The organism is Pseudomonas lundensis (assembly GCF_001042985.1).
Lineage (GTDB): Bacteria > Pseudomonadota > Gammaproteobacteria > Pseudomonadales > Pseudomonadaceae > Aquipseudomonas > Aquipseudomonas lundensis.
Genome location: NZ_JYKY01000004.1, coordinates 57672 through 112814, shown reverse-complemented (window position 1 = coordinate 112814; position 55143 = coordinate 57672). Strand labels below are relative to the sequence as shown.

Genomic DNA, 55143 nt, shown 5'->3' with positions numbered 1-55143 from the left:
GCTGCTGGCCGAATTTGCCAATCGCAGTGGGTTGCCCGCCTTGTCGCTCGACGCAGACGGGGTCGCGACGTTGCTGTTTGATGAACAGTTACACGTGACGCTGGTGCTTTTGGGTGGCCGTGATCGGCTGGTCATGGAAGCCAATGTGGCCGGTCTGGACACACTGGGGGAAGGCATCTTCCGTCAATTGGCGAGTTTTAATCGCCGCTGGTATCGGTTCGACCTGCATTTCGGGTTTGACGAGCAAACCGGTCAAGTGCAGTTGTACGCCCAGTTGCCAGCCGCCGAGCTGACGCTGGAAAACTTCGAGCGCACGTTGGCCAACCTGCTTGACCACGCCGAGTTCTGGCAGCAATTGCTGCCCGGCCACGTGTGTGTCACGCCGCCGCCGGCCCAGCCTGCAGGCATGCGAGTGTGAGCCTGTGATGAAGATCGAAAGCGCGGGCATTGCGCCGTTATCCGCAAATGAAGGCCCGACAGAGGCGGGACATTTCAACGGCCGTGCGCTGACGCCGGGGGCCAACCCCGCTCAGGCGCAGATCACGTTGGCCGAGCTGCTGTACTGGCTCGGCACCGAGTTGCAGACCAGCCCTCACAGCGAGCAACGGCTGCAACGGTTACTGGACGGCGACATCACGCCCTTGCATGAGCGCCGGGTTCGGTTGCCATGAAGCGCGCGGCGATGGGCGCACTGCTGGTCAGTGCCTTGTCGGGGTGTATCAGCCAGCCCGCCGCCCCTGCACACACGCTGGACCTCACAGGGAACGTGAGCAGCCGCCTGGTGTTGACTCGGGCGGCTTATGTGCGTGTTCGCCTGTATGAAGTGGTGGCCGGGCAACCGCGAATGGTCGCGAAGTCGGACTATCGGGTCAGTGCCCTGCCGCTGGGGTTCAGTTTTCACGTCCCCGCTGCGACGGATCGCCAGTGGTTGATCAGAAGTGAGTTGGCGTGGTCCGAGGACGGTTCGGTTCAGGCACGCGGGTGGCGGCAGGTTGTGCCCGGCCAAGCGGCGCAGCTGCAGTTGACCCCTTTAACGTGCTATCCGAACTGCCGGATACACACACCTTGGTAACACCGTGTTGTAAGTCTGGTTATAAATAATTAAACGATTTCGGCACGCAGCCGAAACACCAACAGTTCGAATCATATTGAGCGGTTCATTGAATAAGAGTAATTATTCTAAATTTGAATAATTACTCTTATTCATGACCTGGCTTGCTTTCAAGAATTTGCTCTATGCGAATGACCGCATGTGCATGGAGATAGAGTGTGCTCATACGTCTGTCAGTAATGACGCGTCAATACGCCGCACACGTTCAGGATCACTACCTATGCAAGGTGCCAGTTTACGTGGCCAACGAATAACGCAGTGTCGATGGTGTATGCCCACCTTCGAATTCAAGTCCAACCCCGAAGAAGGAATTGCCGTACTTATTGAAGGTGAACTGATTGTTCAAGATGTCTGCACCACGTTGCGTATTGCGCCCGGTGAAATGATATTTGCCCGACGCGGTAATTACGTCGTGAGCACTGAAGGTCAGGAGAGTCGCATTCTGTGGATTCCGTTAACGGTTACGCGCTTGCAAAGTTTTATACAGCGCTTCGGCGCGTTGCTCAGCGAAGTTGAGCGCTGTGAAGAACCCAGCAGCGGGATGATCGCGTTTGCCAGCACCCCGTTGCTGGCCGACTGTGTCAAAGGGATCAAAGCATTACTGGAACACGAGCACCCGCCCGCTCTGGCGGTGTTGCGCATTGAAGAGTTGTTGATGCTGTTTGCATTCAGTCCGCAGGGCCCGGCCTTGATGGCCATGTTGCGCCAGCAGGGCAACCGGCAAGTGGAGCGGTTGCAGGCGTTCATGGAGGCCAATTATTTACAGGAGTGGCGCCTGAGCGAATTCGCCCGCGAGTTCGGCATGGGCCTGACCACGTTCAAGGAGTTGTTCGGTTCGGTCTACGGCGTCTCGCCCAGGGCCTGGATCAGTGAGCGGCGCATTCTGTACGCGCACCATTTGCTGCTCAACAGCGAGATGAGCATTGTCGACATTGCCATGGAAAGCGGGTTTTCCAGCCAGTCGTATTTCACCCAGAGTTACCGTCGTCGATTTGGCTGTACCCCCAGCCGTTCGCGGCAGGGCAAAGAATAGCCCCGGACTAAAAAAAACTGACGTTTATTGCAAGTCACTCGCGCCACTCACCCGTAAGATTGACCCGCAACGCAGGCCCCTGATGTGCGTGTCACGAAACAAAACAGTCAAGGCAGAGAATGAGCCAGGAAGACCCTAATCAAAGTCCCCGCCAAGGGATGTTCGCCGGCCGGCGCGTCTCTGTCGTGAGCCAGGATGCTCGTGCGCGGGGAAGTGTCGCCGGTTGTATTTCGGGCAAGATTTACCGTGATAGCGACATCATCAGCGCCCGGCAACTGATGCTCATGCAACGCCTGTTGCCCCGCGAGCAATTGGAGCAACTGTTTCAATCCCATTGGTTACAGCAGCGTCTGGCCCGCGGTATGGCCCTGGAACGCGGGGATGTGCAGTTGGTGTTGCGCAAGGCCAGCGAACAAGGCGAGAACTGGTGTAACTGGCTGGGCGACCGCATCAACCTGGCCTGCCCGCAAACCCTGATCGACTGGGTATTGCTGCCGGTGTACAGCTGGTGGGAAAGCCTGTTTGACGAAGCCATTCCCAGCTGGCGCGCTTCGTTGATCGAGTTCGAAACCCAGTCGCGGCAATTGCGCATCAAGGCGCAATTCTGGCGTCAGGCCACCGATGCCGACCCGCAACTGGTCGACGAGGAGCTGCAAGCCGTCGCTCGCCGCCAAGCTGAAACCGAAATCGAAATAGCCGCGCTGGCACGCAAGCTGGGCGCCATTTCCGAACAGGCCCGCGCAGCGTGGCCCAACTGGCATCAAGGCGTGGCCGTGCTGCTGGCCGATGGCAAGCTGGACGGTTTTTCACCGGTGCCGCTGGCGCTTATTTCCCTGTGGGAACCCCTGATCAGGCTCGACGCAGACGCCAACGCTGCCGACGCCGTGCAGCACTGGCTGCACGAACGCAGCCTGTGTCAGGCCCAGGATCACTTTTACTGGCAAGGCGCCTGACCAACCGCGGCACTGAGGACTCATGGAACGTTTACTGACTGGATTGGCCGCGCGAACCGGCCAAGGGCCTTTTGTTGCCGATCAAACGGGTGCCTACCACCTGCGCATCGATGGCCACAGCCTGTTTCTGGCCCGCCAGGGGACAGACCTGATCGTCCATAGCCCGCTGGACTGGCAAGCCCGTGCCGACGCAGCGGGGCAGCGCGAGGTGTTGCGCGACATGCTGGAACACGTGACCCGCTGGAGCCGCCACTACCCTCAAGCCCTGGTGCTGGACGAGAACGACCACCTGCTGCTCGAAGCCCGCCTTGAGTTCGCCTCCCTTGAGCTGGATGAACTTGAGCGTGTGCTGGCAGCGCAGGTGGGCATTCTTGAGTCCCTCAAGCCCGGTTTGCAGCAGGCTGAGCGCTTACCGCAGTGGACACCCACCTTATGGCGCCCATGAAGTGGCTGCGCGTTGCCGCCTGGCTGCTGGTCAGTGCCGCCTGCCCCGCCACGGCTCAGGAACTGGACTGGGCGCCGGTGCCTTACCACTACGTGGCGCAGGGTGAAAACCTGCGCGATGTACTGATTAACTTCGGGGCCAACTACGACAGCCCGGTGATTGTCAGCGACAAGGTCAACGATCAAGTCAGCGGCCGTTTCGACCTGCCTACGCCACAAGCCTTTTTGCAACAGATGACCGCGCTCTACAACCTGATCTGGTACTACGACGGCGCGGTGCTGTACGTCTTCAAAAGCACGGAAATGCAGTCGCGGCTGATCAAGCTCGAACAGGTCACCGAGTCCGACCTGCAAGAGGCGTTACAGGCCGCGGGCGTGTGGGAGCCGACATTCGGCTGGCGTTCGGGCGGCGATGGACGGCTGGTCTATGTGTCAGGCCCGGCCCGATACCTGGAACTGGTAGAGCAGACCGCGCAGGCGCTGGAACAACAATCCACCCTGCGCAGCGAAAAGACCGGCGACGTGTCGGTGGAAATCTTCCCACTCAAATACGCGTCGGCCGAAGACCGCCAAATCAAGTACCGCGAAGACGACATTCAGGCGCCGGGCGTGGCCACCATTCTGGCCAACGTGCTGGGTGACGCCAATGTGGTGTCGGTGGACGGCCAGGCGAACGGCAGCCGCGCACCGCTGCGCTCCGGGCGCGCGGTGATTCAGGCCGAACCGTCATTGAACGCGATCGTGGTGCGCGACAGCGCCGAACGCATGCCTATGTACAAACGCCTGATTGAAGCGCTGGACCGGCCTTCGGCGCGCATCGAAGTCGCGCTGTCGATTGTCGACATCAACGCCGAAAACCTTGCCGAACTCGGGGTCGACTGGCATGTGGGGATTGGGCTGGGGCCAAAGAAAGTCATCGACATCCGCACCAGCGGCTCCGGCGCACCCGGCGCGCAAGCCCCTGGCGCAAGCCTGGTCGACAGCCGCGGCCTCGACTTTTTGATGGCCCGCGTCACCCTGCTGCAAAGTCAGGGCCGCGCTCAGGTGGGGTCGCGCCCGACCTTGCTGACGCAGGAAAACACCCTCGCGGTGATCGATCACAGCGAAACCTATTACGTGAAAGTGACCGGCGAGCGCGTCGCTGAACTGAAGTCCATCACCTACGGCACCCTGTTGAAAATGACCCCGCGGGTGGTTCAGTTAGGGGAAAAACCGGAGATCAGCCTGAGGCTGCACATCGAAGACGGCAGCCAAAAACCCAATAGCTCCGGCCCCGAAGGCATCCCCACCATCAACCGTACCGTGGTCGACACCGTGGCCCGCGTCGGCCATGGCCAAAGCCTGTTGATTGGCGGGATCCACCGCGACGAACTCAGCGAAGGCGTGCGCAAAGTGCCGTTACTGGGGGACATTCCGTACCTTGGCGCCTTGTTCCGGTTTCAGTCCAACACCGTGCGGCGCTCGGTGCGCCTGTTTCTGATCGAACCGCGCCTGATTGACGACGGGCTGGCCCATTACGCAGCCCTGGGCAGCCAACGGGGCTACCTCGACGGTTTGCTCAATGTCGATCAACTGTCCAACCAGAGCCTGGAGCTGGCCAACGCGATTGGCGCCACCCAGTGCCAGGCGCTGGCCACCGCGCAATGGCTGCAAAACACACTGCAACAGGCGGGCAAAAGCTCACGGTTGTCCGCGTGTCGCATGGACGGCGAAAGCCGCGGCTGGCGCGTGATTGAAGGCGCGTGCGATGACGCGGCAACGCACTGCGTTCGCCCGCTGAAGCGCCCCTGACATGGGCTGGAAAATCCGGTTCTACAGCGGCTTGAATCAAGGGGCCGAAGTGCCCCTGAGCGCCGGTCGGGTGGTGATCGGCTCAGACCCGCTGAGCGCCGACCTGGTGCTGGTGGACGACGGTATCGCGGCCATGCACCTGTTGCTGGAGGTCGACCCGCAAGGGGTGCGCTTGCTGGAATGGGACGCCGCGTGTGAGCCGACCCAGGACGGCCTGCCCGTGCAGCCGGGCACGGTGTTGCACGCCTTGGCCATGCAGCAATGCGGCCCCTTGAGCTGGGCGTATTGCGCGCAGGAACGCGCCTTCGCGCCGCTGCAACCGGCGATCGGCCGGGCGCAGGAACGTCGGGCCCCACGCCACCCTGCGCATTGGAGCGGTCGCGTGATGGCGGGGTTGAGCGTGGTGCTGGTGGTGCTGCTGATCGGCTTGATGAGCGACCCGTGGTCCAGCGTCAACCGCAGCACGGCCGATGAAGATCCGCTGCTGGGGTTGCAGACATTCTTGAGCGACAAGCCGTATCAGCACGTGCAGATTGAAGCCCCGCAAGCCGATGGCGGTGTGTTGCTGACCGGGTATCTGGATGACAACCGCAGCCGCTTGCTGCTCACCCAATACCTTGAAAAAAGCGGGCTGAGTTATCGGCTGGAATTACGCAGCATGGAAGAAGTGCGTCAGGGCGTGGACTTCATCCTGCAAAAATTCGGCTACTCGCGGGTGCGCAGCACGCCCTCGTCAAAAGCCGGCTGGATCATGCTCGAAGGCGAACTGGCCGAACAGGACGATCACTGGGCCAACATCGACACCCTGCTGATGGCCGACGTGCCCGGCCTCATGGGCGTCGAGAACCGCGTGCGGCTCGCCGGTTCGCACATCAAGCGTCTGGAACAACTGCTCAGCGACGCACACCTGACCTCGGCGCTGAGCTATCGCGATCACGGCGAGCGCATTGAGCTGCGCGGCCAGCTGGATGAGCGCCAGTTGAATGACTTTGCACAACTGCAACGCACGTTCCGCCGCGAGTTCGGCGCCAGCCCGACGCTGGAACTGATTAACCGCTCACGCCGTGGCAGCGCTGAAGAACTGGCCTTCGTGGTGCGCGGCGTGTCACTGGGCAAAGTGCCCTACGTGGTGCTCAACGACAGTCAGAAATACCCGGTAAACGCTTCAACCCCCAACGGCGTTCGCGTGTTGTCGATCACAGACGAAGCGATTGTGGTCAGTCGCGGCAAACAGCAATTCATCATCCACCTCAAGGGACAAACGCAATGATGACCGCATTGGAGGAACGCCTGAGCCGTGAAGGCGCGGGCTATCACGCGCAGGTGCGCGCTACGCTGCAAAGTGCGCAAAACGACTGCAAACAGCGCCTGCAAAAAGGCGCGACGCCTGCGCAGTACCAGCAATGGCAACAGGAAGCGCAGGCACTCGAAGCCGCCCTGAGCATCCTCGACACCCTCAAAGGAGCCTGCTGATGGCCGCCATTTTTGCCCACGACACCACCAACACACTCGATCAGGTCGCCGAGCAGATCAAAGCGCAGGCGAACACCGCCAACACGGACGTGAAAAACGCCATTACGGCGCTCAACAACGACAACGGCGATAACCCGGCGGTGTTGGCCGACCTGCAACACAAACTCAACAAATGGTCGGTGATCTACAACATCAACTCCACCGTGACCCGCTCCATGAGAGACCTCATGCAGAGCATTTTGCAGAAGATTTGATTATGGACAGTTCATTGAAAGGGCTTTTGGCCGAAGTCGCGCTGGCGGGCACCGGGCACCATTGTCATGCGCAGGCCCTGCACATCGCTGAGTGGCTGGATCAGGTCGAAAAACACGCCGAAGCCGCGTGCCTGATCCGCCTCTGCAGTCTGATGAACCGCGGTGATTATCAACAGGCGTTGCTTGAAGGCCAAGGCAAGGATCAGGACTGGCCCTCGTTGTCGCCCTGGCTGGCGCTGTGCGAATGGCGCCTGGGCATGGGGTCAGCACTGGACCGGCGCCTTGCGCACCTGGCGCTCAGCGATGACCCGCGCCTGGTGCAGTTTGCCGAGGGTATGCGTCATCCGGAGCACGCATGAACCCGCTCGACCCCCTGACGCTCAATCGCGGTCTGTCGCCACCGGCTGCCCCCCCTGCGCGGTCGGCACAAACGGCCGACACGCACGCCTTTGAACAGGCCATGCACGCGCCCGCCGAGGTGGCGAACCCCGTGAGCCCGGTGGCGCTGCGGGTGCTGAGAACCCTGGACGCCCACCGTGACAACGAGCGTCAGGCGCGTGCGGCACTCAAGGACCTCATCAAGCAAGAAGCACCGTTTGCCAAGCAACAGCAAGACGCGCTGCTGCGGGTGTTGGGCGAGATCAAACCGCTGCCGGACACCACCGCCGCGAGCCGCGTCATCAACACCGAGCTCAGGCACGTCATCCCGCTGGCCGGGATGATCGACAACCTGATGCGCTACACCCATAAACCCGACCTGGAGTCGTAATGGACATCAGCCAGATCAGCCAATCGGTGGTTACCAGCCTTGAAGAACTCCAACCGGCCGAAGCCAATGCCGCGCAGGTTGCAGACTTTGATCACGCCATGAGCAACGGGGCCGACAGCCTGGGCGGCAGTTTTTTGAGTGAAATCGGGCACATCAAAGAGCAGTTCACCGAGGCCAAAGAAGCGCTGAAAGTGCAGCTGTCGACCCCCGGTGACGACCCCAACAGCCTGATGCAGATGCAGTGGTCGTTGATGCGCATCAGCATGCAGGAAGAACTGATCGCCAAGACCGTCGGACGTATGAGCCAGAACGTCGAAACCTTGATGAAGACCCAATGATGCGCCGTGTTCGAACCGCTTTGAAAACCGTGCAGCGCGGCCTGCTGCTGGCCGCCGTGCTGGCGCTCGCGGGGTGCAAGATCGAGTTGTACGCCGGTGTCAGCCAAAAGGAAGGCAACGAGATGCTGGCCCTGCTGCGCTCCGAAGGCATTTCGGCCGACAAACAGCCGGACAAGGACGGCAAAATCAAATTGCTGGTGGAAGAGTCGGACATCGCTGAAGCCGTGGATGCCCTCAAGCGCAAAGGGTATCCGCGTGAGAGCTTTTCAACACTCAAGGACGTGTTCCCCAAAGACGGGCTGATTTCATCTCCGGTCGAAGAACGGGCGCGCCTGAACTACGCCAAGGCGCAGGAAATCTCCCGCACGCTGTCTGAAATCGATGGCGTGCTGGTGGCGCGGGTGCATGTGGTGTTGCCAGAAGAACGTGACGGGCTGGGCAAGAAATCCTCACCGGCCTCCGCCTCGGTGTTTATCAAACACGCCGCGGACATCCAGCTCGACGCCTACATCCCGCAGATCAAACAACTGGTCAACAACGGCATCGAGGGCTTGAGTTACGACCGGATCAGTGTGGTGCTGGTGCCGTCGGCGGACGTGCGTCAGGTGCCCTTGGCACCGCATTACGACACCCTGTTTTCGATTCAAGTCACCGAAGATTCCCGGGGGCGGCTGATCGGCCTGTTTGGCGTGATGGTCGCCCTGCTGCTGGTGAGCAATGCGGCGCAGTTCATGTGGCACCGGACTCAAGCATGACCCGCTGCCTGACGCCCTATCAGCTGCGCTTCTGCCCGGCCCGCTACATTGACGAGGGGCACGTGCCCACGGCCTTGCTGGCGGTGTGCAAGGCGCTGCCGGACTGGCGCCAGCGCAGTGCAATCAACGCCTGGTTGCTCGATGAACTGGGGTTGCCGACTGACTACCAACTGCCTCCCCGGCTCGGCGGCTTGGCGCTGTTCGGGCAGGTCGCGCTGCAGCATACCCTGCGTTGCCTGGGCGGCCTGTTGCATGGGCAGGCGTTGCGCCAGGCGTTGACCGCCAGCGCGGCGCAACGGGTCCGCGCGGCGCTGGGTGAAACCGGTCACCGGTATTGCCTGCAACAGCTGGACGTGATCATCGGCCCATGGCCGACGGGCTGGCAGGGCACGTTGCCGGACGGCGACCTGGGGGGCTATCTGCAAACCTGCGGTCTGGAGTTCTGGCTCAGTGCAGCCGGTGACATCGACAGCGGCTGTGCCCGCCGCTTGCGTGTACGCCTGCCGCCGGGGCCGCCCTCGCGTTACGCCGCGTTACCCGCCGAAAACCCCGCGCTGGCGCAGGCGCTGTGCCTCAAAGTTGCTCGACAGGTGAGTCCGGAATGTTGCCATTTATTGAAATAAAAAGTGATCAAGTGCTCTTGGCGCCCGATCAAGTGGTGCTGCGCAGTGCCGACTATCAGGCCTACCTGACCGCCAATCAGTTGGTGGAACTGGCCCGGGAACGGGCGCAAGCCATCGAGCAAGGCGCGCGGGACGTCTACGAACAACAAAAGGCCCTGGGCTGGCAAGCGGGCGTCGACGAGGCGCGCACCTCGCAGGCAACGCTGATCCAGGAAACCTTGCAGCACTGCAACCAGTACTACCGCGCGGTCGAGCAAAAGATGAGCGATGTGGTGCTGCACGCGGTGCGCAAGATCCTCAAGCAGTACGACAACACCGAGCTGGCGCTGAGCGTGACCCGCGAAGCGTTGTCGCTGGTCAGCAATCAGAAACAAGTGATCCTGCACGTCCAGCCCGAGCAAGTGAGCGCTGTGCGCGAGCGCGTCTCGCACATCCTCAAGGACTTCCCGGAAGTGGGGTATGTGGACGTGGTGGCCGACGCCCGGCTGGACGAAGGCGGCTGCATTCTGGAGACCGAAATCGGCATCATCGACGCCAGTGTCGACGGACAATTGGCAGCGCTGGCAACGGCCCTGACACAATCCCGTGAGCGCTGAAAACCCGGCGCAGCACCGGCTGGCGAGGTGGTGAGCGTCATTCCTTTTAAGGCGCTCGTGCAAAGTGACAAAAATGCGCCTGATACTAAAAAAGCCCTTCAAACGATTCACTTAAGCTTTGCGCCATCCAGGAACTCAGGTCCTCCAAGGAGCGCATATGAAAATTCAGTCCACCCCGCCTGCCGGTCTCAACCCCGCCATCGCCACACCTGCACCCCCTGCCGCGCAAGCGCCCAAAGCCACGTTATCCACTGACCCGGTCGGCCAAAGCCTGACCAGCGCACTGAAGAGCGCGTCGGGGATTGTGATCAAAGACCAACTGCCGGACATCGGCCGTATCAAGTTGCTGACCCCGCTGCCGCAAGGGGCTGCGCACACCGTGGCGCAACAGGTCGGTCAGCGCCAATTGACCCTGCGTGAATTCGAAAATGGCGTGGCGCAGCTGGAACTCAGCCGCCCGCCGTTGACCAGCCTGGTGCTCAGCGGGGGCGGTGCCAAAGGGGCCGCCTATCCGGGCGCGATCAAGGCGCTGGAAGACAACGGCGCACTCGACGGCATTCGCAGCATGTCGGGGTCGTCCGCAGGCGGCATCACGGCAGCGCTGCTGGCATCGGGCATGGGCGCGGGCGAATTCAAGACCCTGTCCGATGGCATGGACCTGCTTTCACTGCTCGACAGCACCCATAAAAAACACAAGCTGTTCCAGCGCATCTGCACAGAGATAGGCAATCTGGCGCACAAATACCTGCCCAAGGTTGGCAGCTTCACCCAGCTGATTCTCAACGTGTTGCCACGGGTTCAGTCCGAAGCCCTGCCGCTGGAAAAAGTCATTCGCGACGAGTCGTCCAAAGCCGTTCTGAACCAGATCAGCGCCCACCCGCAGGTGGCCAGCCAACCGGCCGTTGCGGCCATTGCCCACAAACTGGAGCAGGGCGGCGCGGTCACGTTTGGCGACCTCAAACTGTTGAGCCAGCACATCCCGCAGATCAAGGAACTGAACATCACCGGCACCGCAATGTACGAAGGTCGCCCACAGATGGTGGTGTTCAATGCCAGCCTCACGCCGGACATGAGCATTGCGCGGGCCGCGCATATTTCCGGCTCCTTCCCGGTGGTGTTCAAGCCGGTGGACGAACAGGCGCAGCCGTTCCAGGCCGAAGGTGAACACACGGCATTCAAGGACGGCGGCGTGATGCTTAACGTGCCAGTGCCCGAGATGGTCGACCGGGCGTTCAGCACCAGCCCGCTGCGCCAGTCAGACAACCTGATCCTTAAGTTCGAGGGCGAAGAAGGCGTGGCGCCTGACCGTGGTGCTCGTTTCGGCGGCGCGCTCACGGACTGGATGGTGGGCGCCCCGGTGGCCGCCCGGGTGATTCTGCAAAACGAAGCACTGGCCGCGCACGACGACCAGACCGTGACCGTGCCGCTGAAAACCGACAAAGGCGATTTCAGCACCACGTTTGGCGGCACGCTGAATTTCAGCATGCCGGGGGATATCAAAAATCACCTGCAAGAACGACTCGACCAGGCCGTCAGCGGTCACCTTGAGACCCGTGCCCACTCCCGTGAGCAGTACACGTTCGGGTCGATGGAGGCTGCACTGAACGCATTAGACGATGACATGCTCACCAGCCTCGCCGCTCAAAACTCCGCCCAGGCCGGTGAAGTGTTGCAGTTTCGCCAGCAGGCGCGCGAGGTGTTCAGCGAACTGACCGTGGCGATCGTGGCGCAAAACGGCACGCCGGCCGCACTGACGTTCAACGATCAGATGCGCACTGCCTTCACCCAACTGGACGCGCTGGCCAGCAACCCTGAGCGCAAAGAGTGGCTGGCCAAGGAGTTGAATCACGCCGACAACGTCGACCACCAGCAATTGCTCAGCGCCGTACGCGGGCAGGCCGTCGAGTCGCCGGTGCTCAAGGCCGCGATCGAAGAAATGCAGGTGCGGACCGTGGCCGTGGTGGCCGAGAACATCCGCAAAGAAGTCATCTTCCCGTCGCTGTACCGCGCCGGCCAGCCGGATTCCAACGTCGCCCTGCTACGCCGCGCCGAACACAGCCTGGCCAGGGCCACGACGGCGGCGCAGGTCAATCAGGCGCTCGACGACATCATCGACCACTATGGCGCGCGCAATAAACCGTGGAGCAAGCCGTTGAGCTCCACCACGATTGAAATGGCCAAGGCCTGGCGGATAGCGGAGTAAACATACATGAGCGTGCAACACTGGCTGGACCAATGGGGCATCCAACTGCCCGCGAACAATGCCGAAACCTGTCGCCTGCAAGTCGCGGATGACCCGGAACTGGTGCTGGAGAACATTCCGGGCGGCTGGTTGATGGCAATGCGCCTGGGGCGCCTGCCCAGCCCGATGCTACTGGGTGTGCAGTTGCAACTGCTGCAAGCCAACGGGCCCTTTTCAGCGCTGGCGCCGGTGCATGTGGCGGCAGACAGCGCCGGGGATCTGGTGCTGTGGGTCGAGGTTCAGGAAGGGCACGTCGATGTGCCGACCCTGAATAACTGGTACGCCAAGCTGTGTCAGGGTCACAAGCATTTCAGCCCGTTGCTGGAGGCCGTGCCGGATCAGCCCCGGCCTGCGTCGGGCGCACGATTGTTCGTTTGACCCCACACACGGTGCCCGCGCAGACGGCTGTTTGACGTATAAACAGCCGTCGTCCCATCGCATTAAGGAGCACGGGGTGCTGGCCACTTTATTGGTGTTGATCGCGACCGTGTTGCATGCGGTCTGGAATACCCTGATCAAATTCAGCGGCGAGCGCCTGCTGGTCATCGCCTGCATGGACACCGTGGCACTGCTGGTTGTCGCCGTGCTAGTGGGGTTTGTGTCGTTCCCGCCGCTGGCTATCTGGCCGTGGATTCTGGCGTCCGCACTCTTCGAGTTGCTGTACCGCGTGCTGCTGATCCGCGCCTACCGGGTGGGGGATCTGGGGCTGGTGTACCCGCTGATGCGCGGCCTTTCGCCCTTGGTGGTGCTGGCGCTGACCCTGACTTTTGCCGCAGAAGCACTGAGCGGTCAGCAAATCATCGGCATCCTCCTGATTCCGTGCGGCATGGCGTGCCTGCTGTGGCAGGGCGGCGGCGGTGATCGTCTGCCCTGGTCAATGCTGCCGGTGGTCGCACTCATCGGCCTGTGCATTGGCTGCTATACCTTTCTTGATGGTCAGGCGCTACAGCGCTGGTCGCACCCGCTGGATTATCTGGTGTGGCTGACGCTCATCAGCGCGTGGCCGTTCCCGCTGCTGGCAATCACCCGCAAACGTGCCGCGTTCACGCTGTTCTGGCGCACGCAATGGCGGTTGGGGTTGGCGGTGGGGGTGTGCGTGCTGGTCAGCTATGCGCTGGTGCTGTGGGCGATGCAACTGGGCTCGATTGCCGAAGCCGCGGCCTTGCGCGAGGTCAGCGTGATTTTGGTGGTGCTGTTCGGCATGCGCTACCTCAAAGAACCTTTTGGCGGGCCCAGACTCTTAGCCTGTGGGCTGGTGCTGATCGGCATGCTCGTGATGAAACTCTAAAAAGGAAATTCCAATGACGGTTGCCTTCTGGTGTGTACTGATTGCCTTGTGTCTGCCGTACGTGTGTACCGCGGTGGCCAAGTTCAGCGGCGGCAAGTTCGGGCCTCGACAAAACCATGACCCGCGCGCGTTTCTCGACACCCTCGACGGGTTCGCCAAACGCGCCCACAGCGCCCAACTCAACAGCTTCGAAGTCACCCCGGCGTTTGCCGCCGCCGTGATCATTGCCGACATCGTCGGCAACGCCCAGCCCGTCACGATTGATGTACTGGCCGTGCTGTTTATCACCAGCCGCTTGCTGTACATCATTTGCTACCTGGCGGACTGGGCACTGCTGCGTTCGCTGGTGTGGTTCATCGGCATGGGGCTGATCGTCAGCTTTTTCTTCGTGTCGATGTAAACACTTGACGCCTGCGTGTCAGAAGTCGCCCCACAGCTGCTGAGCCACGGCCAGCGCGACCACCGGGGCGGTTTCGGTACGCAACACCCGTGGGCCGAGGCGCGCCGGTTGATAGCCCGCCGCCTGGGCCTGGTCGACTTCAGGGTCGGTCAAGCCGCCTTCCGGCCCGATCAGGAACGCCAGGCGTGACGGTTTGGCATGGCTGGCCAGCGGCGCGGAGACCGGATGCAGCACCAGCTTGAGATCGGCTTGCGTGCTGTTGATCCAGTCAGTGAGCAGCATCGGCGGATGAATCACCGGCACCCGTGAACGCCCGCATTGCTCACATGCACTGATCGCCACCTGACGCCAGTGGGCCAGGCGTTTGTCGGCGCGTTCGTCCTTGAGCCGCACTTCGCAGCGCTCGCTCATGATCGGCGTGATTTCGTTGACCCCAAGCTCGGTGGCTTTCTGAATGGCCCAGTCCATGCGCTCGCCACGGGACAACCCCTGGCCAAGATGGATCGCCAGCGGCGACTCGACTTGCCCGGCGAAGGTTTCTTCCAGCAGCACGCGCACGCGTTTTTTGCCAACTTCCAGCAAGCGCCCAAGGAACTCGTGACCCGAGCCGTCGAACACTTGCAGGGCATCGCCCTCGGCCATGCGCAGCACGCGGCCTATGTAATGCGCCTGAGCCTCAGGCAATTCATGCTCACCGAGGCTCAACGGCGCATCGATGAAGAAGCGGGACAATCTCATGTGTTTTCTCTGAAAAATGTGCGCTTCAGGCGCGAACGTGCGCGCATCTGAAGAAAATAACCCGAGGGTCTGTTCCCCGTTTCATTGCAAGCCGCGTCGCGGTGACACGGGAACAGTCCCTAGCCCGGGTCGCGGAAATCCGGGTGAAAGTTCGCCGGTACGGCCACGCTGATGTCGCTGCGGGTCGCGATGTCGATGCCTTCGCTGGCCACGTCGGCCAGAAAGTCGATTTGCTCCGGGGTGATTACGTAAGGCGGCAAGAAATACACCACGCTGCCCAGCGGACGCAACAACGCACCACGTTCCAGCGCATGCTGGAACACTTTGAGCCCTCGGCGTTCCTGCCACGGGTACGCCGTTTTACTGGCCTTGTCCTCGACCATTTCAATCGCCAGAACCATGCCGGTCTGACGCACTTCCGACACATGCGGGTGATCCGCCAAATGCGCCGTCGAGCTGGCCATGCGCTGCGCGAGGGCCTTGTTGCGCTCGATCACATCGTCTTGCTCGAAGATGTCCAGCGTGGCCAAGGCGGCCGCACACGCCAGCGGGTTGCCGGTGTAGCTGTGGGAATGGAGGAAGGCGCGCAGGGTCGGGTAGTCGTCGTAGAAGGCGCTGTAAACCTCGTCGGTGGTCACACAGGCCGCCAGTGGCAAGTAACCGCCGGTCAATGCCTTGGACAGGCACAGGAAGTCCGGGGTGATACCGGCCTGCTCACACGCGAACATCGTCCCGGTGCGACCGAAGCCCACCGCGATTTCGTCGTGAATCAAGTGCACGCCATAACGGTCACAGGCTTCGCGCAACAATTTAAGGTACACCGGGTGGTACATGCGCATGCCCCCCGCCCCCTGAATCAGCGGCTCGACAATCACGGCGGCCACAGTGGCGTGGTGCTCGGCCAGGGTCTGCTCCATGGCCATGAACATCACGCGCGAGTGTTCTTCCCAGCTCATGCCGTCCGGGCGCAGGTAGCAATCGGGGCTGGGCACTTTGATCGTGTCGAGCAGCAGCGCCTTGTAGGTTTCAGTGAACAGCGGCACATCGCCCACCGACATCGCTGCCATGGTCTCGCCGTGATAGCTGTTGGTCAGGGTCACGAAGCGCTTTTTGTTCGGCTGACCACGGTTGAGCCAGTAGTGAAAGCTCATTTTCAGCGCCACTTCTATGCAGGACGAACCGTTGTCGGCATAAAAGCAGCGGGTCAGGCCGTCTGGCGTCATCTTCACCAGACGCTCCGACAGCTCGATCACCGGCTGATGGCTGAACCCGGCCAGAATCACGTGCTCCAGCTGATCGACCTGATCCTTGATGCGCTGATTGATGCGCGGGTTGGCATGCCCGAACACGTTGACCCACCACGAACTCACGGCATCGAGGTAGCGTTTGCCTTCAAAGTCTTCGAGCCACACGCCCTCACCGCGCTTGATCGGGATAAGCGGCAATTGCTCGTGATCTTTCATTTGGGTGCAGGGGTGCCATAAAACGGCTAAATCGCGCTGCATCCACTGATTATTCAGGCCCATTTCCACTCTCCTGGCGCTGGCTCCCGGCGTGTGCGGGCAAACAATCGCGCAAGCCTATGCAATGCGCGAGTTCGTAACAAGTCATTGCATTTGCAACAATGCGTATCGCTTCTATGGTGTGCTGACGACCGCCGTCGCCGGGGAGTCATGAATCATCGTTAATGTTTTCTTAATACCTTCCTCCCAGGCTACAGATCGTATTTATCGATACCTTCCAGCAAAAAAATGCGCTTTCATTCGATAGGTAAACGATTAGTCTTAGGCCCAAGTTCCTACAGGATGTTGGCAATGCAGCTACGCAACTCTTCTTCTCGCTACGGTGCGGTCAGTATTTTCTTGCATTGGTTTATTGCCCTGGCCGTGTTCGGCCTGTTTGCCCTGGGCTTGTGGATGGTCGGTCTCGACTATTACAGCCCTTGGCGCAAGGAAGCCCCGGACCTGCACAAAAGCATCGGTTTGACGCTACTGGCCCTGATGGTCATTCGCGTGGTGTGGCGCTGGATCAGTCCGGCACCGCCTGCATTGGCCAGCTACAGCCGTGCCACGCGCATTGGCGCCAAGCTCGGCCATGGTTTTTTGTATCTAAGTTTGTTTGCGGTAATGATCGCCGGTTACCTGATTTCCACCGCCGAAGGCGTTGGCATCCCGGTATTCGGGCTGTTTGAAGTACCCGCACTGATTTCAAACCTGCCTGACCAGGCGGATGTGGCCGGTGTCGTGCATTTGTACCTGGCGTGGGCCGTGGTGATCTTTGCCGGTTTGCATGGTCTAGTCGCTCTCAAGCACCACTTTATCGATCGTGATGCGACCCTGACTCGTATGCTGGGACGCAAAGCCTGATGTTCAACCTCAACTCAAAAGGAATAGAACGCATGTTGAAAAAGACTCTCGCCGCTTTGGCACTGGGTACTGCACTGTTGTCCGCCGGCCAGGCCATGGCTGCTGACTACACCATCGACAAAGAAGGTCAGCACGCCTTTATCGACTGGAAAATCAGCCACCTGGGCTACAGCTTCATTCACGGTACGTTCAAAGACTGGAGCGGCACATTCTCCTGGGATGCTGCCAAGCCTGCTGACAGCAAAATCGACGTGACCCTGAAGACCGCCAGCCTGTTCTCGAACCACGCCGAACGTGACAAGCACATCGCCAGCAAAGACTTCCTGGACGTGAGCAAGTACCCGGAAGCCAAGTTCGTCTCGACCAAAGTCGTGCCCACGGGCGAGAAAACAGCTGACGTCACCGGTGACCTGACCCTGCACGGCGTGACCAAGCCCGTGACATTCAAGGCAACGTTCAACGGCGAAGGCAAAGATCCATGGGGCGGCGAACGTGCTGGCTTCAACGCCACCACGACCCTGAACCTGAACGACTTCGGCATCAAAGGCCCGGGCCCTACGTCTCAGACCCTAGACCTGGACATCACGCTGGAAGGTACAAAGAACAAGTAATAGCGCGTACACACGGCTAAAAAAACGCCCCGGCTTGCGAGAGCCAGGGCGTTTTTTTGTGCGTGGGATTCCCCCCTTGGCCCGCGTCTGATGAGCGAACGGCGAGGGGCGAAGGCATATTTGGCGACACAAAAAAACGCCCCCGATCTTGCGATGGAGGGCGTTTTTTATGCGTCAGTCGCTCAGCGGTTGCGGGTCAGCAAGGCTGGCTTCTCACCGCGAGGACGGTTCGGCAGTTGATCGAGCTGCTCAGGGGTCGGGAAGCGATCGCTTTTCGACTCTTTGTGCATGATCTTCGGCTGATTCTCGCGTGGGCCTTTAACGGCTGGCTCCTGGCGATCATCCCGGGCTGGACGGTTCTCGCGACGGGCCTGGCCGTCACGCGGAGCGCCGTTGCGCGGGCCACTGCGCTTGGCAGGCGGCGTGCCGGTGCTGGCGCCTGTGCCGGTGCGTGGACCGTTCTGACGACCGCCCGTGCGACCGGCCGGAGCCGCGCCGGTGCCTTGCGCCGGAGCGCCCGGACGACGGCCACGGCTCTGGTTGTTTTTGTTCTGGTACGGGCTGACGTAATCAGCGCGGTTACCAAAGTTGTCCACGTCGTCATCACGGAACTCGTCCGGCGCACGATTGGCGTCCGGGCGCGGGACGGCAGCGGCCGCTTGCTGACGCGGTTCACGCGCCGGTGTGCCTTCGCGTGGTTTGTGCTCACGGGCCGGGCGTTCGCCACGGGCTGCGGCCGGTTTTTCTTTACCCTTGTCTTTGCCTTTGTCCTTACGACCGCCACCGCCGCCATTAGGACCGTCGCCACGTGGGCCACGCGGCGGGTTGCGCGGGTTACGCACATCCGGACGCTCACGCACTTCAGGCTTTTCAGCTTCAATCGTGCTGGCATCGAAGCCCATCAGGTCGCCGTCGGCGATTTTCTGCTTGGTCATGCGTTCGATGCTTTTCAGCAGTTTTTCTTCGTCCGGCGCAACCATCGAGATCGCTTCGCCCGAACGACCGGCACGGCCGGTACGGCCGATACGGTGAACGTAGTCTTCATCCACGTTGGGCAGTTCGAAGTTGACCACGTGCGGCAACTGATCGATGTCCAGGCCACGGGCCGCGATATCGGTCGCAACCAGAATACGCACAGTGCCTGCCTTGAAGTCGGCCAGCGCTTTGGTGCGCGCGTTCTGGCTCTTGTTGCCGTGGATCGCGACAGCGCTCAGGCCATGCTTGTCCAGGTATTCAGCCAGACGGTTAGCGCCGTGCTTGGTGCGGGTAAAGACCAACACCTGCTCCCACGCACCGGCCGTGATCAAGTGCGCCAGCAGGGCGCGCTTGTGGCTGGCTGGCAGGCGGAACACGCGCTGTTCGATACGCTCGACCGTGGTGTTGGGCGGCGTGACTTCAATACGCTCCGGGTTGCGCAGCAGCTTGCCGGCCAGATCGGTGATGTCTTTGGAGAACGTCGCCGAAAACAGCAGGTTTTGACGCTTGGTCGGCAGACGCGCGAGCACTTTTTTCACGTCGTGGACGAAGCCCATGTCGAGCATCCGGTCGGCTTCATCGAGTACCAGGATTTCAACGTGGGAAAGGTCGACACTGCCTTGGCCCGCCAGGTCGAGCAAACGCCCGGGGCAAGCGACCAGCACGTCTACACCGCGGGCCATGGCTTGAACCTGAGGGTTCATGCCAACGCCGCCGAAGATGCAGGCGCTGACGAACTTCAGGTCACGGGCGTAGAGCTTGAAGCTCTCGTGGACCTGTGCGGCGAGTTCGCGGGTAGGCGTCAGGACCAGTACGCGTGGTTGGCGTGGACCGTGACGCTGGGATTTGTCTGGGTGGCCATTGGGAAACAGCTTTTCCAGAATCGGAAGAGCGAAGCCGCCGGTTTTACCAGTACCTGTCTGAGCCGCAACCATCAGGTCGCGACCTTGCAACACGGCGGGAATGGCCCGCTGTTGCACCGGAGTAGGCTCGGTATAGCCCGCTGCTTCAATGGCGCGGACTAAAGCCTCGGAGAGACCGAGGGAAGCAAAGGACATGAGTAATCCTGTTCTAGTTAGGGCTTTGCCCAAAGGGATAGTCTTGCCTGGCGTGAATGGCGTTTATAGGAGACGCAATCCCGTCCGGTCCTGCTTCGGTCCTGAAGGTCCATTCGCACCGCTCGCGCTGGCAAGTGCTGCGCAGTAGCGGGGTTGAATGCCTTGTACAAGGACGAGCGGCCGGGCGTAAGCCTGGCGGAAAGCCCGGAGTATAACAGAGCATTCACAACGCGCCGATTTCATGCTGCTCAACGGTTTTGTACCCACCGAGCGCACCCGGTCTGTAACCGCTCGCGCCCGTGCAACGTGCGGCGGCGGTTACAGGCGCGTGAATCAGCGTGGCAACTTCAGGTTGTTCCAGATCGCCAGGCTCGGTTCAGACTGGTTCAAGGTGTAGAAGTGCAGCCCCGGCGCGCCGCCGTCCAGCAAGCGTTCGCACATCTCGCTGATCACTTGTTCACCAAACGCTTGGATGCTCTGCACGTCGTCGCCATAGGCTTCGAGCTGCTTGCGAATCCAGCGCGGGATTTCAGCGCCACACGCGTCAGAGAAACGCGCCAGCTTGCTGTAGTTGGTGATCGGCATGATGCCCGGCACGATCGGCAGGGTGACGCCCGCGGCCTGTACGCGCTCAACAAACCGGAAGTAGCTGTCGGCGTTGAAGAAGTACTGGGTGATGGCGCTGTCAGCGCCCGCGTGGGCTTTGCGCACGAAGTTGCTGATATCGTCTTCGAAGTTGCGCGCTTGTGGGTGCATCTCCGGGTAAGCGGCGACTTCAATGTGAAAGTGGCTGCCGGTCTCTTCACGGATGAAGCTCACCAGGTCATTGGCGTAACGCAGTTCACCGCTGGCCATGCCCATGCCCGAAGGCAGGTCGCCACGCAGCGCAACAATGCGTTTGATGCCCGCAGCCTTGTACTGCTCCAGCAGGCCGCGCAGATCGCTTTTGCTGTCGCCCACACACGACAGGTGCGGCGCCGCAGGCACGTGTACTTCGCTCTCCAGTTGCAGCACGGTATTGATCGTGCGGTCACGGGTAGAGCCACCGGCACCGTAAGTGCAGGAGAAAAAATCCGGGTTGAAGGTCGCCAGATGGCGAGCCGTGTTCATCAGCTTTTCATGTCCAGCATCGGTCTTGGTCGGGAAGAACTCGAAGCTGAAACGACGGTCTTGAGACATGGGAATACCCTTGCGTACGCGCAGGGGGCCAACAGCAACCCCTGACGCTGAACTCACACACAAAAAAAAGGCGGTCAGTGCATGCCTGGCCGCCTTTCTTTAATCAGTAACGGTAAGCGTCTGGCTTGAACGGGCCTTCGACGGTGACGCCGATGTAATCAGCCTGTTGCTGGGTCAACTGGGTGACCACGCCACCAAAACCGCGAACCATTTCCAGTGCTACTTCTTCGTCGAGCTTCTTGGGCAGCACTTCTACGGTCAGACGCTCGGCTTGCAGTTCGGCCGGCATGTCAGCGTACTTCTGGGCGAACAGGAAGATCTGCGCCAGCACCTGGTTGGCGAACGAACCGTCCATGATGCGGCTCGGGTGGCCTGTGGCGTTGCCCAGGTTCACCAGACGGCCTTCGGCCAGCAGGATCAGGTAGTCGTCGTTCTGCGGATCGAAATCGTTAGGGCCGGTACGGTGGATCTTGTGAACCTGCGGCTTCACTTCTTCCCATGCCCAGTTCTTGCGCATGAAAGCGGTGTCGATTTCGTTGTCGAAGTGACCGATGTTGCATACCACGGCGCGTTTTTTCAGCGCAGCCAGCATGTTTTTGTCGCACACGTTGACGTTACCGGTGGTGGTCACGATCAGGTCGATCTTGCCCAGCAGCGCCGCGTCGATGCTGGCGGCGGTGCCGTCGTTCTGGCCGTTGATGAACGGCGAAACCACTTCGTAGCCGTCCATGCACGCTTGCATGGCGCAGATCGGGTCAACTTCGGAGACTTTAACGATCATGCCTTCCTGACGCAGGGACTGGGCCGAACCCTTGCCCACGTCACCGTAGCCGATCACCAGGGCTTGCTTGCCGGACAGCAAGTGGTCCGTGGCGCGCTTGATGGCATCGTTCAGGCTGTGACGGCAGCCGTACTTGTTGTCGTTTTTGCTTTTGGTCACCGAGTCGTTCACGTTGATCGCCGGGATCATCAGCTCGCCCTTGGCCAGCATGTCCAGCAGACGGTGTACGCCGGTGGTCGTTTCTTCGGTCACGCCGTGGATCTTCTTCAGCATGTCCGGGTATTTCTTGTGCAGCAGCTCGGTCAGGTCGCCGCCGTCGTCCAGGATCATGTTGGCATCCCATGGCTGGCCATCTTTGAGGATGGTTTGCTCCAGGCACCACTCGTACTCTTGCTCGGTTTCGCCTTTCCAGGCGAAAACCGGAATGCCGGCAGCAGCGATAGCGGCAGCGGCCTGGTCTTGAGTCGAGAAGATGTTGCACGACGACCAACGCACTTCGGCACCCAGGGCAACCAGGGTTTCGATCAGTACGGCGGTCTGGATGGTCATGTGGATGCAGCCCAGAATCTTCGCGCCCTTGAGCGGTTGTTCAGCGGCATACTTGCGACGCAGGCCCATCAGCGCCGGCATTTCGGACTCGGCGATAAAGGTTTCACGACGGCCCCATGGGGCAAGGGACATGTCAGCGACTTTGTAGTCGGTAAAACCTGCAGGCGTGTTTACAACGCTCATAGAGAGCCTCCATTCGTTTAATCGCGAATGGGCGCCGTTGTGCGTTGAGTGCCTGCCCAGGGAGCCCTGAACAAACAACGCCCCATCCGAGCCTGACAGGTAAGACCTGCTGCAGCGCCCCTCGGACAGGTGGCGGGAACGGTACTGGGTGACAATGACCGTTGTGAAGCGGGGGTGATTATAGCCATCCGGGCAGATGATCCCAAGGCTTTATCCAAGGCTTTTTCATTTGCTTAATCGAGACCATAGTCGAAGCTTAATAGAGCTGGGCGCCATGGTCTGACATCATGCGCGGCATCTAACGGCAGACGGTCAGGAGTGAACATGAATTTCCACACCCGAAAATGGGTAAAACCCGAAGACCTCAACCCCAATGGCACCCTGTTCGGCGGCAGCTTGCTGCGCTGGATCGACGAAGAAGCCGCCATCTACGCCATCGTTCAACTGGGCAACCAGCGCGTAGTGACCAAATACATCTCTGAAATCAACTTCGTCAGCGCCTCCCGTCAGGGCGACATCATCGAGTTGGGCATCACCGCCACCGAATTTGGCCGCACCTCCATCACCCTCACCTGCGAAGTGCGCAACAAGATCACGCGCAAGAGCATCCTCACCGTCGACAAGATGGTGTTCGTCAACCTCGGTGAAGACGGCCTGCCCGCGCCTCACGGCCGTACCGAGATCAAATACGTCAAAGACCAGTTCCAGGATGAAAACCAGGCCTGATCCACCGCCTGTCATCGCTGCCTGGGCACGGGACAACCTCAAGCGTCGCTGAGCCCCCTGCAAAACAGCGGCACAGTGAACAGCTTCATGCCGCCAGTGTCGTACGCTTACACACGCTAACGGTCATGAAGCCTCATGGACACACAAAACACCGGCAAAACCCCCAACCTGTCGGCTGAAGAAGAGCACGACGTCACCAAAAACCAGCCCCCGCGTGCGGCGGTGCTGCATGAAATCATCCGCTTGCAGGGCGATCAGGAATTGGAGCGCAGCGTCGCGGCCCTGTTCTGGTCGGCCTTGGCTGCCGGTCTGACCATGGGCCTGTCGCTCATGGCCATGGGGCTGCTCAACTCGCGGCTGCCCAGCGGCGAAGCCTTCAAAGTGATTGCCAGCTTCGGCTACTGCGCAGGCTTTTTGGCCGTGATTCTGGCTCGCCAGCAACTGTTTACCGAAAACACCCTCACCGCCGTGCTGCCCATCATGAGCAAACCGACGTTGAGCAATTTCGGGCGCCTGTTCAGGCTATGGGGAGTGGTGCTGGTGGGTAACCTGCTCGGCACCCTGCTGGTGGCCTACGTCATGCTGCACTTGCCGATTTTCGACACCCGGACCGACAACGCCTTTCTGGAAATCGGCCGTAAGGTCATGGAAAACGACACGCGCCAGATGTTCGCCAAGGGCATTATTTCCGGCTGGATGATCGCGACCATGGTGTGGATGATCCCGTCGATGGAAAGCGCCAAGATGTGGATCATCATCCTCATCACCTACCTGATGGCGCTGGGCGATTTCACCCACATCGTGGTCGGCACGGCGGAAGTGTCGTATCTGGTGTTTGCAGGCGAGCTGCCATGGAAGGACTTCTGGCTGATCTTTGCCGGCCCCACACTGGCGGGCAACATCATTGGCGGCAGCTTCATCTTTGCCTTGATCAGCCATGCGCAAATTCGCAGCGACAACCCGAAACCCACGAAAAGCTGATCGCTGCATCCGCAGGGGCCAAGATGCCCCTGCGGGTCGAGTGGCGCTTTAAATCACGTAATGCGCGATTGCCACAAAATGCAGCAGGCTGCCGGCGATCACAAACAAATGCCAAATGCCGTGGGCATGACGCAGGCGATGATCCAGGGCAAAAAAGATAATCCCCACCGTGTACATCACACCGCCCGTGGCCAGCCAGATAAACCCGGCCGTGCCGAGCGCGGCAATCAGCGGCTTGACCGCCACCAGCACGATCCAGCCCATCACGGCATAAATCACAATCGACAAAATACGCGCCTCGGAGCGCGGTTTGATCTCTTGCAGCATGCCAATCACCGCCATGCCCCACACGATCCCGAACAGCGACCAGCCCCACGGCCCATGCAACGTCACAAGGCAAAACGGCGTGTAACTCCCGGCGATCAACAAGTAAATCGACAGGTGATCAAACTTCTGCATGATCACCTTGGATCGCCCGCGCACGCTGTGATAAACGGTCGACACGCTGTACAGCAACACCAGCGTGACCCCATAAATTGCCGCGCTGACAATCTTCTGCGGGCTGCCGTCAAGGCACGCCATGACCAACAACCAAACACTGCCCACTGCGGCGGCCACGGCCCCCAGCAAGTGAGTCCAGGCATTGAGCTTTTCTCCGTGATACATCTGCAACATCCTCAATAGCCGATAGTGCGACTGTGTCACTTTGTTTCGAGATAAGGGTCAAGGTTGCGAACTTAAAGGGCAATGCGGCGTTCGTCGAGGAAGACAGCATTTCTCCCCTTTAATCCTCAGACCTATAACTCAAACGCTTCAGACCTAACCCACACAAAATCCGCACTTTTCGCACACAAATCACCCATCCAACCTGACATAGCCTCCCGGCATGCACGCCCAAAATCACTCTGCAGGCCCACTAAAAATAACAGCCTGCGGGAGATCTCATGAAGCTGACGCCTACATGGACATCACCTCACTGGAACCGAAAAAGCCTACTGGCCATTTCGCACGACTGGCTTTACGAGCTGACTCAGCATCAAATCGCGGAACTGGAGCGAGCACTCCGACACTTGATTGCTACACGCAAAGGCCCCTTGCAATGCACACCGGCAGACTTCCCCTTACCGACCCTACACTCTGTTCTGCAACACGCTCTGGTCGAGTGCGAACACGGGTGCGGCCTGTTTCTTATAAGAGGCATACCCGTGGCGAACAAACCGATACCACTTGCTCGTTTATTAGCATGGGGCATTGGTCTGCATATGGGCGTACCGTTAATTCAAAATGAAACTGAAGCGCTATTAGTTGAGGTTCGAAACAAAGACAATCTGTCCCCACAGAACATACGAGGCCATAACACAGCCAGGGAAATGGAATTACATGTCGATGCTTGCGATTTGGTAACGCTGCTCTGCCTTTCAAAAGCCGCTGAGGGCGGCCGCTCAAAAGTCGTAAACAGTCTGACCATTCATCATCAACTCTCAACCCAATACCCCCTTGAGTGCAGAGCCCTTTCTTTACCCCTCCCCTTTATCGATGTCAGCAAAACCGAAGCCGGTATGGCTGGATTCTTCATGTGCCCAGTATTTACGAGGATGCCGGATGCATTCAGCTGCCGTTTCTACCGCACACGGATCCTGGCAACGCAAGAATTAAGACAAGCACCAAAGATTAACCCGCTCACACTCAAAGCATTGGACCATTTCCAGCGTATAGCGGGGGATGCTGACCTCAATGTCGAAATGGACTTACAACCGGGCGACCTTCAATGCCTGAACAATCATGTCGTCTGCCATGCACGTGAAGCATTTCGGGATGGAAGCAAGCCTTCACAGCAACGATATTTACTCCGTCAATGGTTGGCCACTGGTGTGAGCAGACCTTTGCCGAAAAGCCACACATACGCATACGGCTCTATCAAGGCGGGCTCGCTGCGCGGCGGATATCAAGGCTGGGCAATCTCTCCTGCCATCAAAACGTTTCAAGAGTGTCTTGCTCACTACAACCAGATAACGGTTTAACCCTATCTTTTCGGGGAGATCGCTATGCCACAGCACCTGGATCAGATCGCGCCTGTTAAGCCCACGCGCTGGCAACTTTTTTACAACTTCGCATGGGTTGGGCTTTTAGGGTTTGGCGGGGTTTTGCCGTGGGCGCGGCAGATGATGGTTGATCGGCGTGGCTGGGTGAATGAAAAAACCTTCAATGAACTACTGGCCATCGGGCAGTTCTTCCCCGGCCCTAATGTCTGCAACGTGGCAATTATCTATGCGCGAAAGCAGCACGGGTTGCAGGGGGCCTGCCTTGCAGTGGTGGGGCTGTATTGCTTCCCTTCACTCATCACTGTTTCGGCGGGCCTGGCGTATGCCTCATGGTGGCAACATCAAACCGTCCAGCACGTGTTTGGCGCCATTTCACCCATTGCCACAGGGTTGATGCTCGGCACTGCATTGCGTCTGCTCAAGGCCATGCCACCTGCTACCGCCAATTACACTGTGTTCGTTTTGACCTTCATATTGATGGGCGTGCTGGTGGTGCCGTTATGGACCGTGCTGTTGATCAGCATGACGGTCTCGATGGTCTGGCGCCTGATTGACCGCAACGCCTGAGGAGCAACCATGCAGCCGGTGCTGTTTCATCTGGTGCTCCAGTGCGGGTTGTGGTCGCTGATGGCCATCGGCGGTAACACCGTGGCACTGGGGGATATTCACCGTTACACGGTGGCCGAGATGCGATGGTTGAACGACGCACAGTTCGTGTCGTTTTTTGCCCTGTCTCAAGCACTGCCGGGCCCGAACGGGATGTTCCTCGTATTCATCGGGCAACACGTGGCGGGCGTACCCGGAGCGTTGGCGACATTGATCGCCAAATTGCTGCCGTGCTCTGCGTTGACATGGTTTGGCGCAGGCTGGCTGGAGCATCATGCCGATACACCTTGGGTGCTCATGACTAAGCGCGCACTCGTGCCTGTTTCGATCGGGTTGATACTGGCAGCCAGTTACATTTTGATCGGCAGTCTTGAACTCAATCGCCTCAGCCTGTTGCTGACAACAGTCAGTGCGCTCGTGGTGGTGTTCAGCAAGCTCAACCCCCTTTGGTTGATCGCCATCGGCGTAGGGCTCGGATTGCTGAGCGCTCAGTCAGGGGCGTACTGGTTTGGAAGCTAAGGACTCAACTTTCCACGCACACACTGCCCTGCCCATGCAGTTTCATGGGATGCATCCCTTTCCCTTGCGCGAACTTTCCGAGACAATCCCCAACGCATTGCGCCTGACGGTTTACGCGCCTAGTCTCGTTCCGTCGCTGCTTATCAGCGATCGGGTTTAGCAGCTCGGATCACGTTAGGCGTACTTCGCCCCTTCAATACAGGCGCTTTTTTTGCCTGAATTTTATGGTGGTCGTGCGCAGGGCACCTTCGGGTGCGCCGGTTTCCTAACGTACCGGCCTGCTAACCTGCGCTCGGCCGCCACCCTTCGTTTAGCAGCGAAACTGGCGGTCTCCACACTACGTTAGGAGTTCGTACCCATGCTCAAAATCACCCCGGATCCACCCGCCCACGGGACGTTTGTGTTGGCGTCCAATGATGAGTTGCTCAAGGACCGTGCCGCTGCGCAGCGCGCCCTGAGTCACTACCTGCCCGGCAACACCGCCCGTCACCCAAGCATCGACGTAGAAAACGCATTGGTTCACGCGTCGGACTTGTTACGTTGCGCCAGCGTCTCGGCTGTTGAGGCAAGCAGCAACCTGGACGGGACGCAACGCGACTGGGTGTTGTCGGTGCTGTACTTGGTGGACATGGCCAGAACGCAGGTCGATCTATCGTTGAGCAGCCTCACGGCCCGCTGATCCAGACACGCGCCTGATTGACAGCAGGCGCGCTTCACCGTTGTTTGTTAAATGCGTTCGGCGTTTCGTAAATACACCGCGACTGAAACTTTCCACACGGCATACATTAAAGGGACGCCTGCTATAAACAGCATCGGCCATGCGTGCTCGCGAACCACAATATAGAGACCGGCATGCAATGCACTTATATAAAAGCCCATCACGCTCACGGTTATAAAGAAAATAATATACATGCACCATTTCCCTATTGGCCTTGCATCATAGAACCAATAAGCACACAGATAACCGAACCCTGACAGGCCCAAGGCAATCCAAAGCGATTTGAAGCTAGCGTCTGTTAACACTCGGCTGAACGCACTGCCCATGTATGCCCCCAGATAAGCCGCCGAGATCGCGGCAGCCACCATGACAAGCAGAAACGTGCAAAAGCCTATGACACCCTCGCGACTCTTGGCCCGCATATCGGCCTCTTCCGCTTCGTCCTCACCCGGTTTAGGCCGACGCAGCCCGACTGCGGTAATGAAACCCGCTGACATCCCGCCCAACGTAAAGATGCACAAGTTGCTGACCAGTGCGAACGCCGTGGACTGCTGCTCCTCTTCGGTCTGGCTGCGCTGCCTGCTGGCCAAAGCTTGTTCCACGTTCAACTTCAACTGATCGAGGTCAGAGCACCGCGTTGTATCTTTGCCGCACTGGATGCTTTCAGCCGACAATTTTTCAATCGCCGCTTGAACAATGATCTCGGGATAATCGAAGCTTTTTTTCAACTCCCCTTCTACAAAATACATATGCGTCAGGATTGTAACGGCGCCAGTCACCGACACTAAGAATGCAAAAAGACACCCTATGCCCTGCGGAAACTTAGTGACCACCAGCACGGCCAAGAACATGAAGACAGCCCAAAAAACCAAATCAATGCCGTAGGGCATATTTATGGCGTGCGACACAAACTCACTCACCCACACAACTCCTGTTCATTAACGTCCCGTTTCGATTGAGTTGATTCAATAAGGCCGGGCTACTGCGCCCCCAACACCAACCGCTCCAACGCCCACAAATCCGGGATCTTGGCCACATGCTCGCCCACTTGCACGGCAGCCCGTTCCAGCGGGCAGAGGGGCACGTCGACAAAGCTCAGTTGGCTGTCGAGTTTGTAGGAACGCGGGATGCCTTGGACCACCATGGCGATGTACTTGAGCGCCGGGTTGCCGCCCAGGGTGTTGAGGATGACGATGCGCGCGCGGTCGCCAATCAGCAGCGGGCTGCCGCAGGCCGCTTCGAAGCTGATGAGCGGCAAGGGATGGTCGCGCCAGATGATCTGGCGCAAGTGCCACGGCGGCGAGTCACTACTGGGTTCGCCACGCTGGTAGTCGATCAGTTCTGCGATCGCGACGTTGGGCAGTAACAGGTCGCGATCGGCCAGCGGCAAGAGCAGGCACGTCAGACTGCCTACACGGTGATCAAGCATGGAAGGTGCTCCAGTAGGCGATGCGTTCCAGCAATACCGACTCTTGGTAGGGTTTGCCCAGGTAGTCGTTGACGCCAATGGCCATGGCGCGGTTCTGGTGTTTCTGCCCGGTACGCGAGGTAATCATGATGATCGGCATGTCTTTGAGGCGCGGGTCGTTACGCACATGCGTGGCCACTTCGAAGCCGTCCATGCGCGGCATTTCGATGTCCAGCAGCATCAGGTCCGGGGTGTGTTCTTCGAGCACGCTCATGGCGTCGACCCCGTCTTTGGCGGTGATGACGTTCATGCCGTTGCGCTCCAGCAGGCGGCTGGTGACTTTGCGCACGGTCACCGAATCGTCGACCACCAGCACCAGCGGCGGGCGCACGGCGGGGATGAATTCGAGTCCGCCGCCTGCTTCGTGCTGGGCGCGCAGCAACGGCTGACGCACCTGATGCGCGCGGATGTAGGCCAGCAAATCCAGGATCAGTACCACACGGCCATCCCCCAGAATCGTCGCACCCGACAACCCCTGCACGGCAGCGAATTGCGGGCCGAGGCTCTTGACCACGATCTCGCGCGAGCCCGCCAGGGCATCGACTTGCAGGGCCACGCGCATGTCCTGGCAATGCACCAGCAGCACCGGCAATGAATGGGTTTCGCCCGCCAGCTTGGGTTTGACCACGGTCTGTAACAACTCGCCCAGATACCGCAGTTCGTAGGTCTGGCCGCCGTAGTGATACAGCGGCGGGTTGAGTTGGTAATAGCTTTCAAGCTCGCTGGGCATGACCCGCACGATGCCTTCAACGGTGTTGAGCGCGATGGCGTATTGCTCATCGGCGCACTGCACCATCAAGGCCCGGTTGAGGGACACACTGAACGGCAGGCGAATCTGAAAGTGCACGCCCTGCCCTGCCACCGAGTCGAGGGTCATGCTGCCCCCCAACTGACGCACTTCTTCGTGGACCACGTCCATGCCCACGCCGCGCCCGGAAATCTGGGTGATTTTCTCGGCCGTGGAGAAGCCCGGTTGCAAGATGAACTGCAACACGTCGCGGTCGCTGACGCTGTTCAGCGGGTCCAGCAGGCCGCGATGGATCGCTTTGCGGCGCACGGCTTCAAGCGGGACACCGGCGCCGTCGTCGCGGATATCAAACACCACGTCGCCGCCTTCGTTGGACAGCTCAAGCGTAATCATCCCTTGCTCGGGCTTGCCGCTGGCATGGCGCACCTCGGCGGGCTCCAGACCGTGGTCGACGGCGTTGCGCAGCATGTGCTCCAACGGCGCCACCATGCGCTCCAGCACGTTGCGGTCAATCTCGGCTTCGGCGTTGATGACGCAGAATTCGACCTGTTTGCCCAACTCGCTGGCCACCTGGCGCACCACCCGCTTGAGGCGCGGCAAGACGCGCTCGAACGGCACCATGCGGGTGCCCATCAGGCCCTCTTGTAACTGGGTGTTCACCCGCGCCTGTTTTTGCAACAGGTTGTGTGCGTCCTGATTGCGCGCGGCGAGCGTGGCCTTGAGGTCGAACAGGTCGGACGCGGACTCGAACAGCGCACGCGACAGTTGTTGCAACTGCGAATGCCGGTCCATTTCCAGCGGGTCGAACTCGTCGTAGGCCAGCCCCTCCGCTTCACTGTGCGGACGGTTGTGCAAACGGCCCTGGGTTTCGATGTCGAGACGGCGCAGCTGGTCGCGCATGCGCTCCAGCGTGGTTTGCATCTCATTGAGCGCGACGTGGCCATCGTTGATCTGTTGCTCGATACGGCCGCGAATCATCGAGGTTTCGCCCGACAGGTTGACCATGTCTTCCAGCAACTCGGCCGGCACCTTGACGGTGTCCAGCCCGGTGCGCTCGCCTTCGGTCACCGCCGTGGCACTGGCTTCGGCCTTGCTCGGCGCGGGGGGCTGGGGCGCTTGCGGGTCTGAGCGTTCGGTGCTGCGAATTCGCGCAATCAAGTCCTGCGGCGACTGCAACGGCTGCCCGCTGCGCAGGGCATCGAGCATTTGCGCGGTGCGGTCATGACAACCCTGCAACAAGGCAAACAGCTCGGCATCCGCCGTGACCACACCCGCCGACACGTCCTCCAGCAGGGTTTCCAGTTCGTGGGCGAAGTCGCCAATGGCGGTAATTTCCACCATGCGCGCGCCGCCTTTGAGGGTGTGCAGATCGCGCAGCAGGTTTTCGACTTCAAGGGTGTTTTGCGGTTCGGCTTGCCAGCGCGCCAACGCGGCGCCCGAGCTTTCGAGGATGTCGAAGGCTTCTTCGAGGAAGATTTCCAGCAACTCGGGATCGGCGCCGCTGGTTGGGTCCGCCTCAGCGGCGGGCTGCCCCGCAACCGGCGGGCCGGGATGACGATAGTCGCGAATGGCCTCAATCAGTTCAAAGGGCTCGCGCAGCGGTTGCTGCTGTTGCAGGTGTTCAAGCATGAGGGCCAGGTGCTGGTGGCTGCGAACCAGCAACTGCGCCAGCGCCGGGCTCTCGTTGGCACGACGGTCCAGCAGGCCCTCGTACAAGTGTTCCAGCTCATGGGCCAAATCGCCCACCGGGACGACGCCCGCCATGCGTGCCCCGCCCTTGAGGGTGTGCAAATCACGCTGCAACGATGACAGGGGCGCGAGGCTGTCGGGCTCGCTCAACCAGCGCTGCAAGGCCTGGCCCGCGCTCTCCAGAATGTCGACCGCTTCTTCGAGGAAAATGGCGACTATTTCGTCGTCCAGCCCGTCATCGTCGTCCTCACCTGCGATCTCATCGAGTTGTGCAGTGGCAGCCCCCAGCTCGGTGATGTCCAGGGTCTGGCCGCCTTCGCGGCGGATCAACCCCGTGGCGTCGGGCGCCAACCCTTGGTGCAGTAATTGGTTCAAGGTGTGGATGAGGGTCGGCTGCGGGGTGATTTCCTGACCTGCGGCCAATTGGTCGAGCATGTTAATCAGCGCTTCGTGGGCGTCATCAGCCACGTCGAAAAAACGATCGCTAACGGCCAGACTGCTTTCTTCAACCGCCCCATACAGGTCCAGCAGGGCTTCGCACAGCGCGTCGACCGGTGGCAGGTCGAGCGCGTGCGCGGCCTCGCCAAAGGCGGTCAACAGGTCCAGCAGCGTATCGAGCCCCTCGCGCTCATGGGGGTGCTGACGCCAGTGACGCAGCAGGTCTTCGGCGTCAAACAGGGTGTCCATGCCCTGTTCCAGAAACGCCGTGATGCGCTGCGGGTCGCGCTTGGGCACCAACGCGCTGCCGGTTGCGTTGAGCAACGCATCCAGCCGGTCGGCAATCAGGCATTCCGTGCGCTCAATCAGGGAGCGCGCGCCCTGGATGTCGGCCAGCGGATCAACGTCCAGTTGCTTCAAGCCGCGGTGCAACAGGCCGTCGGCTTCGAGCAGCAGCTCGATTTCGTCCAGATCCAGCGCCACGTGATGGGCTTTGTACTCACGCACCAGATGGTCCAGTGGCGCCGCCAGTTCGGCCATGGGCAACACACCCGCCATGTGTGCGCTGCCTTTGAGCGTGTGCACGGCACGTTGCAGGTCATCACTGGCATGCAGCGGCATGTGCGCGCTGGCCTGATCGAGGAAGCGGTTCAACGTGTCGAGGTGGGTCTGCGCTTCCTGCCGGAAGATCTCCAGTAATTGCGGGTCAAAGGACGGGCTGTCCTGCTCGATCAACAGCGGCAAAGGATCGCCCTGGGACAACTGATGCGCCCGCGCGGCCAGTGCGTCGACGTCGTCACGCTGACGCTGGTCTCGCTCGGCAAACGCCTGAATCAACTCGGGCAGGATCACCAGCGTGTCTTCGAGCAACTGATGAATCGCCGGCCCCGGCGCCACGCTGCGTTCGATCACCCGGTTGAGCAGGTTTTCGACCGCCCACGCCAGTTCACCCAGCACCAGGGCGCGCACCATGCGCCCGCTGCCTTTCAAGGTGTGAAAGCCGCGTCGCAGCTCACTCAGCGCGTTGCTGTCCGCCGGGTTGGCCACCCATTGCGGCAGGGCTTCGTGCAGCGCCATCAGCACTTCATCGGTTTCTTCGAGGAAGACTTCGAGCAGTTCTTCGTCCACCGGCACCTCGTCCACCGGGGGCGGCAACAGGCTGCCGGGGATGTGCTGCGCGGGCGGGTTGAGTGCCGACACCGGGCTGGCCAACACGTCGGCCAGGCTTTGCACCACCTGCGGGTCTTGCAACTCTTGCAGGTCTTCCATCACCAGCACTTCGGTCGGGCTGAGGATGTCATCGAGCAGCGGGACATTGCGTTCGGCCGGGGCATACCCGAGCGCGATCAGGCTGTTTTCGGCACGGTCCAGTACGGCCTCGCCTGCCGCACCGGGGTCCAGGGCCAGACGCTCCAAATAGTATTCGATGCTCACCAGTGCGTCGGCAAAGTGGTCGATGTGCCGCGCATCGGGCCGCTCGCGGCCCAGCAACAGGTGCTCGCACAAGTAGTCGTCACAGGCTTGCAGCAAGCTGGCAGCGCGGTTGAGCGGGATCATCGCCAGTGCCCCGCGAATTTGCGTGAGCAAACCCGGCACCGCCTGCAACGCCTCGCGGTCGTAATCGGCGGCCAGGTAGTCGTTGATCAAGTCTTTGGCTTCGTCGAACACCAGCCGCGCTTCCTTGATCACCAACTGGTGGATTTGCATCAGGTCGGTGGTGGGCAGGCGGCTTTCTTCGCGTTGCGAAGGTTCGACGCTGCCGACCATCCCGGCCAGCGTGGCCTCGACGTACAGCAGCGCGGCGGCAACGTCCATTAACACCGGGTCCGTTGGCTCGCGCTGGCCCTGAGCCAGGCTCTGCACCACGGCCAGTTGGTCAATGATGACCTTGCGCGGCTGGCCAAAGCCTAAAACAGCCAGCGTGTCGGCTATCTGCCGCAGCGGCGCCAACAGGCTGCTGAGCTCCGACACGTGGGTGCGGTCGCTGCGCACAAACAGGTCGAGGCGCTCCTTGACCCGCACCAGTTCCTCACACAGCGCGGCCACGACGGAGCGCATGGCATCGCGGTCCGGCCCGGCCAGGCGCGCGCGCTCGGCGTCGACCATGGCCGCATCGGGCATGGCTTCGTCCAGTTCGTACAGGGCCTTGAGGCTGAGCATTTTCGGCGTAGGGCGCTCAGCCTTGGCGATGTAAAACAACAGGCTGGTGACGAGCCTGTCGGAAGCGGGCTGATTGACCGCTTCGATGCCTTGGGCCTGAAGCCGTTGCAGCGGTTTGTCGGTTTCTCTGAGCAGGCTGCGCAGCGCCGGGCTGTTGGCGACTTTGCCCTTGAGCATGCCTTCGACCAACGCCGAGGCGATTGTCCACAGCGCATTGAGGGGCGCGCCCCGGCACAGGGTTTCCAGTTGCGCAAAGACCTCGGCCAGTTGCGCCAACTGACCCGGCACGTCGTCTTCACGCAGCAGCCCCAGCAACGCACTTTGCAGGTGTTGACGCAGGGCAGGCACCCGCTCGGACACGTCCTGCACCGGCAGTTGCGCCAGCGGCGCCAGCACCTGCAAGGGCGGGCTGAACAGGCTGGTTTGCGCAAGCAGGGGTTGGCCCCGGGCGGTGCGCAGGTCGTTGATCAAAGGCAGCACCACCAACGGCCAGTCGCGCCGGGCGCTGTGCACGCGGTCCAGATAAAGCGGCAATTGGCTGAAGGCCTGTTGCAAGACCCGCACGGCCTCGTCGAGCTGGCTGACGCGCCCGTGTTGCAGGGCCATCACCAACTGTTCCATCTCTTCGGCCAGCAACGCAGCGCCGTAGAACTCGACCATCAACAAGCTGCCATGCACTTGATGCACGCACGCCAGGCACTGCGCCAGCGCCTGGGGCGAAGGCTGCAACGCATAGCCATCCAGCGCTGCGCGGGCCAGTTTGAGGGTCTCACCGATTTCGTCTTTGACCCACTCAAGGGCTACGTAGTCGTGCCGGTCAACCATAACGACTCCCGTCAATATTGCGCCGCACTACTGAGGCTCACGCGGTTCAGGGGTGTCGGGCAAGGTAAAACCGGACACCGAACGCCGCAGTTGGCTGGCCATCTTGGCCAGGTTGCCAATGCTGTCGGCGGTGGCGGTCGAGCCGGACGAGGTCTGGCTGGTGATTTGCTGGATCACGTTCATGGTCAAGGAAATCTGGCCCGCCGAGGTGGTTTGCTGCTGGGCGGCATTGGAAATGCTTTGGATCAGGGCGGCGAGGTTTTGCGACACGCCTTCGATCTCTTCGAGCGCCACCCCGGCGTCCTGCGCCAGACGCGCCCCGCGCACCACTTCGGTGGTGGTTTGCTCCATGGAGATCACCGCTTCGTTAGTGTCGGCCTGAATCGCCCGCACCAGGGTTTCGATTTGCCGCGTGGCGGCCGATGAACGCTCGGCCAAGCGCTGGACTTCGTCAGCGACCACGGCAAAGCCGCGCCCGGCATCCCCAGCCATGGACGCCTGAATCGCCGCGTTGAGGGCCAAAATATTGGTCTGGTCGGCAATGTCGTCAATCAAGCTGACAATGTCGCCAATCTCTTGAGACGACTCGCCCAGACGCTTGATGCGCTTGGCCGTGTCCTGAATCTGGTCACGGATGTTGTCCATGCCGTGAATGGTGTTGTGCACCACTTCGTTGCCTTTGTTGGCAATCGCCACCGAGCGCTCGGCCACCGCCGAGGACTCTGACGCGTTGGCCGACACTTCATCGATGGAGTGGGCCATTTGCTCAATGGCGCCCGAGGCTTCGGCAATCTGCCGGGCCTGATGCTCGGAGGCTTCGGCCAGTTGCATCGCGGTGGCCTGGGTGTCTTGCACCGCCGCCGCCACTTGCCCGGCGGTGAGGTTGATGGTGGCCACCAGATCGCGAAGCTGGTCGACCGAGTAGTTGATCGAGTCGGCAATGGTGCCTGTGAAATCTTCGGTCACGGAGGCGGTGACGGTCAGGTCGCCGTCGGCCAGGTCGGCAATTTCATCCAGCAAACGCATGATTGCGTTTTGGTTGCGGTCGTTCTTCTCGGCGGTTTCGCGCAGTTGGCGATTGGTTTCGCGCACCATCACCATACCGATCAGGATGATCGACGCCAGCGCCAGCAAGCCCAATACGTAGCCGCCGATGATGTCCAGCGAGCGGCCGCTGGCAAGATTCTCGAACCCGTTGGCCAGCATTGAGGCTTCGTCGAGCAAGGTCTGCGACAGGCTGAAGATATTGCTCGCGGCTTCGCGCACTTGAAACAACTGCGGCGAGGTTTCGAGGATTTCATCCACCGAACCCGATACAAACTGGAACAGCTCCGAGATTTCTTGCAAGCGGGCGCGGGCGTCTTTGTCTTCGACCTGCGAAATACGCATGCCCGCGTTGCCTTCGAGCATGCCGTTCAGCACTTGGCCGAAACGGTTGGCGTCACGCCCGAAAGCATCGGCTGCCTGAGCGGCGGTTTCGTCCCCGGCCAGTACCGTGTTGACGGCGCCCAGAATCCGCTCGGCCAGCAATGATTGGCGTTGTGCCACCGCCACCTGGCTGGCCGGCGCTCCGCGCTGCAACAGGATCTCGACCACTTTTTCGTATTCGACCTGCAACTGCGGCACGGTTTCGGCCAGCGTTGCCGCCACTTGGTGCAGCGAGAGCACGGTTTGTTCACTGGCCAAAATGGCGTTGGTGTTGCTTAGCAACTGTTCCCAGTCGCGCTGAACGGCCTGCATTTCTTTGTGCACGGCGGGTGGCGCGGCAGGCAGGCCGGTGGCCGGGTCGCCTTTTTTCAGGTAACCCCAGCGCTGGCTGAAGTCGTTACGCGCATCGCTCAGCAGGCGGAACGCCGCGGCTTTACCGGCAGCGGCTTCAGTGGCGTTTTTGGCAATGCGCTGGGACAGCACGCGCAGCTCGCCCGCGTGGCTGATGTATTGCTTGTCGTAGTTGGACTGGGTGTTGAGGTAAGCAAAATTGGCGAACAACAGCATGATGAACACGATCAGGGCGATAAACAGCACGATGATCTGCGAACGGCTGCGCGACCCTTCCATTGGTTTAGCGTTGTTGGCTGCGGTCATCGATCAGGCCCTGACATGCTGTATGGATGCTTGAGGTTCCACGTGCTCACTGCTCACACCGCGACCGCCCGGAACTCGAGCGCTTGCGCCAAGGCAAACGGGCTGAATACCCACCAGTCACGGGCGGCAGCGAAGCGCCCTTGTACATAAGGCGCGAAAGGTAAGCCGGGGGAAACGGGTGGGTGGGTGTCCAGATCCGTTTGGGCAAAATGCTGCATGCCCAGCACTTCATCGACTTGCAGGCCGACGAAGATGTCTTCGTACTCCAGCACCAACACCCGGCGCTGTTTGCGCAACGGGGATAACTCGACGCCGAAAAAGCCGCACAAGTCCATGATCGGCAGCAGTTGCCCACGCAGGTTGGCGACGCCTCTGACCCAGGGTTTGACGCCCGGTAGCAAGGTGAAACGCGGCTCATGCAGGATCTCGGCGATTTCCCCCATTGGCGCCACAAAACACTGCTCGCCGATGCGAAATCCAATACCGCTCCAGGTGTGCGCCGCGGCGGGCTCGGCTACAGGCCCCGCCGCCAGCGAGCGACAGCGCTGGTCAATGTCGAGCAGCAGCTCAAACGCGGTCAGAGAATCGGGCATGGTGCGGCCATCACTTGTGCGTGGAGGCTGGCAGAAATTTATTGATTCCCTCGGTCAGCGCATCCTCTTCGACCGGTTTGGTCAAATACGCTTTTGCCCCCTGTCGAGCGGCCCAGACCATGTCGGTCTCTTGATCCTTGGTGGTCACCACAATGACCGGGATCCCTTGGGTTTCCGGGTCTTTGGTCAATTGACGCGTGGCCTGGAACCCGTTGAGGCCCGGCATCACGATGTCCATCAGGACCAGATCGGGTTTTTCCTTGCGCGCCAGTGCGACGCCATCTGCGCCGTTGCCCGCCTGCAACACTTGATGGCCGTGCTTTTCGAGCATGCCGGTCAATTTGTACATTTCAGTCGGCGAGTCATCGACGATCAGAATGCGAGCCATGGTGTTCCCCATTTATAAGGTGATCGGCCTGTTGACCGAGCATCAGTGAGCGTTTTGCACAACCGTGAAACCGGGCACGTGCGCCTTGATTGCATTGAGCAACTCGTCCCGACTGAAGGGTTTGGTCAAAAATTGATCAGACCCGACGATACGCCCTTTTGCCTTGTCGAACAGGCCGTCTTTGGAGGACAGCATGATCACCGGCGTGGACTTGAAGGAACGGTGGTTTTTGATCAGTGCGCAGGTCTGGTAGCCATCAAGGCGCGGCATCATGATGTCGACAAAAATGATGTGCGGATGATGGTCGACTATTCTGGCCAATGCATCGAAGCCGTCAACGGCGGTGATCACCTCGCAGCCAACGTTTTTGAGCAACGTTTCAGCGGTGCGGCGAATGGTTTTCGAATCGTCAATCACCATCACCTTCAAGGCGCTGGAATGCTTGTCCATATGTGCTCTACCATCGCCACGGCGACCCGTTTTGTTACAACGTTGCGATCCCGAAGCCCAAGTCCTTGGTAGACAAGGGCTGCAGGTGCTGTGCGAGCCTTTTTAGCACAGTCTCTACATGCAATCTATCGAACGTCCCGCCGCCTGCTGGCGCAGACGGTTTTTCCTTGACCGAGACACCACACGGCGCCACTCTGGCGCTACTTTTAATTGCCTGCTGATCGCTTTTACAGCGATTGGCTTAGCTCACTACTGTTGAGGAATTTGCCATGAGCGTTCGAGTCGGGATTGTCATGGACCCCATTGCGAGCATCTCCTACAAGAAGGACAGCTCGCTGGCCATGTTGCTGGCTGCGCAGGCGCGCGGCTGGACGCTGTTCTATATGGAACAGCAAGACCTGTACCTCAATGAAGGCAAGGCGCGGGCGCGCATGAAGCCGCTCAAGGTGTTCGCCAACCCGGAAAAATGGTTTGAGCTTGAAGCCGAAACCGACACGGCCCTGAGCGATCTCGACGTGATCCTGATGCGCAAGGACCCGCCGTTCGACATGGAATTCGTGTATTCCACCTACTTGCTCGAACAGGCCGAGCGTGACGGCGTATTGATCGTCAACAAGCCGCAGAGCCTGCGCGACTGCAACGAAAAACTGTTCGCCACGCAATTCACCCAATGCACGCCGCCGACGGTCGTCAGCCGTCGCGCCGATGTCCTGCGCGAATTTGCAGCGCTGCACGGTGATGTGATCCTCAAGCCGCTGGACGGCATGGGCGGTACGTCGATTTTCCGTCATCGCGTGGGAGACCCGAACCTGTCGGTGATCCTCGAAACCCTCACCGCCAACGGCACTCAGCAAATCATGGCGCAAGGCTACTTGCCGGGGATCAAAGACGGCGACAAGCGCATCCTGATGATCGACGGCGAGCCTGTTCCCTATTGCCTGGCGCGCATTCCGGCGCAGGGCGAAACACGCGGCAACCTGGCCGCCGGTGGTCGCGGCGAAGCCCGCCCGTTGAGTGACAAGGATCGCTGGATCGCTGAACAGGTCGGCCCGACCCTGCGTGAAAAAGGCTTGTTGTTCGTAGGACTGGACGTAATCGGTGAGCACCTGACCGAAATCAACGTCACCAGCCCGACCTGCATCCGCGAGATCGATAACGCGTTCGGCACCCACATCGGCGCACTGCTGATGGACGCCATTGAGCGCAAACTGGCCGCTCGCTGATTTCTATCCGCCAGACACAGACCAACATTGCGTTATCATGCGCAGCCTGTGAAACCCGCGATGTTGGTCTTTTGCCATGACACTTCCCAGCGACCTGCCCTCTGAACTCACGCACGGCGGCGTGCGCGCGGCTGATCGTCTGGGGTTTACGCTGTTTGTCGCGGCACTGATTCACCTGGCGGTGATCCTGGGCGTCGGGTTCAGCATGAGCGAGCCCAAACAGATCAGCAAAACCCTCGAAATCACCCTGTCCACGTTCAAGAGCGAGAAGGCACCGAAGCAGGCGGACTTTCTGGCGCAGGACAATCAGCAAGGCAGCGGCACACTGGACAAGAAAGCCGTGCCCAAAACCACAGAAGTGGCGCCGTTTCAGGCCAACGAAGTCAAAAAGGTCACGCCGCCCCCTGCCGCCCGGCCCGAACAAAAGCAGGCTGCTCCCAAAGCCGCCGTTACCACCGTGGCGCCTAAGCCCAAAAAAGCCACGCGCGAGCCGCAGAAGGTCATCACCGAGGCCGCGCCCAAGGCCAGCATTGCGTCGTTTGACAGCTCCCAACTGTCGAGCGAGATCTCCAGCCTCGAAGCCGAGCTGGCCAACGAGCAACAGTTGTATGCCAAAAGGCCCAAGATCTACCGCATGAGTGCGGCCTCGACCATGCGCGACAAAGGCGCCTGGTACAAAGAGGACTGGCGCAAAAAGATCGAGCGCATCGGCAACCTCAACTACCCCGAACAGGCACGCCGCGAAAAAATCTACGGCAAGCTGCGGCTGCTGGTCTCGATCAATCGCGACGGTTCGCTGCATGAAGTACTGGTGCTCGAGTCTTCCGGCCAGCCGTTGCTGGATCAGGCAGCGCAGCGCATCGTACGCCTGGCCGCGCCGTTCGCGCCGTTCACCGGTGACCTGGCCGACATCGACCGCCTCGAAATCATCCGCACCTGGAAATTCGCCCAGGGCGACCGGCTGTCCAGTAATTAATGCCGGGGTAAATGAGCGCTCGCGCCGCGTAGCCCATGCAGGTGTCAAGGCGCGCCATCAGCCAACTTGTCAGTTTCACTTGTCAGCGCCACACTAAGGCTCATGAAAAACCGCGCACCGACCTACCTCAAGCATCAGTTCCTGATCGCCATGCCACACATGGCTGACCCGAATTTTGCTCATTCCTTGACGTACATCGTCGAGCACACGGCCAATGGGGCGATGGGCCTGACCATCAATCGGCCGCTGGACCTCAACCTCAAAGATATTCTTGAGCAGTTGCGCCCCGAGCGCTCCGTGCCCGAACTGTGCGAGCACGTGCCGATTTATGCAGGCGGCCCGGTGATGACCGACCGCGGTTTTGTCCTGCACCCCGCCAGCATGAGTTTCGATGCCACGGTTGAGCTGCAAGACGGCTTGGCGCTGAGCACGTCACTGGATGCGCTGGGCAGCATCGCCGACGGCAATGGCCCGCGACGCAGCCTGATTTGCCTGGGCTATGCCGGGTGGGAAGCCGGTCAACTCGAAGCCGAACTGGCTGACAACGCTTGGCTCACGTGCCCGTACTCTGCCCACATTTTGTTCAACACCTCGAGCGAGCTGCGCCTTGACGCGGCCGCCAAACACCTCGGAGTTAACCTCAATTTGTTAAGCACTCAAGCAGGTCACGCCTGATGGCCCACCTACGTTTACTGCTGGGTTTTGATTACGGCACCCGCTCCATCGGCGTCGCCGTCGGCCAGATGATTACCGGGCAAGCTCGCGAGCTGTGCAATTTGAAAGCCGAGAACGGCATCCCGAAGTGGGAAGAAATCGAGAAACTGATCAAAGAATGGCAGCCCGATGCCATGGTGGTCGGCATGCCGTTGAATATGGACGGCACCCCCAGCGAGTTCTGTGCTCGCGCGCAAAAATTTGCCAATCGGTTGAATGGCCGCTTCAATCTCCCCGTTTTTACCCACGACGAACGCCTGACCACCTTTGAGGCCAAGGGCGAACGCAAGGCCCAAGGGGGCCAACGGGGCAGTTACCGCGACAACCCCGTCGATGCCATCGCCGCCAAACTGGTGCTGCAAGGCTGGCTCGACGAGCACCCGGCTGAACCTCAAGCCTGACATTGCGTTTAATTGTTTGACGCACCTCATTGTTTGCGCCCGTCGCAGCACGCATCCTGCGCGGGCCTTTTAAGGAGCCACCATGATCCTGCCTGTTCCCGCTGAACTGATCTCTCAGATGGCGCTTGATCTCAAGGCCCATCTGGCCCGCCGTCACATCACCGAGCCCCGTTTCATCGGCATCCGCACGGGCGGCATCTGGGTGGCCCAGGCGCTGTTGCGGGCCATGGACAGCGACGCGCCGCTGGGCACGCTGGACGTCTCGTTCTACCGCGACGACTTCAGCCAGAACGGGCTGCACCCGCAAGTGCGGCCGTCCGACCTGCCGTTCGAGATCGAAGGCCAGCACCTGGTACTGATCGACGACGTTCTGATGAGCGGCCGCACCATCCGCGCGGCACTCAACGAATTGTTCGACTATGGTCGTCCGGCCAGCGTGACCCTGGTCAGCCTGCTCGACCTGGACGCCGCCGAGCTGCCGATCCGGCCGAATGTGGTGGGCGCGACCTTGTCGCTCAAACCGACCGAGCGGGTAAAATTGTCCGGCCCCGCGCCACTGACACTCGAACTCCAAGACCTATCTCAAGAACCCGCCCTTTAAGAGACCACTGCGATGACGCCTACAGACGCCAAGCGCCCGCTGCAGCTCAATGATCAGGGCCAGCTGCGCCACTTTCTGTCGCTCGACGGCTTGTCCCGTGAGCTGCTGACAGAGATCCTCGACACCGCCGACTCGTTCCTTGAAGTCGGCGCCCGTGCGGTGAAAAAAGTCCCGTTGCTGCGCGGCAAGACCGTGTGCAACGTGTTCTTCGAAAACTCCACCCGCACCCGCACCACCTTTGAAATGGCCGCCCAGCGCCTGTCTGCCGACGTGATCACACTCAATGTGTCCACGTCCTCGGCGAGCAAGGGTGAAACCCTGCTCGATACCCTGCGCAACCTCGAAGCCATGGCCGCTGACATGTTCGTGGTGCGCCACGGCGATTCGGGCGCTGCACATTTCATCGCCGAGCACGTGTGCCCGCAGGTCGCGATCATCAACGGCGGCGACGGCCGTCACGCTCACCCGACCCAGGGCATGCTCGACATGCTGACCATTCGCCGCCACAAAGGCGGATTTGAAAACCTGTCGGTGGCCATCGTCGGCGACATCCTGCACTCGCGGGTCGCACGCTCGAACATGATCGCGCTCAAAACACTGGGCTGTAAGGACATTCGCGTCATTGCCCCAAAAACCCTGCTACCTGTGGGCATCGAGCAATACGGGGTCAAGGTGTACACCGACATGGCCGAGGGCCTGAAGGACGTCGACGTGGTCATCATGTTGCGCCTGCAGCGTGAGCGCATGTCCGGCGGCCTGCTGCCAAGCGAAGGCGAGTTCTACCGCCTGTTCGGCCTGACCACTGCCCGCCTGGCGGGCGCCAAACCCGACTGCATCGTCATGCACCCCGGCCCGATCAACCGTGGCGTGGAAATTGAATCCGCCGTGGCCGATGGCCCGCACTCGGTGATTCTCAATCAGGTGACGTACGGCATCGCCGTGCGCATGGCGGTGTTGTCCATGACCATGAGCGGGCAAACGGCCCAGCGCCAATTCGAACAGGAGAACGCCCAGTGAAGCTCAGCATTCTCGGCGCCCGTGTAATAGACCCTGCCAGCCAGTTTGACCAGGTCACCGACCTGCACCTGGAAGCCGGAAAAATCGTCGCCATGGGCGCGGCCCCGGCGGGTTTCTCGCCCGCCCGCACGCTTGACGCCAAGGGCCTTGTGGCCGCACCGGGGCTGGTGGACTTGAACGTTGCCCTGCGCGAGCCCGGTTACAGCCGCAAAGGCACAATTGCCAGCGAAACCCGCGCCGCCGCAGCCGGTGGCGTGACCAGCCTGTGCTGCCCGCCGCATACCAAACCGGTGCTCGACACCTCGGCCGTGGCCGAACTGATCCTCGACCGCGCCCGCGAAGCCGGCAACTGCAAAGTGTTCCCCATCGGGGCACTGAGCAAAGGGCTCGAAGGCGAACAACTGGCCGAACTGATCGCCCTGCGCGATGCCGGTTGCGTGGCCTTCGGCAACGGCCTGAGCAGTTTCAGCAACACGCGCACTTTGTGCCGCGCGCTGGAATACGCGGCCACGTTTGACCTGACGGTGATTTTCCACTCTCAGGACCGTGACCTGGCTGAAGGCGGCCTGGCCCACGATGGCCCGATGGCGGCCTTCCGTGGCTTGCCCGGCATCCCTGAAACCGCCGAAACCGTGGCGCTGGCCCGCGACCTGTTGCTGGTCGAGCAAAGCGGCGTGCGCGCGCACTTCAGCCAACTGACCAGCGCCCGGGGCGTCGCGCTGATAGCGCAAGCTCAGGCTCGCGGCCTTAAGGTCACCGCCGATGTGGCGCTCTATCAGTTGATCCTGACCGACGAAGCGCTGGTGGACTTCTCCAGCGTCTACCACGTGCAACCGCCGCTGCGCACCCGCGCCGACCGTGACGGGCTGCGTGAAGCCGTCAAATCCGGCGTGGTGCAGGCCATCTCCAGCCATCACCAACCCCATGAGCGGGACGCCAAACTGGCCCCGTTCGGCGCCACCGAGCCGGGCATGAGCAGCGTAGAGCTGTTGTTGCCGTTGGCGATGACGCTGGTCGAAGACGGTTTGCTGGACTTGCCGACGTTGCTGGCGCGCTTGAGCACCGGCCCGGCAGATGCCTTGAGCTTGCCAGCGGGGCGTTTGAGTGTGGGTTCGGCGGCCGATCTGGTGCTGTTCGATCCGGGCGCTTCCACCGTGGCCGGTGAGAAATGGCACTCCAAAGGCGACAACTGCCCATTCCTGGGCCATTGCCTGCCAGGCGCCGTGCGCTACACGCTGGTGGACGGTCGAATCAGCTACGAAAGCTAAGGCGTCGCCCTACACCCTCACCCCACCCCCTGCCTGCCTGCGGTAGAGGCTCGGGGTGAGGTTTTTTTTAGCGCTTAACGGCGCTCGGCATTCTTGATCGAGATCTGGGTATTCAAGGTCCAGAAGTCGTACAAGACACCGATCAGGAACAAACCGCCCGTGAACAGGTAGATGATCCCGGTGATCCATTTGCCCATGTACATGCGGTGCAGACCGAACACGCCCAAAAATGTCAGCAGAATCCACGCCACGCTGTAATCGGTATTACCCGATGTAAAGCGCAAGTCCGCTTCGCGGTCCATGCTCGGGATCAGGAACAAGTCGATCAGCCAGCCAATGCCCAACAAGCCCAGGGTGAAGAACCAGATGGTTCCGGTGACCGGCTTGCCGTAATAGAAACGATGAGCCCCCAGAAAGCCAAAAATCCACAGCAGATAACCCAGTACCTTGCTGTGGGTATCGTGTCGTACATCGTCTCGATAGCCGCTCATTAATGCCCCCTTGGGAGTCGATAGAAAAAAATTTACACTTTTTTTGTGACTTTTTTACTGTCTCGCAACACGTAATAGTCTGTTGCAGGTTTTCGCGCAAACCCTTATGCCATCAGGCCTGCATCGCCACACTGTGACAATTTGCCACCACCTTGAGGGTTTTTGCCCCCCCGGTCCAATCGACAAACGGCCTTAGAAAGGACAAAAAAGCTGTTATAAAGTTGCGCGCTTAACCACTTAGAGCCCTGCCGAATGCGTCCTTTATTCAAGACATGGCTAACCATTTGCCTATTACTGCCTCTGGCCGCCCACGCCACCAACCGTGAGCAACGTCTTCCTTCGGGTTTCACCGGATACACCGCAAAGTCATCTGCGAGTGCACCGTTTGTAGCCTCTAACAGCAAAACCGTCTCACGTGCGACCTCCAGTAAAGTTCATCGCAAAGCTCCCGGCAAAATGGCGACCGCTTCTCTGGTCGCCGCCAACAAGCAAAGCAGCACCGTGCTGAGCCGTGCGGTCAACGTGCTGGGCACCCCTTATCGTTGGGGCGGCAGCAGCCCAAGTAAAGGCTTTGATTGCAGCGGGCTGGTCAAATACGCGTTCAACGATGTGGCGGCGGTCAATCTGCCCCGCAGCTCCAGCGCCATGGCCAGCGGCCACGGCCAGAAAGTCGATCGCAAAGACTTGAAGCCCGGCGACCTGCTGTTTTTCAACATCAAGAGCCGCAAGGTCAACCACGTGGCCATTTACCTGGGCAACGACCGGTTTATTCACGCGCCACGCCGCGGCAAGTCGGTGACCATCGACACCCTGAAAAAGCCGTACTGGCAAAGCCACTATGTAGTCGCCAAGCGCGTATTGCCCAAAGAGCAAACCAACCTGCGGGTTGCGCAGCGCTAACTGACATCGTTGAAGGGCAGCGCAAGGCTGCTCTTCGGCGGTTACAGGTCGATGATTCCCCTCTCCTGCAAGCGTTTCACACTCATGTCCAATGTCTGCATGCCGACCGCTGCGCCGGTCTGGATGACAGACGCCATCTGCGCCACTTTGTTTTCCCGTATCAGGTTCCGGATCGCAGGCGTACCGAGCATGATTTCGTGTGCCGCAACCCGTCCGCCGCCCTTTTTCTTGAGCAACGTCTGAGACACCACTGCCTGCAGTGATTCGGACAGCATCGCCCGCACCATGGCTTTCTCTTCGGCCGCAAACACATCGACGATGCGGTCAATGGTCTTGGCCGCACTGGGCGTGTGCAGCGTGGCAAACACCAGGTGCCCGGTTTCTGCGGCGGTCAGGGCCAACCGGATACTGTCGAGGTCGCGCATTTCACCGAGCACAATCACGTCCGGGTCTTCACGCAACGCTGAGCGCAATGCGTTGGCGAAACCGTGGGTGTCGCGGTGGACTTCGCGCTGATTGATCAGGCAGCGTCGCGAGGTGTGAACGAATTCAATCGGGTCTTCAATGGTCAGAATGTGTTGCTGACGCGTGCTGTTGAGGTGATCGATGAGGGCGGCCAGCGTGGTGGTTTTGCCTGAACCCGTGGCGCCGGTGATCAGGATCAGACCATGAGGCACGTTAAAGAGCGGGCTCAGCACTTGCTCCAAACCCAGTGATGCCAGGCTCGGCACCGTTGCGCCAATACGGCGCAACACCGCTGCGGGGCCATGCTGTTGCCTGAAGGCATTCACCCGAAACCGCCCCAGCTCCGGCACGGTGTACGAAAAATCAGCTTCGAGGGTTGTTTCAAACGCCTCGCGCTGCGACGCGGTCATCATGCTGTGGATAAGTTCGAGTACACACTGCGCACTTACGCTCGGCAGCTCGCACCGCTGCAGGTCGCCATCAATGCGCAGCAGCGGCTCCACGCCCGCAGACAGGTGCATGTCCGATGCGCCGCGCGCCACGCATACAGCCAACAGGTCGGCGATATCCATCCCCCCCTCCGAATTCCAGTAGAATGCCGCAGACTTTCACCACGGCGGGCTTAATTGAATGTCCACGATAGCTGACAACATTGCTCAGGTTGAGGCGCGCATCCGTGCAGCCGCACTGGCTGTGCAACGCGATGTAACGAGCGTTCACTTACTGGCGGTCAGCAAGACCAAACCCGCCGCTGCGCTGCGTGACGCCTATGCCGCCGGGCTGCGCGACTTTGGCGAAAATTATCTGCAGGAAGCTCGCGCCAAACAGGTCGAATTAGCTGACCTGCCCTTGTGTTGGCACTTCATCGGCCCCATTCAATCGAACAAGACGCGTGACATCGCTGAGCATTTTGCGTGGGTGCATTCCGTAGACCGCCTCAAAATTGCCCAACGTCTGTCAGAGCAGCGGCCAGATGGGCTGCCCCCATTGAACATTTGCATTCAGGTGAACGTCAGCGGCGAAGCCAGCAAGTCCGGGTGTGCCCCGGCTGACCTGCCCGCGCTGGCACACGCCATCAGCGCTTTGCCACGCTTGACACTGCGCGGGTTGATGGCGATTCCCGAGCCCACCGACGAGCGCGCCGAACAGGACGCCGCGTTTGCGAAGGTCCGTGAATTGCAAGAGGGCCTGAACATGGGCCTCGACACACTTTCCATGGGCATGAGCCATGACCTTGAGTCGGCCATTGCCCAAGGCGCCACGTGGGTGCGGATCGGTACTGCACTGTTTGGCGCTCGCGACTACAGTCAGGCCTGAAAAGGCTTGCCTCACACTTATAAGGATCGGTCATGAGCAAGACGCGTATTGCCTTTATCGGAGCCGGCAACATGGCTTCCAGCTTGATCGGCGGCCTGCTGGCCAAAGGGTTCAACGCTGCACAGATCCGCGCCAGCGATCCTGGCGCCGACACCCGCGCCAAGGTAGCGGCCGAACACGGTATCGACGTGTTCGCTGAAAACGAAAAAGCGGTGCAGGACGCTGACGTCATTGTCATTGCAGTCAAGCCACAGGCGATGAAGGCTGTGTGCCAGGACCTGCGTCCGCACCTTCAACCCAAACAACTGGTGGTGTCGATTGCTGCCGGTATCAACGCCTCCAGTTTGCTGGAATGGTTGGGCACTCAGCCGCTGGTGCGCTGCATGCCCAACACGCCGGCCCTGCTGGGCAAAGGGGTCAGCGGTCTGTTCGCCACTCAGCAAGTCACCCAAGCACAACGCGCGCTGGCCGATGAGCTGCTGAGCGCTGTGGGCGTTGTGGTCTGGGTCGAGCAAGAAGCTCAGATTGATGCCGTGACGGCGGTATCGGGCAGTGGCCCGGCGTATTTCTTCCTGCTGATCGAAGCCATGACCAACGCGGGCGTGAAGTTGGGCCTGAGCCATGACGTCGCGGAAAAACTGGCCGAGCACACAGCACTGGGCGCCGCCTGCATGGCCGTGGACAGCGATGCCGACGCGGCCGAATTGCGTCGTCGCGTGACCTCGCCCGCCGGCACCACCGAAGCTGCAATCAAGTCATTCCAGGCCAGTGGTTTTGAAGCCACGGTCGAAAAAGCATTGAGTGCCGCCGCGCACCGCTCGGCCGAATTGGCCGAACAACTGGGTCAATAAAGGAGCAAATGATGTCAGGACTTAATGGCGCTGCCATTTTTGTGGTTCAAACCCTGGGCAGCCTGTATTTGCTGGTCGTGCTGTTGCGTTTCATCCTGCAACTGGTACGCGCCAACTTCTACAACCCGATCTGCCAGTTCATCGTCAAGGCCACGCAAACCCTGCTCAAACCCATGCGCCGCGTGATTCCCAGCATTTTCGGCCTGGACATGTCGTCGCTGGTACTGGCGATTCTGGTGCAAATGGTGGTGTTCGCCATCGTGCTGACCTTGAGCTATATCCCGTTCAACATCCTCGGGCTGCTGCTGTGGTCGATCATCGGCGTGACGGCACTGTTCCTGAAAGTGTTCTTCTTCGCCATGATCATCAGCGTGATTCTGTCGTGGGTGGCACCGGGCAGCACCAGCCCTGGCGCTGAGCTGGTCAACCAGATCACCGAGCCGGCACTGGCTCCGTTCCGTCGCTTTCTGCCGAACCTGGGCGGCCTGGACATCTCGCCGATCCTCGCGTTCATGATCATCCAACTGATCCAGAGCTACGTGATTCCGCCACTGGCCATGTATGTCCGTATGCCACCTGAGCTGTTCGGCCTGATCTGATGAGTTATTTCCGCTGGGACGGTGACGACCTGATTCTCGACTGTCATTTGCAACCCAAGGCCAGCAGCGATGAGTTCGCTGGCCTGCACGGTGACCGCCTGAAAATCCGGCTCACCGCCCCACCGGTCGAAGGCAAGGCCAACGCCCATTTGATGGCTTTTCTGGCCAAGGCGTTTGGCATCGCCAAAAGTCAGGTCAGCCTGATCAGTGGCGAACTCAACCGGCAAAAACGGGTACGCCTGCACAGCCCAAAAAAACTGCCGGTGCTGCCCGGGTTGACCCGTCCCGACCTCTAGGGTCTGTTCCCGTTTGCGCGGGCTGCGACAGGCTGTACGACGGCCTTCAAGGCAGCCTTCAAACGCGACCAAAGGGTTTTGCACCATTGCTTGCCGCTCGCTGCCCCGCTCATTAGACTTACGCCTCATTTAAATGAGAGCAGGGTCGATGCCAGCTGCCTTTCCCCCCGATTCCGTTGGTTTGGTTGTGCCTCACGTTGCACATTTCAGCGAACCGCTGGCACTTGCGTGCGGCCGCTCACTGCCAGCCTATGACCTGATTTACGAAACCTACGGCCAGCTCAATGCGTCGGCCAGTAATGCCGTGCTGATTTGCCACGCGCTGTCAGGTCATCATCACGCCGCCGGGTATCACAGCGTCGACGACCGCAAGCCCGGCTGGTGGGACAGCTGTATCGGCCCCGGCAAGCCCATCGACACCCGCAAATTCTTCGTGGTCAGCCTCAACAACCTCGGCGGTTGCAACGGTTCGACCGGCCCGAGCAGCATCGACCCCGACACCGGCCGCCCGTTTGGCGCGTCGTTCCCGGTGCTGACCGTTGAAGACTGGGTGCACAGCCAGGCGCGTTTGTCTGACCGCCTGGGCATCTCACAGTGGGCCGCCGTGATCGGTGGCAGCCTTGGCGGGATGCAGGCGCTGCAATGGAGCATCAGCTACCCCGACCGTCTGCGCCATTGTCTGGCCATCGCCTCGGCGCCGAAGCTCTCGGCGCAAAACATCGCGTTCAACGAAGTCGCGCGCCAGGCCATCCTCACCGACCCCGAGTTCCATGGCGGGTCGTTTCAGGAAAAGGGCGTCATCCCCAAACGCGGTCTGATGCTGGCACGAATGGTCGGCCACATCACGTACCTGTCGGATGACTCGATGGGCGAAAAATTCGGCCGCGGGCTGAAGAACGAAAACCTTAACTACGACTTCCACAGCGTCGAGTTTCAGGTTGAGAGCTATTTGCGCTATCAGGGCGAAGAGTTCTCCGGGCGTTTCGATGCCAACACCTATTTGCTGATGACCAAGGCGCTGGACTACTTCGACCCGGCGGCGAACTTCGATGACGACCTGGCCAAGACTTTTGCCGGCGCCAAGGCACGCTTTTGCGTGATGTCGTTCACCACCGACTGGCGCTTCTCGCCCGCCCGCTCGCGGGAGCTGGTGGACGCGTTGATGGCCGCCAAAAAAGACGTGTGCTACCTGGAGATCGACGCGCCGCAGGGCCATGACGCCTTCCTGATTCCGATCCCGCGCTACCTGCAAGCCTTCAGCAACTACATGAACCGAATTGAACTGTGAGAACGCCATGAGAGCCGACCTGGAAATCATCCAAGACTGGATCCCCGCTGGCAGCCGCGTGCTCGACCTCGGTTGCGGTAATGGCGAACTGCTGAGCTGGCTGCGCGACAACAAGCAAGTCACCGGCTATGGGCTGGAAAACGACCCGGACAACATTGCCGAATGTGTTGCCAAAGGCATTAACGTCATTGAGCAGGATCTCGACAAAGGGCTGGGCAACTTTGCCAGCAACAGCTTCGACATCGTGGTCATGACCCAGGCATTGCAGGCCGTGCACTACCCCGACCGGATCCTCGACGAAATGCTGCGGGTCGGCCGTCAATGCATCATCACCTTCCCCAACTTCGGCCACTGGCGCTGCCGCTGGTACCTGGCCAGCAAAGGCCGCATGCCGGTGTCCGAGTTTTTGCCGTACACCTGGTACAACACGCCGAACATTCACTTCTGCACCTTTGAAGACTTCGAAGCGCTGTGCCGTGAGCGTGAAGCGCGTGTCATCAACCGCCTTGCCGTGGATCAACAACATCGACACGGGTGGGCCAGCAAGATATGGCCTAACCTGTTGGGCGAGATTGGCATTTACCGTGTCAGCAGTCCTGGCCTTCAGGACCATAACGTCGCGGTTTAACAGGTTCGCTCAAAGGAGAAAGACCATGGGTCGTATTGGGTTACTACTGCTTTCAATGTGTTTGGGCGCGCAGGCCATGGCGGCCGACGTGAATCCTGCCCAACGGCAGCAGACGTTTGGCGACATGACGGTGTATTACAACGCGTTCCCGTCTACTTTTCTGACGCCTAAGATTGCCAAACAGGTTGAGGTCTCGCGCAGCAAGAACAACGCCGTGCTGAACATCACCGTCAACAAGGCGGGCAAAAATATACCGGCCAATGTGCAGGGCACGTTTAAAACCGGGGATGAAAAGCCAAAGCGCCTGAGCTTCCGGCAAACCGGCAAAGGTGGCGAGATCAATTATCTGGCCCAGTTCCCGGTCAAAGGCCCGCAAACTTTCACCTTCAAGGTGGATGTAAAAGCGGGCGGCGCTCGCGCTGAAACAATCGAATTTACTCAAATGGTCGCTCCAATCGAATGATGAACTTCACGCAACTGGTACTCGCCAGCCACAACGCGGGCAAACTCAAAGAACTTCAGGCCATGCTCGGCGAGTCGGTGCAGTTGCGCTCGATTGGAGAGTTCAGCAGCGTCGAGCCGGAAGAAACCGGCTTGTCGTTTGTCGAGAACGCCATTCTTAAGGCCCGCAATGCATCGCGCATTTGCGGCCTGCCCGCATTGGCGGACGACTCGGGGCTGGCGGTGGATGCTCTGGGCGGCGCGCCAGGCATTTACTCTGCCCGCTATGCCGATGGCCAAGGCGATGCGGCGAACAACGCCAAATTGCTCGATGCCCTCAAAGACGTGCCGCAAGCCGAACGCGGCGCGCAGTTTGTCTGCGTCCTGGCCTTGGTCCGCCACGCTGACGACCCGCTGCCGATTATCTGCGAAGGCTTGTGGCACGGGCGCATTCTGCCTGCCGCCAGCGGTGAGCACGGTTTTGGCTACGACCCGCTGTTTTGGGTGCCTGAACGCAATTGCTCCAGCGCCGAGCTCAGCCCGGCGGAAAAAAACCAGCTCAGCCACCGCGCTCGCGCCATGGCTTTGCTGCGTCAGCGTCTGGGCCTGAAATGACCCACGACACACCTCCCCAGCCGCTCTATCTCGGTGCGGCTGGCTTTTCTCAGCAGGCGCCCCGCGCCCCCCTGACACAACTGCCACCGCTGTCGCTGTACATCCACATTCCGTGGTGCGTGCGCAAATGCCCGTATTGCGATTTCAATTCCCATACCGCCAGCCCGGAACTGCCCGAAGAAGCCTACGTGGACGCGCTGCTGGCCGATCTCGATCAGGACCTGCACGCGGCATATGGGCGCGAGCTGAGTTCTATTTTCTTTGGCGGCGGTACGCCGAGTCTGTTCAGCGCCGCGGCGCTGGGCCGTTTGCTCAAAGGCGTTGAAGCACGCATTGCGTTTGCCGCCGATATCGAAATCACGCTGGAAGCCAACCCCGGTACGTTCGAGCAGGAAAAGTTCGTCGCGTACCGTGCGCTGGGGATCAATCGGCTGTCCATTGGTATCCAGAGTTTTCAGCCAGAAAAGCTCAAGGCACTGGGACGTATCCACAACGGCGACGAAGCCGTGCGTGCCGCTGGCATGGCGCGTCAGGCGGGGTTTGACAACTTCAACCTGGACTTGATGCACGGTTTGCCCGATCAGTCGCTGGAGGACGCCCTGAGCGACCTGCGCCAGGCCATCGCCCTCAAGCCGACGCATCTGTCGTGGTATCAACTGACGCTGGAACCCAACACGGTGTTCTGGAACCAGCCTCCGACGCTGCCGGAAGACGACACCCTGTGGGACATTCAGGAAGCGGGGCAAGCCCTGCTCGCCGAACATGGCTACGCACAGTACGAAGTGTCGGCTTACGCCCTGCCCGGCCGACCGGCGCGGCATAACCTCAACTACTGGAGCTTTGGCGACTTCATCGGCATTGGCGCCGGTGCCCATGGCAAGTTGAGCCATCCCGATGGCCGCATCGTGCGCACCTGGAAAACCCGCCTACCGAAGGATTACCTAAATCCGGCGAAGAGCTTTCAGGCTGGCGAGAAAGTTCTGACTGCCGAAGAACTGCCGTTTGAGTTTCTAATGAACGCCTTGCGCCTGACTGACGGCGTGGATTCAGCCCTTTATCCACTGCGCACCGGCTTACCCCTCGACAGTTTGAACGCCGGGCGTGAAGCCGCCGAACAAAGTGGCTTATTGCAGGTCGAACCGACACGCCTGGCGGCGACTGCCCGAGGCCAGCTGTTTCTCAATGACCTGTTGCAGCACTTTTTGACGTAAGGAAATCGAATGGACTTGGTACTCGACCTGCTTGCCACGGTATCGCGCTGGAGCCGCAGCCACCTCTCGGAGATCTCCCTGGCATTGATTGGCTGTTTGCTGGTGCTGTTTGGCGCTGACTTCAAGGGCTGGGTCGAGCAACGTCTGGGCAGTATCGCCGGCGCCTTGCGCGTCCCGCTGATGGCGCTGTTGTGCCTGATCGGCAGCGGCGCAGCGCTGATCTACGCCACGCCGTGGGTCGAGCGCGGGCTGAGCCAGTTCAACAACTACAGCCTGGCGCCGGTGTTGCTGGTGGTGTTGGTGCTGATCGGCGTGGTGGCTGATCGCCGCTAACCCGTAGCTGCACGTGCTGGCCGGGGGGATAAAGGCCACGCAGATAGCAGCCGATTGTGGGCTACGCTTGGGTATCGCCTGATACGTGAGCACTGCCCATGCCGAAGCTTTTAAATGGCAATCTCGATGCACTGAAAGTGGCGCTGGCGATAGCCGTCGTCGCGCTGCACTGCAAGATTCTGGGCGGTAATGACACGGCCATCGGTTACATGCTGGGCAACGGGCTGTTTCGGGTCGCGGTCCCTGTCTTCTTTATCATCAACGGGTATTACCTGTTCCACACCCTCAGCGAAGGCCACTCGTTCGGCACGTGGTTCAAACGCGGTTTGTGGATGTACCTCTTCTGGATGCTGGTCTACAGCCCGTTTTACGTCGACCCTGCGACGCTGGGCTCTCTAAAAGGCGTGCTCGGGATCATCAAGTCTTTGTTGATCGGCTATTTCCACCTCTGGTATCTGGTGGGCATGCTGGGCGGTGGACTGATCCTGTATGCGCTGCGCAATTCGGCCACTCCAACGCTGATGACGCTGGCCCTGATCGCCTATGCGATCGGGCTGACATT

At 60.3% G+C, this 55143-nt stretch carries 62 protein-coding genes and 1 riboswitch (2 of these 63 running past the window's edge); of the genes, 47 read left to right on the top strand and 15 right to left on the bottom strand.

Annotated features, from left to right (window positions below):
* The 20 genes from TU74_RS04870 to TU74_RS04775 all read left to right on the top strand — a co-directional run.
* Positions 1–418: the 3' portion of a type III secretion system chaperone gene (locus TU74_RS04870; protein WP_048375369.1), read on the top strand. 26 nt of this gene lie to the left of the window's left edge; the window shows 418 of its 444 coding nt (coding positions 27–444); its start codon lies off the left edge, out of view; the stop codon is at positions 416–418.
* Positions 419–425: 7 nt separating this feature from the next.
* Entirely contained in the window at positions 426–671 is a 246-nt protein-coding gene (locus tag TU74_RS04865; RefSeq protein WP_048375368.1) for a T3SS regulon translocated regulator ExsE family protein, read from the top strand.
* On the top strand, positions 668–1072 hold the full coding sequence (locus tag TU74_RS04860) for a YscW family type III secretion system pilotin (protein ID WP_048375366.1): 405 nt from the start codon (positions 668–670) through the stop codon (positions 1070–1072). The genes TU74_RS04865 and TU74_RS04860 overlap by 4 nt, the downstream gene beginning before the upstream one ends.
* A gap of 259 nt (positions 1073–1331) precedes the next feature.
* Positions 1332–2144 (top strand): helix-turn-helix domain-containing protein, encoded by an 813-nt coding sequence (locus tag TU74_RS04855; RefSeq protein WP_047279436.1) that lies wholly within the window; start codon positions 1332–1334, stop codon positions 2142–2144.
* A 185-nt stretch (positions 2145–2329) separates the two neighbouring features.
* The gene (locus TU74_RS04850) at positions 2330–3097 is read left to right on the top strand and encodes a T3SS regulon anti-activator ExsD domain-containing protein (RefSeq protein WP_277620517.1); all 768 of its coding nucleotides are present in this window, start codon (positions 2330–2332) and stop codon (positions 3095–3097) included.
* Positions 3098–3119: 22 nt separating this feature from the next.
* The gene (locus tag TU74_RS04845) at positions 3120–3542 is read left to right on the top strand and encodes a YscB family type III secretion system chaperone (protein WP_048375363.1); all 423 of its coding nucleotides are present in this window, start codon (positions 3120–3122) and stop codon (positions 3540–3542) included.
* Entirely contained in the window at positions 3539–5332 is a 1794-nt protein-coding gene (gene sctC, locus TU74_RS04840; protein ID WP_082149816.1) for a type III secretion system outer membrane ring subunit SctC, read from the top strand. Before TU74_RS04845 ends, sctC begins: the two co-directional genes overlap by 4 nt.
* Before the next feature lies 1 nt (position 5333).
* Positions 5334–6602 (top strand): type III secretion system inner membrane ring subunit SctD, encoded by a 1269-nt coding sequence (gene sctD, locus TU74_RS04835; protein WP_047296053.1) that lies wholly within the window; start codon positions 5334–5336, stop codon positions 6600–6602.
* Entirely contained in the window at positions 6599–6805 is a 207-nt protein-coding gene (locus tag TU74_RS04830; protein ID WP_047296055.1) for an EscE/YscE/SsaE family type III secretion system needle protein co-chaperone, read from the top strand. Before sctD ends, TU74_RS04830 begins: the two co-directional genes overlap by 4 nt.
* On the top strand, positions 6805–7059 hold the full coding sequence (gene sctF / locus TU74_RS04825) for a type III secretion system needle filament subunit SctF (RefSeq protein ID WP_047296056.1): 255 nt from the start codon (positions 6805–6807) through the stop codon (positions 7057–7059). The genes TU74_RS04830 and sctF overlap by 1 nt, the downstream gene beginning before the upstream one ends.
* 2 nt (positions 7060–7061) lie before the next feature.
* Entirely contained in the window at positions 7062–7418 is a 357-nt protein-coding gene (locus tag TU74_RS04820) for a YscG family type III secretion system chaperone (protein WP_088500184.1), read from the top strand.
* Positions 7415–7828: a YopR/YscH family type III secretion effector gene (locus TU74_RS23050; protein WP_053069959.1), complete on the top strand. Its 414-nt coding sequence runs from the start codon at positions 7415–7417 to the stop codon at positions 7826–7828. The genes TU74_RS04820 and TU74_RS23050 overlap by 4 nt, the downstream gene beginning before the upstream one ends.
* A complete protein-coding gene (gene sctI, locus TU74_RS04810; protein WP_047278294.1) occupies positions 7828–8166 on the top strand; it encodes a type III secretion system inner rod subunit SctI in 339 nt (112 codons plus the stop codon). The genes TU74_RS23050 and sctI overlap by 1 nt, the downstream gene beginning before the upstream one ends.
* The gene (gene sctJ, locus TU74_RS04805; protein WP_047279190.1) at positions 8166–8921 is read left to right on the top strand and encodes a type III secretion system inner membrane ring lipoprotein SctJ; all 756 of its coding nucleotides are present in this window, start codon (positions 8166–8168) and stop codon (positions 8919–8921) included. Before sctI ends, sctJ begins: the two co-directional genes overlap by 1 nt.
* A complete protein-coding gene (locus tag TU74_RS04800) occupies positions 8918–9544 on the top strand; it encodes a SctK family type III secretion system sorting platform protein (protein WP_048375359.1) in 627 nt (208 codons plus the stop codon). The genes sctJ and TU74_RS04800 overlap by 4 nt, the downstream gene beginning before the upstream one ends.
* Positions 9523–10140: an HrpE/YscL family type III secretion apparatus protein gene (locus TU74_RS04795; protein WP_048375357.1), complete on the top strand. Its 618-nt coding sequence runs from the start codon at positions 9523–9525 to the stop codon at positions 10138–10140. Before TU74_RS04800 ends, TU74_RS04795 begins: the two co-directional genes overlap by 22 nt.
* Positions 10141–10297: 157 nt before the next feature.
* Positions 10298–12343: a patatin-like phospholipase family protein gene (locus TU74_RS04790; RefSeq protein WP_053069958.1), complete on the top strand. Its 2046-nt coding sequence runs from the start codon at positions 10298–10300 to the stop codon at positions 12341–12343.
* 6 nt (positions 12344–12349) lie between these two features.
* Positions 12350–12760, top strand: coding sequence for a CesT family type III secretion system chaperone (locus tag TU74_RS04785; protein WP_048375355.1), 411 nt, complete (start codon positions 12350–12352; stop codon positions 12758–12760).
* Positions 12761–12836: 76 nt separating this feature from the next.
* A complete protein-coding gene (locus TU74_RS04780; RefSeq protein ID WP_048375353.1) occupies positions 12837–13670 on the top strand; it encodes a DMT family transporter in 834 nt (277 codons plus the stop codon).
* A gap of 13 nt (positions 13671–13683) precedes the next feature.
* Positions 13684–14070, top strand: coding sequence for an MAPEG family protein (locus TU74_RS04775; RefSeq protein ID WP_047278301.1), 387 nt, complete (start codon positions 13684–13686; stop codon positions 14068–14070).
* Positions 14071–14088: 18 nt separating this feature from the next.
* On the opposite strand, the gene TU74_RS04770 is transcribed toward TU74_RS04775, so the two are convergent.
* Positions 14089–14808 carry a 16S rRNA (uracil(1498)-N(3))-methyltransferase gene (locus TU74_RS04770; RefSeq protein WP_047278302.1) on the bottom strand — a complete coding sequence of 240 codons (720 nt, stop codon included), beginning with the start codon at positions 14806–14808 and terminating at the stop codon, positions 14089–14091.
* Positions 14809–14927: 119 nt separating this feature from the next.
* Entirely contained in the window at positions 14928–16334 is a 1407-nt protein-coding gene (locus tag TU74_RS04765; RefSeq protein WP_048375352.1) for an adenosylmethionine--8-amino-7-oxononanoate transaminase, read from the bottom strand.
* Positions 16335–16622: 288 nt separating this feature from the next.
* Here TU74_RS04765 and TU74_RS04760 point away from each other — a divergent pair, with 288 nt between their 5' ends.
* Together TU74_RS04760 and TU74_RS04755 are read left to right on the top strand one after the other, a co-directional pair.
* Positions 16623–17174, top strand: coding sequence for a cytochrome b (locus TU74_RS04760; protein ID WP_047278307.1), 552 nt, complete (start codon positions 16623–16625; stop codon positions 17172–17174).
* Between the two features lie 32 nt (positions 17175–17206).
* Positions 17207–17785, top strand: a complete 579-nt coding sequence (locus TU74_RS04755; RefSeq protein WP_047278309.1) for a YceI family protein — start codon at positions 17207–17209, stop codon at positions 17783–17785.
* Positions 17786–17967: 182 nt separating this feature from the next.
* Here TU74_RS04755 and TU74_RS04750 read toward each other — a convergent pair whose 3' ends face one another.
* From TU74_RS04750 to ahcY, 3 genes are all read right to left on the bottom strand, one after another.
* Positions 17968–19818 (bottom strand): RNA helicase RhlE2, encoded by a 1851-nt coding sequence (locus tag TU74_RS04750; protein WP_047278311.1) that lies wholly within the window; start codon positions 19816–19818, stop codon positions 17968–17970.
* Between the two features lie 333 nt (positions 19819–20151).
* Positions 20152–20997: a methylenetetrahydrofolate reductase [NAD(P)H] gene (metF, locus tag TU74_RS04745; protein WP_047296073.1), complete on the bottom strand. Its 846-nt coding sequence runs from the start codon at positions 20995–20997 to the stop codon at positions 20152–20154.
* 103 nt (positions 20998–21100) lie between these two features.
* Positions 21101–22510 (bottom strand): adenosylhomocysteinase, encoded by a 1410-nt coding sequence (ahcY, locus tag TU74_RS04740; protein ID WP_048375350.1) that lies wholly within the window; start codon positions 22508–22510, stop codon positions 21101–21103.
* A 22-nt stretch (positions 22511–22532) separates the two neighbouring features.
* Positions 22533–22639: riboswitch (S-adenosyl-L-homocysteine riboswitch) on the bottom strand.
* Positions 22640–22834: 195 nt separating this feature from the next.
* On the opposite strand from ahcY, the gene TU74_RS04735 reads away from it, so the two are divergent.
* Both TU74_RS04735 and TU74_RS04730 read left to right on the top strand, forming a co-directional pair.
* On the top strand, positions 22835–23236 hold the full coding sequence (locus tag TU74_RS04735) for an acyl-CoA thioesterase (protein WP_047279442.1): 402 nt from the start codon (positions 22835–22837) through the stop codon (positions 23234–23236).
* A gap of 135 nt (positions 23237–23371) precedes the next feature.
* Positions 23372–24217 carry a formate/nitrite transporter family protein gene (locus TU74_RS04730; protein ID WP_047296077.1) on the top strand — a complete coding sequence of 282 codons (846 nt, stop codon included), beginning with the start codon at positions 23372–23374 and terminating at the stop codon, positions 24215–24217.
* 48 nt (positions 24218–24265) lie between these two features.
* Here the strand turns inward: TU74_RS04730 and trhA are convergent, their stop codons facing one another.
* The gene (gene trhA, locus TU74_RS04725) at positions 24266–24883 is read right to left on the bottom strand and encodes a PAQR family membrane homeostasis protein TrhA (RefSeq protein WP_047278321.1); all 618 of its coding nucleotides are present in this window, start codon (positions 24881–24883) and stop codon (positions 24266–24268) included.
* Between the two features lie 278 nt (positions 24884–25161).
* On the opposite strand from trhA, the gene TU74_RS04720 reads away from it, so the two are divergent.
* From TU74_RS04720 to TU74_RS04705, 4 genes are all read left to right on the top strand, one after another.
* Positions 25162–26238, top strand: a complete 1077-nt coding sequence (locus TU74_RS04720; RefSeq protein WP_048375348.1) for a TauD/TfdA family dioxygenase — start codon at positions 25162–25164, stop codon at positions 26236–26238.
* 24 nt (positions 26239–26262) lie between these two features.
* Positions 26263–26826 carry a chromate transporter gene (locus TU74_RS04715; RefSeq protein ID WP_048375345.1) on the top strand — a complete coding sequence of 188 codons (564 nt, stop codon included), beginning with the start codon at positions 26263–26265 and terminating at the stop codon, positions 26824–26826.
* 9 nt (positions 26827–26835) lie between these two features.
* Positions 26836–27384, top strand: coding sequence for a chromate transporter (locus tag TU74_RS04710; RefSeq protein WP_047279446.1), 549 nt, complete (start codon positions 26836–26838; stop codon positions 27382–27384).
* A 358-nt stretch (positions 27385–27742) separates the two neighbouring features.
* Positions 27743–28063 (top strand): DUF6124 family protein, encoded by a 321-nt coding sequence (locus tag TU74_RS04705; RefSeq protein WP_052892220.1) that lies wholly within the window; start codon positions 27743–27745, stop codon positions 28061–28063.
* A 47-nt stretch (positions 28064–28110) separates the two neighbouring features.
* Here TU74_RS04705 and TU74_RS04700 read toward each other — a convergent pair whose 3' ends face one another.
* The 7 genes from TU74_RS04700 to pilG are packed head-to-tail and all read right to left on the bottom strand — an operon-like array spanning position 28111 to position 38946.
* Positions 28111–29022 (bottom strand): hypothetical protein, encoded by a 912-nt coding sequence (locus TU74_RS04700; protein ID WP_047296083.1) that lies wholly within the window; start codon positions 29020–29022, stop codon positions 28111–28113.
* A 59-nt stretch (positions 29023–29081) separates the two neighbouring features.
* A complete protein-coding gene (locus TU74_RS04695) occupies positions 29082–29531 on the bottom strand; it encodes a chemotaxis protein CheW (RefSeq protein WP_047278324.1) in 450 nt (149 codons plus the stop codon).
* The gene (locus tag TU74_RS04690; RefSeq protein WP_048375343.1) at positions 29524–35430 is read right to left on the bottom strand and encodes an Hpt domain-containing protein; all 5907 of its coding nucleotides are present in this window, start codon (positions 35428–35430) and stop codon (positions 29524–29526) included. Before TU74_RS04690 ends, TU74_RS04695 begins: the two co-directional genes overlap by 8 nt.
* A gap of 27 nt (positions 35431–35457) precedes the next feature.
* Positions 35458–37515, bottom strand: coding sequence for a methyl-accepting chemotaxis protein (locus TU74_RS04685; RefSeq protein ID WP_048375341.1), 2058 nt, complete (start codon positions 37513–37515; stop codon positions 35458–35460).
* A gap of 53 nt (positions 37516–37568) precedes the next feature.
* Complete coding sequence (locus tag TU74_RS04680; RefSeq protein ID WP_048375339.1) at positions 37569–38108, bottom strand: chemotaxis protein CheW; 540 nt, start codon at positions 38106–38108, stop codon at positions 37569–37571.
* Between the two features lie 10 nt (positions 38109–38118).
* Positions 38119–38496 carry a twitching motility response regulator PilH gene (pilH, locus tag TU74_RS04675; protein ID WP_047278330.1) on the bottom strand — a complete coding sequence of 126 codons (378 nt, stop codon included), beginning with the start codon at positions 38494–38496 and terminating at the stop codon, positions 38119–38121.
* A 42-nt stretch (positions 38497–38538) separates the two neighbouring features.
* On the bottom strand, positions 38539–38946 hold the full coding sequence (gene pilG / locus TU74_RS04670) for a twitching motility response regulator PilG (RefSeq protein WP_048375337.1): 408 nt from the start codon (positions 38944–38946) through the stop codon (positions 38539–38541).
* A gap of 269 nt (positions 38947–39215) precedes the next feature.
* On the opposite strand from pilG, the gene gshB reads away from it, so the two are divergent.
* The 7 genes from gshB to TU74_RS04635 all read left to right on the top strand — a co-directional run bounded on the left by gshB (position 39216) and on the right by TU74_RS04635 (position 45146).
* Complete coding sequence (gene gshB, locus TU74_RS04665; protein ID WP_047296090.1) at positions 39216–40169, top strand: glutathione synthase; 954 nt, start codon at positions 39216–39218, stop codon at positions 40167–40169.
* Between the two features lie 76 nt (positions 40170–40245).
* Positions 40246–41145 carry an energy transducer TonB gene (locus tag TU74_RS04660; protein ID WP_047296092.1) on the top strand — a complete coding sequence of 300 codons (900 nt, stop codon included), beginning with the start codon at positions 40246–40248 and terminating at the stop codon, positions 41143–41145.
* 102 nt (positions 41146–41247) lie between these two features.
* Positions 41248–41820 carry a YqgE/AlgH family protein gene (locus tag TU74_RS04655; protein WP_047296094.1) on the top strand — a complete coding sequence of 191 codons (573 nt, stop codon included), beginning with the start codon at positions 41248–41250 and terminating at the stop codon, positions 41818–41820.
* The gene (gene ruvX / locus TU74_RS04650; RefSeq protein ID WP_047278341.1) at positions 41820–42260 is read left to right on the top strand and encodes a Holliday junction resolvase RuvX; all 441 of its coding nucleotides are present in this window, start codon (positions 41820–41822) and stop codon (positions 42258–42260) included. Before TU74_RS04655 ends, ruvX begins: the two co-directional genes overlap by 1 nt.
* A gap of 82 nt (positions 42261–42342) precedes the next feature.
* Positions 42343–42861 carry a bifunctional pyr operon transcriptional regulator/uracil phosphoribosyltransferase PyrR gene (pyrR, locus tag TU74_RS04645; protein WP_047278343.1) on the top strand — a complete coding sequence of 173 codons (519 nt, stop codon included), beginning with the start codon at positions 42343–42345 and terminating at the stop codon, positions 42859–42861.
* A 12-nt stretch (positions 42862–42873) separates the two neighbouring features.
* Positions 42874–43878 (top strand): aspartate carbamoyltransferase catalytic subunit, encoded by a 1005-nt coding sequence (locus TU74_RS04640; protein WP_048375335.1) that lies wholly within the window; start codon positions 42874–42876, stop codon positions 43876–43878.
* Positions 43875–45146, top strand: a complete 1272-nt coding sequence (locus TU74_RS04635; protein ID WP_048375333.1) for a dihydroorotase — start codon at positions 43875–43877, stop codon at positions 45144–45146. Before TU74_RS04640 ends, TU74_RS04635 begins: the two co-directional genes overlap by 4 nt.
* Before the next feature lie 74 nt (positions 45147–45220).
* On the opposite strand, the gene TU74_RS04630 is transcribed toward TU74_RS04635, so the two are convergent.
* Complete coding sequence (locus tag TU74_RS04630) at positions 45221–45637, bottom strand: NINE protein (RefSeq protein WP_048375331.1); 417 nt, start codon at positions 45635–45637, stop codon at positions 45221–45223.
* Positions 45638–45889: 252 nt separating this feature from the next.
* On the opposite strand from TU74_RS04630, the gene TU74_RS04625 reads away from it, so the two are divergent.
* Positions 45890–46537: a C40 family peptidase gene (locus TU74_RS04625; protein ID WP_047278357.1), complete on the top strand. Its 648-nt coding sequence runs from the start codon at positions 45890–45892 to the stop codon at positions 46535–46537.
* 41 nt (positions 46538–46578) lie between these two features.
* Here the strand turns inward: TU74_RS04625 and TU74_RS04620 are convergent, their stop codons facing one another.
* The gene (locus TU74_RS04620; RefSeq protein WP_047296099.1) at positions 46579–47574 is read right to left on the bottom strand and encodes a type IV pilus twitching motility protein PilT; all 996 of its coding nucleotides are present in this window, start codon (positions 47572–47574) and stop codon (positions 46579–46581) included.
* A gap of 58 nt (positions 47575–47632) precedes the next feature.
* On the opposite strand from TU74_RS04620, the gene TU74_RS04615 reads away from it, so the two are divergent.
* From TU74_RS04615 to TU74_RS04565, 11 genes are all read left to right on the top strand, one after another.
* Complete coding sequence (locus TU74_RS04615) at positions 47633–48319, top strand: YggS family pyridoxal phosphate-dependent enzyme (RefSeq protein ID WP_047283237.1); 687 nt, start codon at positions 47633–47635, stop codon at positions 48317–48319.
* Positions 48320–48351: 32 nt separating this feature from the next.
* Positions 48352–49170, top strand: a complete 819-nt coding sequence (gene proC / locus TU74_RS04610) for a pyrroline-5-carboxylate reductase (RefSeq protein WP_047296101.1) — start codon at positions 48352–48354, stop codon at positions 49168–49170.
* Between the two features lie 11 nt (positions 49171–49181).
* Positions 49182–49769, top strand: coding sequence for a YggT family protein (locus TU74_RS04605; protein WP_047296102.1), 588 nt, complete (start codon positions 49182–49184; stop codon positions 49767–49769).
* Positions 49769–50065 (top strand): DUF167 domain-containing protein, encoded by a 297-nt coding sequence (locus TU74_RS04600; protein WP_047278368.1) that lies wholly within the window; start codon positions 49769–49771, stop codon positions 50063–50065. The genes TU74_RS04605 and TU74_RS04600 overlap by 1 nt, the downstream gene beginning before the upstream one ends.
* Positions 50066–50213: 148 nt before the next feature.
* Positions 50214–51353 carry a homoserine O-succinyltransferase MetX gene (gene metX, locus TU74_RS04595; protein ID WP_047278370.1) on the top strand — a complete coding sequence of 380 codons (1140 nt, stop codon included), beginning with the start codon at positions 50214–50216 and terminating at the stop codon, positions 51351–51353.
* 7 nt (positions 51354–51360) lie between these two features.
* On the top strand, positions 51361–51981 hold the full coding sequence (gene metW / locus TU74_RS04590; protein WP_047279459.1) for a methionine biosynthesis protein MetW: 621 nt from the start codon (positions 51361–51363) through the stop codon (positions 51979–51981).
* 25 nt (positions 51982–52006) lie between these two features.
* Entirely contained in the window at positions 52007–52444 is a 438-nt protein-coding gene (locus TU74_RS04585) for a DUF4426 domain-containing protein (protein ID WP_048375327.1), read from the top strand.
* Positions 52441–53037, top strand: a complete 597-nt coding sequence (gene rdgB, locus TU74_RS04580) for an RdgB/HAM1 family non-canonical purine NTP pyrophosphatase (protein WP_047281476.1) — start codon at positions 52441–52443, stop codon at positions 53035–53037. The genes TU74_RS04585 and rdgB overlap by 4 nt, the downstream gene beginning before the upstream one ends.
* The gene (gene hemW / locus TU74_RS04575; RefSeq protein WP_047296111.1) at positions 53034–54248 is read left to right on the top strand and encodes a radical SAM family heme chaperone HemW; all 1215 of its coding nucleotides are present in this window, start codon (positions 53034–53036) and stop codon (positions 54246–54248) included. The genes rdgB and hemW overlap by 4 nt, the downstream gene beginning before the upstream one ends.
* A gap of 9 nt (positions 54249–54257) precedes the next feature.
* Positions 54258–54581 carry a DUF3392 domain-containing protein gene (locus TU74_RS04570; RefSeq protein WP_047278383.1) on the top strand — a complete coding sequence of 108 codons (324 nt, stop codon included), beginning with the start codon at positions 54258–54260 and terminating at the stop codon, positions 54579–54581.
* Positions 54582–54679: 98 nt separating this feature from the next.
* Positions 54680–55143, top strand: the 5' portion of a protein-coding gene (locus TU74_RS04565) for an acyltransferase family protein (protein ID WP_048375325.1). 508 nt of this gene lie beyond the right edge of the window; only the first 464 of its 972 coding nucleotides appear in the window; it begins with the start codon at positions 54680–54682; the stop codon falls past the right edge of the window.

Coding starts and splice junctions, on each gene's coding strand:
- TU74_RS04865 (WP_048375368.1), top strand. CDS start 426: ATGAAGATCGAAAGCGCGGGCATTGCGCCGTTATCCGCAAATGAAGGC.
- TU74_RS04860 (WP_048375366.1), top strand. CDS start 668: ATGAAGCGCGCGGCGATGGGCGCACTGCTGGTCAGTGCCTTGTCGGGG.
- TU74_RS04855 (WP_047279436.1), top strand. CDS start 1,332: ATGCAAGGTGCCAGTTTACGTGGCCAACGAATAACGCAGTGTCGATGG.
- TU74_RS04845 (WP_048375363.1), top strand. CDS start 3,120: ATGGAACGTTTACTGACTGGATTGGCCGCGCGAACCGGCCAAGGGCCT.
- sctC (WP_082149816.1), top strand. CDS start 3,539: ATGAAGTGGCTGCGCGTTGCCGCCTGGCTGCTGGTCAGTGCCGCCTGC.
- sctD (WP_047296053.1), top strand. CDS start 5,334: ATGGGCTGGAAAATCCGGTTCTACAGCGGCTTGAATCAAGGGGCCGAA.
- TU74_RS04830 (WP_047296055.1), top strand. CDS start 6,599: ATGATGACCGCATTGGAGGAACGCCTGAGCCGTGAAGGCGCGGGCTAT.
- sctF (WP_047296056.1), top strand. CDS start 6,805: ATGGCCGCCATTTTTGCCCACGACACCACCAACACACTCGATCAGGTC.
- TU74_RS04820 (WP_088500184.1), top strand. CDS start 7,062: ATGGACAGTTCATTGAAAGGGCTTTTGGCCGAAGTCGCGCTGGCGGGC.
- TU74_RS23050 (WP_053069959.1), top strand. CDS start 7,415: ATGAACCCGCTCGACCCCCTGACGCTCAATCGCGGTCTGTCGCCACCG.
- sctI (WP_047278294.1), top strand. CDS start 7,828: ATGGACATCAGCCAGATCAGCCAATCGGTGGTTACCAGCCTTGAAGAA.
- sctJ (WP_047279190.1), top strand. CDS start 8,166: ATGCGCCGTGTTCGAACCGCTTTGAAAACCGTGCAGCGCGGCCTGCTG.
- TU74_RS04800 (WP_048375359.1), top strand. CDS start 8,918: ATGACCCGCTGCCTGACGCCCTATCAGCTGCGCTTCTGCCCGGCCCGC.
- TU74_RS04795 (WP_048375357.1), top strand. CDS start 9,523: ATGTTGCCATTTATTGAAATAAAAAGTGATCAAGTGCTCTTGGCGCCC.
- TU74_RS04790 (WP_053069958.1), top strand. CDS start 10,298: ATGAAAATTCAGTCCACCCCGCCTGCCGGTCTCAACCCCGCCATCGCC.
- TU74_RS04785 (WP_048375355.1), top strand. CDS start 12,350: ATGAGCGTGCAACACTGGCTGGACCAATGGGGCATCCAACTGCCCGCG.
- TU74_RS04775 (WP_047278301.1), top strand. CDS start 13,684: ATGACGGTTGCCTTCTGGTGTGTACTGATTGCCTTGTGTCTGCCGTAC.
- TU74_RS04770 (WP_047278302.1), bottom strand. CDS start 14,808: ATGAGATTGTCCCGCTTCTTCATCGATGCGCCGTTGAGCCTCGGTGAG.
- TU74_RS04765 (WP_048375352.1), bottom strand. CDS start 16,334: ATGGGCCTGAATAATCAGTGGATGCAGCGCGATTTAGCCGTTTTATGG.
- TU74_RS04760 (WP_047278307.1), top strand. CDS start 16,623: ATGCAGCTACGCAACTCTTCTTCTCGCTACGGTGCGGTCAGTATTTTC.
- TU74_RS04755 (WP_047278309.1), top strand. CDS start 17,207: ATGTTGAAAAAGACTCTCGCCGCTTTGGCACTGGGTACTGCACTGTTG.
- TU74_RS04750 (WP_047278311.1), bottom strand. CDS start 19,818: ATGTCCTTTGCTTCCCTCGGTCTCTCCGAGGCTTTAGTCCGCGCCATT.
- metF (WP_047296073.1), bottom strand. CDS start 20,997: ATGTCTCAAGACCGTCGTTTCAGCTTCGAGTTCTTCCCGACCAAGACC.
- ahcY (WP_048375350.1), bottom strand. CDS start 22,510: ATGAGCGTTGTAAACACGCCTGCAGGTTTTACCGACTACAAAGTCGCT.
- TU74_RS04735 (WP_047279442.1), top strand. CDS start 22,835: ATGAATTTCCACACCCGAAAATGGGTAAAACCCGAAGACCTCAACCCC.
- TU74_RS04730 (WP_047296077.1), top strand. CDS start 23,372: ATGGACACACAAAACACCGGCAAAACCCCCAACCTGTCGGCTGAAGAA.
- trhA (WP_047278321.1), bottom strand. CDS start 24,883: ATGTATCACGGAGAAAAGCTCAATGCCTGGACTCACTTGCTGGGGGCC.
- TU74_RS04720 (WP_048375348.1), top strand. CDS start 25,162: ATGAAGCTGACGCCTACATGGACATCACCTCACTGGAACCGAAAAAGC.
- TU74_RS04715 (WP_048375345.1), top strand. CDS start 26,263: ATGCCACAGCACCTGGATCAGATCGCGCCTGTTAAGCCCACGCGCTGG.
- TU74_RS04710 (WP_047279446.1), top strand. CDS start 26,836: ATGCAGCCGGTGCTGTTTCATCTGGTGCTCCAGTGCGGGTTGTGGTCG.
- TU74_RS04705 (WP_052892220.1), top strand. CDS start 27,743: ATGCTCAAAATCACCCCGGATCCACCCGCCCACGGGACGTTTGTGTTG.
- TU74_RS04695 (WP_047278324.1), bottom strand. CDS start 29,531: ATGCTTGATCACCGTGTAGGCAGTCTGACGTGCCTGCTCTTGCCGCTG.
- TU74_RS04690 (WP_048375343.1), bottom strand. CDS start 35,430: ATGGTTGACCGGCACGACTACGTAGCCCTTGAGTGGGTCAAAGACGAA.
- TU74_RS04685 (WP_048375341.1), bottom strand. CDS start 37,515: ATGACCGCAGCCAACAACGCTAAACCAATGGAAGGGTCGCGCAGCCGT.
- TU74_RS04680 (WP_048375339.1), bottom strand. CDS start 38,108: ATGCCCGATTCTCTGACCGCGTTTGAGCTGCTGCTCGACATTGACCAG.
- pilH (WP_047278330.1), bottom strand. CDS start 38,496: ATGGCTCGCATTCTGATCGTCGATGACTCGCCGACTGAAATGTACAAA.
- pilG (WP_048375337.1), bottom strand. CDS start 38,946: ATGGACAAGCATTCCAGCGCCTTGAAGGTGATGGTGATTGACGATTCG.
- gshB (WP_047296090.1), top strand. CDS start 39,216: ATGAGCGTTCGAGTCGGGATTGTCATGGACCCCATTGCGAGCATCTCC.
- TU74_RS04660 (WP_047296092.1), top strand. CDS start 40,246: ATGACACTTCCCAGCGACCTGCCCTCTGAACTCACGCACGGCGGCGTG.
- TU74_RS04655 (WP_047296094.1), top strand. CDS start 41,248: ATGAAAAACCGCGCACCGACCTACCTCAAGCATCAGTTCCTGATCGCC.
- ruvX (WP_047278341.1), top strand. CDS start 41,820: ATGGCCCACCTACGTTTACTGCTGGGTTTTGATTACGGCACCCGCTCC.
- pyrR (WP_047278343.1), top strand. CDS start 42,343: ATGATCCTGCCTGTTCCCGCTGAACTGATCTCTCAGATGGCGCTTGAT.
- TU74_RS04640 (WP_048375335.1), top strand. CDS start 42,874: ATGACGCCTACAGACGCCAAGCGCCCGCTGCAGCTCAATGATCAGGGC.
- TU74_RS04630 (WP_048375331.1), bottom strand. CDS start 45,637: ATGAGCGGCTATCGAGACGATGTACGACACGATACCCACAGCAAGGTA.
- TU74_RS04625 (WP_047278357.1), top strand. CDS start 45,890: ATGCGTCCTTTATTCAAGACATGGCTAACCATTTGCCTATTACTGCCT.
- TU74_RS04620 (WP_047296099.1), bottom strand. CDS start 47,574: ATGGATATCGCCGACCTGTTGGCTGTATGCGTGGCGCGCGGCGCATCG.
- TU74_RS04615 (WP_047283237.1), top strand. CDS start 47,633: ATGTCCACGATAGCTGACAACATTGCTCAGGTTGAGGCGCGCATCCGT.
- proC (WP_047296101.1), top strand. CDS start 48,352: ATGAGCAAGACGCGTATTGCCTTTATCGGAGCCGGCAACATGGCTTCC.
- TU74_RS04605 (WP_047296102.1), top strand. CDS start 49,182: ATGTCAGGACTTAATGGCGCTGCCATTTTTGTGGTTCAAACCCTGGGC.
- TU74_RS04600 (WP_047278368.1), top strand. CDS start 49,769: ATGAGTTATTTCCGCTGGGACGGTGACGACCTGATTCTCGACTGTCAT.
- metX (WP_047278370.1), top strand. CDS start 50,214: ATGCCAGCTGCCTTTCCCCCCGATTCCGTTGGTTTGGTTGTGCCTCAC.
- metW (WP_047279459.1), top strand. CDS start 51,361: ATGAGAGCCGACCTGGAAATCATCCAAGACTGGATCCCCGCTGGCAGC.
- TU74_RS04585 (WP_048375327.1), top strand. CDS start 52,007: ATGGGTCGTATTGGGTTACTACTGCTTTCAATGTGTTTGGGCGCGCAG.
- rdgB (WP_047281476.1), top strand. CDS start 52,441: ATGATGAACTTCACGCAACTGGTACTCGCCAGCCACAACGCGGGCAAA.
- hemW (WP_047296111.1), top strand. CDS start 53,034: ATGACCCACGACACACCTCCCCAGCCGCTCTATCTCGGTGCGGCTGGC.
- TU74_RS04570 (WP_047278383.1), top strand. CDS start 54,258: ATGGACTTGGTACTCGACCTGCTTGCCACGGTATCGCGCTGGAGCCGC.